The 57,006-nt window shown below is 70.8% G+C and carries 50 protein-coding genes, 1 pseudogene and 1 riboswitch (1 of these 52 cut by a window edge); of the genes and pseudogenes, 37 read left to right on the top strand and 14 right to left on the bottom strand.

Annotated elements, in window-relative coordinates; translation table 11 throughout:
* From ACF1FZ_RS22610 to ACF1FZ_RS22600, 3 genes are all read right to left on the bottom strand, one after another.
* Positions 1–1,952 carry the 5' portion of a M4 family metallopeptidase gene (locus ACF1FZ_RS22610; RefSeq protein ID WP_391775200.1) on the bottom strand. The gene continues 94 nt to the left of window position 1, outside the view, so 1,952 of the gene's 2,046 nt are visible here — the first part of the coding sequence; it begins with the start codon at positions 1,950–1,952; its stop codon lies beyond the left edge, outside the window.
* 420 nt (positions 1,953–2,372) lie between these two features.
* Positions 2,373–4,244 carry an ABC transporter ATP-binding protein gene (locus tag ACF1FZ_RS22605; protein WP_391775199.1) on the bottom strand — a complete coding sequence of 624 codons (1,872 nt, stop codon included), beginning with the start codon at positions 4,242–4,244 and terminating at the stop codon, positions 2,373–2,375.
* Positions 4,241–6,043: an ABC transporter ATP-binding protein gene (locus tag ACF1FZ_RS22600; protein ID WP_391775198.1), complete on the bottom strand. Its 1,803-nt coding sequence runs from the start codon at positions 6,041–6,043 to the stop codon at positions 4,241–4,243. Before ACF1FZ_RS22600 ends, ACF1FZ_RS22605 begins: the two co-directional genes overlap by 4 nt.
* A gap of 153 nt (positions 6,044–6,196) precedes the next feature.
* On the opposite strand from ACF1FZ_RS22600, the gene ACF1FZ_RS22595 reads away from it, so the two are divergent.
* Genes ACF1FZ_RS22595 through ACF1FZ_RS22580 form a run of 4 tightly spaced genes read left to right on the top strand, consistent with a single transcriptional unit; the run spans position 6,197 to position 9,845 of the window.
* Positions 6,197–7,105, top strand: coding sequence for an ABC transporter ATP-binding protein (locus tag ACF1FZ_RS22595; RefSeq protein WP_391775197.1), 909 nt, complete (start codon positions 6,197–6,199; stop codon positions 7,103–7,105).
* Between the two features lie 2 nt (positions 7,106–7,107).
* Positions 7,108–7,872, top strand: a complete 765-nt coding sequence (locus ACF1FZ_RS22590) for an ABC transporter permease (protein ID WP_391775288.1) — start codon at positions 7,108–7,110, stop codon at positions 7,870–7,872.
* A gap of 53 nt (positions 7,873–7,925) precedes the next feature.
* Positions 7,926–9,176, top strand: a complete 1,251-nt coding sequence (locus tag ACF1FZ_RS22585) for a sensor histidine kinase (protein WP_391775287.1) — start codon at positions 7,926–7,928, stop codon at positions 9,174–9,176.
* A gap of 12 nt (positions 9,177–9,188) precedes the next feature.
* On the top strand, positions 9,189–9,845 hold the full coding sequence (locus tag ACF1FZ_RS22580; protein ID WP_391775196.1) for a response regulator: 657 nt from the start codon (positions 9,189–9,191) through the stop codon (positions 9,843–9,845).
* A 39-nt stretch (positions 9,846–9,884) separates the two neighbouring features.
* Here the strand turns inward: ACF1FZ_RS22580 and glgX are convergent, their stop codons facing one another.
* Positions 9,885–12,119 carry a glycogen debranching protein GlgX gene (gene glgX, locus ACF1FZ_RS22575; protein ID WP_391775195.1) on the bottom strand — a complete coding sequence of 745 codons (2,235 nt, stop codon included), beginning with the start codon at positions 12,117–12,119 and terminating at the stop codon, positions 9,885–9,887.
* Between the two features lie 155 nt (positions 12,120–12,274).
* Between glgX and ACF1FZ_RS22570 the strand changes: the two genes are divergently transcribed.
* From ACF1FZ_RS22570 to ACF1FZ_RS22550, 5 genes are all read left to right on the top strand, one after another.
* Positions 12,275–13,492, top strand: coding sequence for an Ig-like domain-containing protein (locus ACF1FZ_RS22570; protein ID WP_391775194.1), 1,218 nt, complete (start codon positions 12,275–12,277; stop codon positions 13,490–13,492).
* 204 nt (positions 13,493–13,696) lie between these two features.
* Positions 13,697–14,947: an Ig-like domain-containing protein gene (locus ACF1FZ_RS22565; protein WP_391775193.1), complete on the top strand. Its 1,251-nt coding sequence runs from the start codon at positions 13,697–13,699 to the stop codon at positions 14,945–14,947.
* Between the two features lie 87 nt (positions 14,948–15,034).
* Positions 15,035–15,802 (top strand): enoyl-CoA hydratase/isomerase family protein, encoded by a 768-nt coding sequence (locus tag ACF1FZ_RS22560; protein WP_391775192.1) that lies wholly within the window; start codon positions 15,035–15,037, stop codon positions 15,800–15,802.
* 250 nt (positions 15,803–16,052) lie between these two features.
* The gene (locus tag ACF1FZ_RS22555; RefSeq protein ID WP_391775191.1) at positions 16,053–16,568 is read left to right on the top strand and encodes an ATP-binding protein; all 516 of its coding nucleotides are present in this window, start codon (positions 16,053–16,055) and stop codon (positions 16,566–16,568) included.
* A 433-nt stretch (positions 16,569–17,001) separates the two neighbouring features.
* Positions 17,002–17,217: an EF-hand domain-containing protein gene (locus ACF1FZ_RS22550; RefSeq protein WP_033298481.1), complete on the top strand. Its 216-nt coding sequence runs from the start codon at positions 17,002–17,004 to the stop codon at positions 17,215–17,217.
* A 704-nt stretch (positions 17,218–17,921) separates the two neighbouring features.
* Here the strand turns inward: ACF1FZ_RS22550 and ACF1FZ_RS22545 are convergent.
* From ACF1FZ_RS22545 to gcvT, 4 genes are all read right to left on the bottom strand, one after another.
* Positions 17,922–19,307, bottom strand: coding sequence for an L-serine ammonia-lyase (locus ACF1FZ_RS22545; protein WP_391775190.1), 1,386 nt, complete (start codon positions 19,305–19,307; stop codon positions 17,922–17,924).
* A gap of 154 nt (positions 19,308–19,461) precedes the next feature.
* The gene (glyA, locus tag ACF1FZ_RS22540) at positions 19,462–20,721 is read right to left on the bottom strand and encodes a serine hydroxymethyltransferase (protein ID WP_391775189.1); all 1,260 of its coding nucleotides are present in this window, start codon (positions 20,719–20,721) and stop codon (positions 19,462–19,464) included.
* 18 nt (positions 20,722–20,739) lie between these two features.
* Positions 20,740–21,117: a glycine cleavage system protein GcvH gene (gene gcvH, locus ACF1FZ_RS22535; protein WP_099174367.1), complete on the bottom strand. Its 378-nt coding sequence runs from the start codon at positions 21,115–21,117 to the stop codon at positions 20,740–20,742.
* Positions 21,118–21,207: 90 nt separating this feature from the next.
* On the bottom strand, positions 21,208–22,344 hold the full coding sequence (gcvT, locus tag ACF1FZ_RS22530; RefSeq protein ID WP_391775188.1) for a glycine cleavage system aminomethyltransferase GcvT: 1,137 nt from the start codon (positions 22,342–22,344) through the stop codon (positions 21,208–21,210).
* 167 nt (positions 22,345–22,511) lie between these two features.
* Positions 22,512–22,609: riboswitch (glycine riboswitch) on the bottom strand.
* A gap of 172 nt (positions 22,610–22,781) precedes the next feature.
* On the opposite strand from gcvT, the gene ACF1FZ_RS22525 reads away from it, so the two are divergent.
* The 10 genes from ACF1FZ_RS22525 (at position 22,782) to ACF1FZ_RS22480 (ending at position 33,676) form a co-directional block, all read left to right on the top strand.
* Positions 22,782–23,471 (top strand): AAA family ATPase, encoded by a 690-nt coding sequence (locus ACF1FZ_RS22525; RefSeq protein WP_391775187.1) that lies wholly within the window; start codon positions 22,782–22,784, stop codon positions 23,469–23,471.
* Positions 23,472–23,702: 231 nt separating this feature from the next.
* A complete protein-coding gene (locus ACF1FZ_RS22520; protein ID WP_391775186.1) occupies positions 23,703–24,479 on the top strand; it encodes an enhanced serine sensitivity protein SseB in 777 nt (258 codons plus the stop codon).
* Between the two features lie 154 nt (positions 24,480–24,633).
* The gene (locus ACF1FZ_RS22515; protein ID WP_391775185.1) at positions 24,634–25,428 is read left to right on the top strand and encodes an enhanced serine sensitivity protein SseB C-terminal domain-containing protein; all 795 of its coding nucleotides are present in this window, start codon (positions 24,634–24,636) and stop codon (positions 25,426–25,428) included.
* A 355-nt stretch (positions 25,429–25,783) separates the two neighbouring features.
* Positions 25,784–26,776, top strand: a complete 993-nt coding sequence (locus ACF1FZ_RS22510) for an ABC transporter permease (protein ID WP_391775184.1) — start codon at positions 25,784–25,786, stop codon at positions 26,774–26,776.
* A gap of 44 nt (positions 26,777–26,820) precedes the next feature.
* Complete coding sequence (locus ACF1FZ_RS22505) at positions 26,821–28,581, top strand: ABC transporter substrate-binding protein (RefSeq protein ID WP_391775183.1); 1,761 nt, start codon at positions 26,821–26,823, stop codon at positions 28,579–28,581.
* Positions 28,582–28,671: 90 nt separating this feature from the next.
* Positions 28,672–29,661 (top strand): ABC transporter permease, encoded by a 990-nt coding sequence (locus tag ACF1FZ_RS22500; RefSeq protein WP_391775182.1) that lies wholly within the window; start codon positions 28,672–28,674, stop codon positions 29,659–29,661.
* Positions 29,658–30,746: an ABC transporter ATP-binding protein gene (locus ACF1FZ_RS22495; RefSeq protein WP_391775181.1), complete on the top strand. Its 1,089-nt coding sequence runs from the start codon at positions 29,658–29,660 to the stop codon at positions 30,744–30,746. The genes ACF1FZ_RS22500 and ACF1FZ_RS22495 overlap by 4 nt, the downstream gene beginning before the upstream one ends.
* Positions 30,743–32,053, top strand: coding sequence for a dipeptide ABC transporter ATP-binding protein (locus ACF1FZ_RS22490; RefSeq protein ID WP_391775180.1), 1,311 nt, complete (start codon positions 30,743–30,745; stop codon positions 32,051–32,053). The genes ACF1FZ_RS22495 and ACF1FZ_RS22490 overlap by 4 nt, the downstream gene beginning before the upstream one ends.
* Before the next feature lie 18 nt (positions 32,054–32,071).
* Positions 32,072–32,743 (top strand): trimeric intracellular cation channel family protein, encoded by a 672-nt coding sequence (locus ACF1FZ_RS22485; RefSeq protein ID WP_391775179.1) that lies wholly within the window; start codon positions 32,072–32,074, stop codon positions 32,741–32,743.
* Between the two features lie 66 nt (positions 32,744–32,809).
* Positions 32,810–33,676: a thioesterase family protein gene (locus ACF1FZ_RS22480; RefSeq protein ID WP_391775178.1), complete on the top strand. Its 867-nt coding sequence runs from the start codon at positions 32,810–32,812 to the stop codon at positions 33,674–33,676.
* Between the two features lie 82 nt (positions 33,677–33,758).
* Here ACF1FZ_RS22480 and ACF1FZ_RS22475 read toward each other — a convergent pair.
* Positions 33,759–34,579 (bottom strand): annotated as a pseudogene (locus ACF1FZ_RS22475) (alpha/beta fold hydrolase); the annotation flags it as partial.
* Between the two features lie 10 nt (positions 34,580–34,589).
* Positions 34,590–35,213 (bottom strand): TetR family transcriptional regulator, encoded by a 624-nt coding sequence (locus ACF1FZ_RS22470; protein WP_391775177.1) that lies wholly within the window; start codon positions 35,211–35,213, stop codon positions 34,590–34,592.
* Positions 35,214–35,297: 84 nt separating this feature from the next.
* On the opposite strand from ACF1FZ_RS22470, the gene ACF1FZ_RS22465 reads away from it, so the two are divergent.
* From ACF1FZ_RS22465 to ACF1FZ_RS22455, 3 genes are all read left to right on the top strand, one after another.
* Positions 35,298–35,474, top strand: coding sequence for a hypothetical protein (locus tag ACF1FZ_RS22465; RefSeq protein WP_391775295.1), 177 nt, complete (start codon positions 35,298–35,300; stop codon positions 35,472–35,474).
* A gap of 15 nt (positions 35,475–35,489) precedes the next feature.
* Positions 35,490–35,804 (top strand): DUF4190 domain-containing protein, encoded by a 315-nt coding sequence (locus tag ACF1FZ_RS22460; protein ID WP_391775176.1) that lies wholly within the window; start codon positions 35,490–35,492, stop codon positions 35,802–35,804.
* Positions 35,805–35,926: 122 nt separating this feature from the next.
* Positions 35,927–37,096: a cysteine desulfurase family protein gene (locus ACF1FZ_RS22455; protein WP_391775175.1), complete on the top strand. Its 1,170-nt coding sequence runs from the start codon at positions 35,927–35,929 to the stop codon at positions 37,094–37,096.
* Here ACF1FZ_RS22455 and ACF1FZ_RS22450 read toward each other — a convergent pair.
* Positions 37,089–37,784: an N-acetylmuramoyl-L-alanine amidase gene (locus ACF1FZ_RS22450; RefSeq protein ID WP_391775174.1), complete on the bottom strand. Its 696-nt coding sequence runs from the start codon at positions 37,782–37,784 to the stop codon at positions 37,089–37,091. The genes ACF1FZ_RS22455 and ACF1FZ_RS22450 overlap by 8 nt on opposite strands.
* A 61-nt stretch (positions 37,785–37,845) precedes the next feature.
* Here ACF1FZ_RS22450 and mnmA point away from each other — a divergent pair, with 61 nt between their 5' ends.
* From mnmA to ACF1FZ_RS22430, 4 genes are all read left to right on the top strand, one after another.
* Complete coding sequence (gene mnmA / locus ACF1FZ_RS22445) at positions 37,846–38,979, top strand: tRNA 2-thiouridine(34) synthase MnmA (RefSeq protein ID WP_391775173.1); 1,134 nt, start codon at positions 37,846–37,848, stop codon at positions 38,977–38,979.
* 129 nt (positions 38,980–39,108) lie between these two features.
* Positions 39,109–39,717 carry an ATP/GTP-binding protein gene (locus ACF1FZ_RS22440; RefSeq protein WP_391775172.1) on the top strand — a complete coding sequence of 203 codons (609 nt, stop codon included), beginning with the start codon at positions 39,109–39,111 and terminating at the stop codon, positions 39,715–39,717.
* Positions 39,714–40,358 (top strand): ATP/GTP-binding protein, encoded by a 645-nt coding sequence (locus ACF1FZ_RS22435; protein WP_391775171.1) that lies wholly within the window; start codon positions 39,714–39,716, stop codon positions 40,356–40,358. Before ACF1FZ_RS22440 ends, ACF1FZ_RS22435 begins: the two co-directional genes overlap by 4 nt.
* A gap of 4 nt (positions 40,359–40,362) precedes the next feature.
* Positions 40,363–41,001, top strand: a complete 639-nt coding sequence (locus tag ACF1FZ_RS22430) for a YgjP-like metallopeptidase domain-containing protein (protein WP_391775170.1) — start codon at positions 40,363–40,365, stop codon at positions 40,999–41,001.
* A 180-nt stretch (positions 41,002–41,181) separates the two neighbouring features.
* Here ACF1FZ_RS22430 and ACF1FZ_RS22425 read toward each other — a convergent pair whose 3' ends face one another.
* Positions 41,182–42,000 carry an MBL fold metallo-hydrolase gene (locus ACF1FZ_RS22425; RefSeq protein ID WP_391775169.1) on the bottom strand — a complete coding sequence of 273 codons (819 nt, stop codon included), beginning with the start codon at positions 41,998–42,000 and terminating at the stop codon, positions 41,182–41,184.
* A gap of 200 nt (positions 42,001–42,200) precedes the next feature.
* On the opposite strand from ACF1FZ_RS22425, the gene ACF1FZ_RS22420 reads away from it, so the two are divergent.
* Positions 42,201–42,497, top strand: a complete 297-nt coding sequence (locus ACF1FZ_RS22420) for a hypothetical protein (protein ID WP_391775168.1) — start codon at positions 42,201–42,203, stop codon at positions 42,495–42,497.
* Positions 42,498–42,556: 59 nt separating this feature from the next.
* On the opposite strand, the gene ACF1FZ_RS22415 is transcribed toward ACF1FZ_RS22420, so the two are convergent.
* On the bottom strand, positions 42,557–43,357 hold the full coding sequence (locus ACF1FZ_RS22415) for an alpha/beta fold hydrolase (protein WP_391775167.1): 801 nt from the start codon (positions 43,355–43,357) through the stop codon (positions 42,557–42,559).
* A 62-nt stretch (positions 43,358–43,419) separates the two neighbouring features.
* Positions 43,420–43,755 (bottom strand): DUF427 domain-containing protein, encoded by a 336-nt coding sequence (locus ACF1FZ_RS22410; protein ID WP_391775166.1) that lies wholly within the window; start codon positions 43,753–43,755, stop codon positions 43,420–43,422.
* Between the two features lie 65 nt (positions 43,756–43,820).
* Here ACF1FZ_RS22410 and ACF1FZ_RS22405 point away from each other — a divergent pair, with 65 nt between their 5' ends.
* The 10 genes from ACF1FZ_RS22405 (at position 43,821) to ACF1FZ_RS22360 (ending at position 56,874) form a co-directional block, all read left to right on the top strand.
* Positions 43,821–44,360, top strand: a complete 540-nt coding sequence (locus ACF1FZ_RS22405; RefSeq protein WP_391775165.1) for a TIGR00730 family Rossman fold protein — start codon at positions 43,821–43,823, stop codon at positions 44,358–44,360.
* Positions 44,361–44,375: 15 nt separating this feature from the next.
* A complete protein-coding gene (locus ACF1FZ_RS22400) occupies positions 44,376–45,065 on the top strand; it encodes an SDR family oxidoreductase (RefSeq protein WP_391775164.1) in 690 nt (229 codons plus the stop codon).
* 33 nt (positions 45,066–45,098) lie between these two features.
* The gene (locus ACF1FZ_RS22395; RefSeq protein ID WP_391775163.1) at positions 45,099–46,124 is read left to right on the top strand and encodes a methionine synthase; all 1,026 of its coding nucleotides are present in this window, start codon (positions 45,099–45,101) and stop codon (positions 46,122–46,124) included.
* A gap of 47 nt (positions 46,125–46,171) precedes the next feature.
* Entirely contained in the window at positions 46,172–48,370 is a 2,199-nt protein-coding gene (ligA, locus tag ACF1FZ_RS22390; protein WP_391775162.1) for an NAD-dependent DNA ligase LigA, read from the top strand.
* A gap of 305 nt (positions 48,371–48,675) precedes the next feature.
* The gene (locus tag ACF1FZ_RS22385; RefSeq protein ID WP_391775161.1) at positions 48,676–50,859 is read left to right on the top strand and encodes a putative bifunctional diguanylate cyclase/phosphodiesterase; all 2,184 of its coding nucleotides are present in this window, start codon (positions 48,676–48,678) and stop codon (positions 50,857–50,859) included.
* A 153-nt stretch (positions 50,860–51,012) separates the two neighbouring features.
* A complete protein-coding gene (gatC, locus tag ACF1FZ_RS22380) occupies positions 51,013–51,309 on the top strand; it encodes an Asp-tRNA(Asn)/Glu-tRNA(Gln) amidotransferase subunit GatC (RefSeq protein WP_014153935.1) in 297 nt (98 codons plus the stop codon).
* Positions 51,310–51,314: 5 nt separating this feature from the next.
* Positions 51,315–52,817, top strand: a complete 1,503-nt coding sequence (gene gatA, locus ACF1FZ_RS22375) for an Asp-tRNA(Asn)/Glu-tRNA(Gln) amidotransferase subunit GatA (RefSeq protein WP_391775160.1) — start codon at positions 51,315–51,317, stop codon at positions 52,815–52,817.
* Positions 52,814–53,056, top strand: a complete 243-nt coding sequence (locus ACF1FZ_RS22370) for a hypothetical protein (protein ID WP_391775159.1) — start codon at positions 52,814–52,816, stop codon at positions 53,054–53,056. Before gatA ends, ACF1FZ_RS22370 begins: the two co-directional genes overlap by 4 nt.
* Before the next feature lie 16 nt (positions 53,057–53,072).
* Positions 53,073–54,581 carry an Asp-tRNA(Asn)/Glu-tRNA(Gln) amidotransferase subunit GatB gene (gene gatB / locus ACF1FZ_RS22365; RefSeq protein ID WP_391775158.1) on the top strand — a complete coding sequence of 503 codons (1,509 nt, stop codon included), beginning with the start codon at positions 53,073–53,075 and terminating at the stop codon, positions 54,579–54,581.
* Between the two features lie 181 nt (positions 54,582–54,762).
* Positions 54,763–56,874, top strand: coding sequence for a phosphocholine-specific phospholipase C (locus ACF1FZ_RS22360; protein ID WP_391775157.1), 2,112 nt, complete (start codon positions 54,763–54,765; stop codon positions 56,872–56,874).
* The last annotated feature ends 132 nt before the right edge of the window (positions 56,875–57,006 follow it).

Here is a 57,006-nt window from a genome sequence, read left to right as displayed (position 1 = left end):
GAGGCGTTGACCGTGTAGGTCGCCACCACGTTGTCCGCGGAGTCGCTCGACGAGGAGTTCTTCAGGCGGTATGCCGTCCCGTCCGGAGCGACCAGGTCGAGGACGAGGTCACCGCGGTAGGTGTGGCTGATGTTGACAGCCGCCGACAGGTTGTTGGGCGCGTTGCCGGTGACGCCGCTGACGACGACCGGGATGTTGGTGGTGCTGCGGTCGGCGAGAGCCTTCACGGTCGTGTTCTGGAAGACCTTGCCGCCCGGGTCGGGGTCGGTGCCGCCGGGGCGCGAGCCCACGGCGATACCCGCCCAGGCATGGGCCACCGCGGCGTACTCGGTGCTCGTCGTGCCGTACAGCTCACCGGCGACGGCGAGGGTGCCGGTGCGGGCCGCGGCGTAGTTCGTGGTGGAGGTGAACTTCGTGGTGAGCGCCTTGAACCAGATCTGCAGCGCCTTGTCCCGGCCGATTCCGGTCACGGGAAGGCCGTCGGACGTCGGGGAGTTGTAGGACACCCCGTTGACGGTCTTGGCCCCGCTGCCCTCGGAGAGCAGGTAGAACCAGTGGTTCGCCGGCCCCGAGGAGTAGTGGACGTCGACCGAGCCGAGACCCGAGTACCAGTAGTCCTTGGACGCCCCGTCCTTGCTCGGCTTGTCCATGTAGCGCAGCGGGGTGCCGTCGCCGTTGATGTCGATCTTCTCGCCGACGAGGTAGTCACCCGGGTCCGTCGAGGTGTTGGAGTAGAACTCCACGCCCGCCGCGAAGATGTCCGAGGTCGCCTCGTTGAGGCCGCCGGACTCGCCGCTGTAGTTGAGGCCGGCGGTGTTGGAGGTGACGCCGTGCGTCATCTCGTGAGCCGCCACGTCCAGGGAGGTCAGCGGTTTGGCGTTGCCGCTGCCGTCGCCGTAGGTCATGCAGAAGCAGCTGTCCGACCAGAAGGCGTTGACGTAGTTGTTGCCGTAGTGGACGCGGGAGTACGCGCCGACGCCGTCACCCCTGATGCCGCTGCGGCCCATGACGTTCTTGTAGAAGTCCCAGGTCTCCGCGGCCCCGTAGTGCGCGTCGGCGGCGGCGGTCTCGGTGTTCGACGCGCTGCCGTTGCCCCAGACGTCGTCCGGGCCGGAGAACAGGGTCCCGGTGCCGGACGTACCGCGGTTCAGGTTGTACGTCCTGTGGTTGCCCCGCGCGCTGTCCGTCAGGTTGTACGAGCCCGAGGAACCGGAGGTGCCCAGCGTCACCTGGCCGCTGTACTGCGTGTTGCCGGTGCCGTTCTCGACGGCCTGCCACTCGTAGAGCTTGGCGCCGGAGGAGGCGTCCGTGACGACGTGCAGCTCGTTCGGGGTGCCGTCGTGCTGGAGGCCGCCGACCACGGTCTCGTACGCGAGCTGCGGGGTCCCGCTCGCCGCCCAGACGACCTTGCGCGGGGCGCTGCTCGCCTCGGTGCTCTTCGAGCCGTCGGCCCGGGCCGCGGTGAGGGCCTGCTTCTCGGCCGCGGCCGGCGTGACGTCCGCGGTGGTGCCGACCGCCTTCAGCTGCGCCCCGGTCGCCCTGGACGCCTTGGTGACGCTCTCGGTGGCCCCGGCCTCCGACTCGGCCACGACCAGGTCGCCGCCGAGCACGGGAAGACCACCGAGGGTGCGCTCGTAGCGGGTGTGGGTGGTGCCGTCGACGTCCTTGACGACATCACGGACCACGAGCTTCTCCGTGGCGCCGAGCCCGAGTTCCCGGGCGGTGGCCGCCTTGGTGGAGTTGGCCTCCCGGAGCAGCTCGGCACGCTGGGCGGGGGAGAGCTTCGCGGGGAGCGCGCCGGGGTCGGCGCCCTTCACCGCTGCGGCCGGGGCCGCGGTGGCGCTTTCGGGGGCGGCCGTTGCGGCACCGCCCTGCATTCCGACGGCGAGAAGAGCGGCTGCGGCTATCAGAGCGCCGGTCGCGGTGGTACGACGGCTGGGCGTGGGTCTCACGCGGACTCCTTCTGCAAGGGGGGCGACGGCCGACTGGGTGAGCGACCGGGCAGAGCAGGCGGTGCGCGGAACGGGGGAAGAGTGCCAGCCGGAACATGTGCGTGTCAGGACCGCGTCATTACATTGGCCGGAAGTCGTCCGTTGCCGGAATTACCGTGTTCGTTAACCGGACGTTTCCCCGTGTGTCATTCGTGTGGCGCAGGGCACCGCCGAACTCACCTTCGGCCGTACGGTGCAGGGCAGAGAGGGGTTTCCACCGGTATTCCAGGCATCCGGACCCGCGCGGGTAAGCGGACGGGGACCACGTGCTGAGACGGCGCACAGGTATGGCCGGTTCCGGCAGCCGGACGGTGAGGAGCGCCGTCCGCCTGCCGGAACCCGCCGCCGGAGGGCGGCGAGCGGCCCCGCCGCCGGGCGCCGTCAGGCCAGGCTCTCCCGCCATGCGCGGTGCAGGCCTGCGAACCGCCCCGTGCCGCCGATGAGTTCGGCCGGGGTGCCGTCCTCCACGATCCGGCCGTGCTCCATCACCAGGACACGGTCCGCGATCTCCACCGTCGACAGACGGTGCGCGATCACGACCGCGGTACGCCCGTGCAGCACGGTGTCCATCGCCCGCTGCACCGCCCGCTCGCCGGGGACGTCCAGCGAGCTCGTGGCCTCGTCGAGGATCAGCACGGCGGGGTCCGCGAGCAGGGCGCGGGCGAACGCCACGAGCTGTCGCTGGCCCGCCGAGATCCGCCCGCCCCGCTTGCGGACATCGGTGTCGTACCCGTCGGGCAGGGCGCTGATGAAATCGTGCGCCCCGATGGCCTTGGCCGCCTGCTCGATCTCCTCGGGCGTCGCCTCCGGACGGCCGATCGCGATGTTCTCGGCGATCGTGCCGGAGAACAGGAACGCCTCCTGGGTCACCATCACCACCCCCTTGCGCAGCTCGGGTGTCGCCAGGTCACGCAGATCGGTGCCGTCCAGCAGGACCCGGCCCTCCGTGGGGTCGTAGAAGCGTGCCAGCAGCTTCGCCAGCGTCGACTTTCCCGCACCCGTCGACCCGACCACGGCCACGGTCCGGCCCGCCGGGATCGTCAGGCAGAAGCGTGGCAGGACCTCACCGCCCGTGCGGTACGCGAACCTGACTCCGTCGAACGCCACCTCGCGCCCCGGGTGTTCACCGGCGAGCGGGGGCAGTGCCTTCGGTGCCACGGGCTCGGGCACTGTGGGTGTCTGCGCCAGCAGGCCCGCGATCTTCTCCAGCGAAGCGGCGGCCGACTGGTAGGAGTTGAGGAACATCGCGAGCCGGTCGATCGGGTCGTACAGCCGTCGCAGGTACAGCACCGCCGCGGCCAGCACGCCGAGCGCCAGCGTGCCCGACGCCACCCGGTGGGCACCCCACAGGACCATCGCGGCGACCGCCGTGTTGGCGACGAGCCGGGAACCGACGACGTAACGGGCCATCTCCAGCAGCGCGTCGCCGTTCCTCCGCTCGTGCCGGTGGTTGAACACCGCGAACGCCTCGTCATTGGCCCGCTCCCTGCGGAACGCCTGCACGGGACGGATGCCGTTCATCGTCTCGGCGAACTTCACGATGACCGCGGCGATCGCCGAGGAGCGTGCCGAGTAGGCCTTGGACGCCCGCCGCCGGTAGGACCGCACCAGCACGTAGAGGGGAGCGAAGGAGGCGACAGCGATGACACCGATGCCGGGGTCGAGCCAGAGCAGCATCAGGGAGATCGAGACGAACGACAGCACCACACCGATGAGTTCCTGCAGACCCTCGCTCAGCAGCTCGCGCAGGGACTCCACGTCCGTGGTCGAGCGGGAGATCAGCCGGCCCGAGGTGTAGCGCTCGTGGAAGTCCACGCTCAGCGCCTGCGAGTGACGGAAGATCCGGCCACGCAGGTCGAGCAGCACGTCCTGGTTGATCCGCGCGGCCGCCCGGACGAAGGCGTACTGGAGCAGCGCCGCACCGACCGAGCACACCGCGTAGCCGATGCCCACGGCGGCCAGAGGGCCGTAGTCGTGGTCCCGGAAGGCGGGGACACCGCTGTCGATGGCGTACGCGACCAGCAGCGGCCCCGCCTGCACGGCGGCCTGCTGGACGACCAGCAGGAGACAGACCACGGTCAGCCGGGACCGCATCGGTGCGAGCAGGGAGGCCAGCAGCGCCCGGGTGGCACCCCGGGACGTGGGCAGGGCGTCCGCGTCGAACGGGTCCCCGCCCCCCTGCGCCGGACCGGTCTTCCCCCCGGGCAGGTCCTCGTCCGCGCGTGCGGACCCGTCGGCAGTCGTACTGGTCATCGGGTGCTGCCCTCCTCGGGGACGGGAACACCGGCGTCCTGGGCACCGGACATCAGCCAGGCGTACTCGGTGTTGCTGCGCAGGAGCTCCTGATGGGTCCCCACGGCGCTGATCCGGCCCCCGGACAGCAGGGCCACCCGGTCCGCCAGCATCACCGTGGACGGCCGGTGGGCGACGACCAGGGCCGTCGTCCCCTCCAGCACGCGCCGCAGCGCGGCCTCCACCAGCGCCTCCGTATGCACGTCCAGGGCGGAGAGCGGGTCGTCGAGCACCAGGAAGCGCGGCCCGCCCACGACGGCCCGGGCCAGCGCGAGCCGCTGCCGCTGGCCGCCGGAGAGGCTCAGCCCCTGCTCGCCGACCTGTGTGCCGACGCCCTGCGGAAGCTCGTACACGAAGTCGGCCTGCGCGACCGACAGCGCCCGGCGGAGCTCCTCCTCGCTCGCTCCCTCCGCGCCCATGAGCACGTTCTCCCCGACGGTCGCCGAGAAGAGGGTGGGTTCCTCGAAGGCCACGGACACCAGTTCGCGCAGCCTGGGCCGTCCCATGGCGGCGATGTCCTCGCCGTCGAGCAGGATCCGGCCGCCGGTGGCCTCGTGCAGCCGGGGGACGAGAGCGGTCAGTGTCGTCTTCCCGGAACCCGTGGCGCCCACCAGGGCCATCGTCTCGCCGGGCCGGATCCGCAGATCGATCCGGGACAGGACGGGCGGTGAACCGGGGTCGGCGTCGGGGTAGCGGAACTCCACCCCTTCGAAGACGATGCCCCGGGCCCCCGTCCCGGCCGCCCGCCCCCGCGCCCCGGGCTCCGGCTCCTCCGTGACGTCCATGACCTCGAAGAAACGGTCGGCGGCCGTCGCCGACTCCTGGCTCATCGCCAGCAGGAAGCCGATCGACTCCACCGGCCAGCGCAGTGCCAGGGCCGTCGAGAGGAACGCCACGAGCGTGCCCGCCGACAGACCGCCGTCCGCGACCTGGACCGTGCCGAGCACCAGCGCGGCACCGATCGCCAGCTCCGGGACGACGGTGATGACCGCCCAGATCCCCGCCAGCAGCCGGGCCTTGCCCAGCTCCGTGGTGCGCAGCCGCTGGGCGAGCGCCCGGAAGGCCAGCGCCTGGCTGCGGTTGCGGCCGAAGCCCTTGACGATACGGATGCCCAGCACGCTCTCCTCGACGACCGTCGTCAGATCACCGACCTGGTCCTGGGCCCTGCGCGCCACCAGCGAGTACTTCGTCTCGAAGAGCGAGCACAGGATCATCAGGGGCACGGCGGGTGCGAGCAGCACCAGCCCCAGCGACCACTCCTGGATGAACAGAATGACGAAACCGACCAGGATCGTCGTGCCGTTGACCAGCAGGAACGTCAGCGGGAAGGCCAGGAACATCCGCAGCAGCATCAGGTCGGTGGTCCCGCGCGAGAGCAGCTGGCCCGAGGGCCAGCGGTCGTGGAACGACACCGGGAGCCGCTGCAGATGGCGGTAGAGGTCGGCGCGCATCGCCGCCTCCACGCCGGCCAGCGGCCGGGCCACGAGCCACCGCCGGAGCCCGAACAGCCCTGCCTCGGCGATACCCAGCAGCAGCAGCCAGAGCGCGCCCAGCCACACCCCGCCCGGATCGCGGTCCGCGACGGGGCCGTCCACCATCCACTTGAGGACCAGCGGGATCACCAGGGCGAGACAGGACGCGAGGACCGCCACGAGGGCGGCGCCGATCCAGCGCGCGCGCACCGGTCTGACGTAGGGCCACAGTCGCAGGAGGGAGCGCACGGCGGACCGGTCCGTGGGCTCTGCAGGTTTTTCGGGCATCAGGAGTGAGCCTATGGTTCACCACTGACGTCGATCACGTGGTTTTCCGGTCACGGGCCGCGGGTCGGAGCACCCTGTCAACCGATCGGCTGATGCCGGTCCGAGCGGGACGGCGGATACCGGCGCCGCCCGCCCGCCGGAATCGTTACGGGCATGGCGATCATCGAAGTGAACGGGGTCCACAAGGCCTACGGCGGCCGCCCCGCGGTCGACGGGGTGAGCTTCACCGTCGAGGAGGGGGAGATCTTCGGGATCCTCGGCCCCAACGGGGCCGGCAAGACCACCACCGTCGAATGCGTCGAAGGACTGCGGGTCCCCGACACGGGCACGGTCCGGGTCGCCGGTCTCGACCCGGCCACGGACCGCCACGCGGTCACCCGGCTGCTGGGCGCCCAGCTCCAGGAGAGCGAACTCCAGCCCAAGCTGACCGTGGGCGAGGCGCTGGAGCTCCACAGCGCCTTCTACCCCCGCCCCGCCGACCGGAGGGCACTCGCCGAACGGCTCGGTCTCGACGGCCACCTCGACCGCCGCTTCGCCAAGCTGTCCGGTGGCCAGAAGCAGCGTCTGTTCATCGCGCTCGCCCTCGTCGGCAACCCGCGTGTGGTCGTGCTGGACGAACTGACCACCGGACTCGACCCCCGGGCCCGCCGGGACACCTGGCGGCTCATCGAGGAGATCAGGGACAGCGGGGTGACCGTCCTGCTGGTCACCCACTTCATGGAGGAGGCCCAGCGGCTCTGCGACCGGGTCGCGGTGATCGACAAGGGCCGCGTCGTCGCCCTCGGCACTCCCGGCGGGCTGGCCGGCGGGGCGGCGGGACCGACCGCCATCTCCTTCACCCCGTCGGAACCGATCGCGTACGCCGACCTCAGGGCGCTGCCCGGCGCAGTCTCCGTCGACGTGACCGAACCGGGCGGCCGGGTGGTCATCCAGGGCACGGACGACACCGCCAACGCCGTGATCAGGCTCCTGGCCCGTCGCACCGTCACCGCCCGTCAGCTGCGCGTCGCCGAGGCCGGCCTGGACGACGTCTTCCTCGACCTCACGGAACAGGCCTCATGACCATGACCACGATCGCAGCGACCCGCCCGGCCCCGCTCGCCGCCGTCCTCAGGACGGAGACCCGGCTCTTCCTGCGTGAGCCCGGCAGCCTGTTCTGGATCCTCGTCTTCCCGGCCGCCCTGATGACGATCCTGGGCCTGGTCCCGTCCTTCCGGAAGGCCGAGGAGGCACTCGGCGGCCGCAGCGTCATCGACCTGTACGTACCGGTGGCCGTCCTGCTGGCCATGATCATGGCCGGTCTCCAAGCCATGCCGCCGGTCCTCACCGGCTACCGCGAACGAGGCATCCTGCGGCGCATGTCGGCCACACCGGTGCGCCCCTCGGCCCTGCTCACCGCACAGATCGTGCTGCACGGTGCGGCCTCGCTCGGCTCCGCGGCGCTCGTCATCGCCGTGGGGAGGGCCGCCTTCGGCGTGCGGCTGCCGGAACAGCCGGCCGGCTACCTGCTGGCGCTCCTCCTCGCCGTCGCCTGCGTCCTCGCCCTCGGTGCGACCATCTGCGCCCTGTCCCGGACGTCCAAGACCGCGACCGCCGCCGGTTCGGTGGCCTACCTCCTGATGATGTTCACCGCCGGGGTCTGGGTGCCCGTCCAGACCATGCCGGACCTGCTGCGTACGATCGTCGAGTTCACCCCGCTCGGTGCCGCCTCCCAGGCCCTGGACCAGGCCGCCTCGGGGAACTGGCCGGGCTGGACGCACCTGCTGGTCATGGCCGTGTGGACCGCCGGGCTGGGCAAGGCGGCGACCCGTCTGTTCCGATGGGAGTGACCAGGGGCGAGGCGCAGGGGGACCGGGCTCCGGACGAGGCGGCGGGGGCATCGATGAACATCGACGGCACGACGGCCGAACGGCTCCACCGGTACGGCCCGTACACCCTCCTCGGTATCGCCGTCCTGATGGCCGCCCTGTCCTCAGGGGTCGTCGGAATGACCGCGACGGACCGGTACGCGGCGGCGGCCCTGGCCGCCGCGGCGGTCGTCCTCCAGACGTGGTGGGACCGGACCCGGCAGCGGCCCTCGCCCGGCCGGGCCGCCCGGCTCTACTACGTGCTGCGGACCGTGCTGGGCTTCGCGCTCTGCTGGTGCAACCCCTTCTTCTCCGTCTACGCCGTCGTCGGATACTTCGACGCGGGCACCCTGCTGCCACGGCGCTTCGTACGCGCCGGCCTGATGTGCACCGCCGTCACGATGGCCGGAGCGCAGTCCGGCAGCGGACTGCCGCCGGCCTCCCTCACCGGCTGGGCGGCCTTCGGCGCACTCTTCGTGCTGCACTCCGGCCTCGCCATCTTCTTCGGCAACGCCGGCGCCCGCGAAGAGGAGAAGGCCCGGCGCCAGAAGGAGACCATCTCCGAGCTGGAACTCGCCAACGCCCGGCTGGAACAGGCCCTCGCCGAGAACGCCACCCTGCACGCCCAGCTCCTGCTCCAGGCACGGGAGGCCGGGGTCGCCGACGAACGGAGACGGCTCGCCGCAGAGATCCACGACACCCTCGCACAGGGCCTGGCGGGGATCATCGCCCAGCTCCAGGCCGGCACCTCCACCGCCGACCCCGCCCTGGCCCGGGAACACCTGGACCGCGCGGCGGGGCTCGCCCGGCACAGCCTCGGCGAGGCACGCCGCTCCGTGCACAACCTGGTGCCCGCCGCGCTGGAGGACGACGACCTGCCCGGCGCGCTGAAGAAGACGGTCGCCGGCTGGACGGAACGCACCGGCGTGCGCGCACAGTTCACCGTCACCGGCACCGTCGAGCCGCTCCACGACGAGGTCGGTGCCACACTGCTCCGCATCGCCGAGGAGGCCCTCACCAACGCCGCCCGGCACGCCGGGGCGACCCGGGCCGGCGTCACCCTCTCCTACATGGGCGACGAGATCACCCTGGACGTACGCGACGACGGCTGCGGCTTCGACCCGGCAGCGCCGACCCCGCACAGCGGTACGGGCGGCTTCGGCCTCGGCGGGATGCGGGCCCGTGCCGAACGGATCGCGGGCACGGTGGAGATCGAGACGGAGCCCGGACGGGGTACGGCCGTCTCCGCCCGGGTGCCGTTGGTCCGCCCGCCTGACGGGACGTAGCCTGGGGCCGATATGACTGGAGCCCCGGGAACCGCGCGCGTCATCACACTTCTCGTCGTCGACGACCACCCCGTCGTACGGGACGGTCTGCGCGGCATGTTCGCCTCGGCCCCCGGCTTCGAGGTGCTCGGCGAGGCCGCCGACGGAGTGGCCGCCGTGGAGCTCACCACCCGCCTGGACCCCGACGTCGTGCTGATGGACCTGCGGATGCCGGGCGGCGGGGGAGTCGCGGCCATCACCGAGCTGACCCGGCTCGGTGTACGCTCCCGGGTCCTCGTCCTCACCACGTACGACACCGACTCGGACACCCTGCCCGCGATCGAGGCGGGGGCGACCGGTTACCTGCTCAAGGACGCGCCCCGGGACGAGCTGTTCACCGCCGTACGCGCCGCCGCCGACGGCCGCACGGTCCTGTCACCGGCCGTCGTCTCACGGCTCGTCACCCGGGTGCGCACCCCGGCCGCGCCCGCTGCCGAGTCGCTCTCCGCCCGCGAGTGCGAGGTGCTCCGGCTCGTGGCCAGGGGCACCTCGAACCGGGAGATCGCCGCCGAGCTGTTCATCAGCGAGGCGACCGTCAAGACCCACCTCACCCACGTGTTCGCCAAGCTGGGCGCCAAGGACCGTGCGGCGGCCGTCGCCCTCGCCTACGAGCGCGGCATCCTCGGCTGAGCCCGCCCGTCGGACCGGCCGGCACACGGGGCGGTGGTCTCACTCCGCCACCCGCAGCAGCATCACCGACCTGCCCGGCACCGTGAGCGCCGTACCGCCCCGGTGGAGGGTGCCGGGGGCCGTGGACTGCTCCTCGCGTGAGGTGTCCAGCACCAGCTCGTAGGCCTGCGCCCAGGGAGGGCCGGGGAGCAGGAAGCCGCAGGGCCGGTGGTCCGCGTGCAGGACCGCCAGGAAGCTGTCGTCGGTGGTCTGCCCGCCCCGGGCGTCCCGGCCCGGGATGTCACGTCCGGACAGGTAGAGGCCGAGCGTCGCGGCCGGTGCGTACCAGTCGCCCTCCCTCATCTCCGTGCCGTGCGCGGTGAACCAGGCGAGGTCCCGCAGGCCGTCCGGGGCCTGCGGCGTCCCCGCGAAGAAGGCGCGGCGGCGCAGCACCGGGTGGCGGTGGCGCAGGCGCAGCACCCGGGCGGTCAGCTCGGTCAGCTCCCGCCACCGGGGCTCCTCCAGGAGCGACCAGTCCAGCCAGCTGACCTCGTTGTCCTGGCAGTAGGCGTTGTTGTTGCCGCCCTGCGTACGGCCCATCTCGTCACCCGCCACCAGCATCGGCACCCCGGTCGACAGCAGCAGCGTGGTCAGGAGGTTGCGCGACTGCCGGCGGCGCAGTGCGTTGATTCCGGGGTCGTCGGTCTCGCCCTCGGCGCCGCCGTTCCAGGCACGGTTGTCGTTCGTGCCGTCCCGGTTGCCCTCGCCGTTGGCCTCGTTGTGCTTGTGCTCGTAGCTGACCAGGTCCCGCAGGGTGAAACCGTCGTGCGCGGTGACGAAGTTGACCGAGGCGTACGGCCGCCTGCCGCCCCAGGCGTACAGGTCGCTCGATCCGGTGAGCCGGTAGCCGATGTCGCGCACATCGGGCAGCGCACCACGCCAGAAGTCGCGTACGGCGTCGCGGTAGCGGTCGTTCCACTCGGTCCACAGCGGCGGGAAGGCGCCCACCTGGTAGCCGCCGTCACCGACGTCCCACGGCTCGGCGATCAGCTTGACCCGGCGCAGCACGGGGTCCTGGGCGATGACCGCGAGGAAGGGGGAGAGCATGTCCACGTCGTGCATCGAGCGGGCGAGGGCCGCGGCCAGGTCGAAGCGGAAGCCGTCGACGCCCATCTCCGTCACCCAGTAGCGGAGCGAGTCCGTGATCAGCCGGAGGACCTGCGGCTGGACCACGTGCAGGGTGTTGCCACAGCCGGTGTAGTCCGCGTAACGGCGGGCGTCGGGCTGGAGGCGGTAGTAGCCGCGGTTGTCGATGCCGCGCAGCGAGAGCGTCGGGCCGAGTTCGCCGGCCTCCGCCGTGTGGTTGTAGACCACGTCGAGGATCACCTCGATCCCGGCGCCGTGCAGGGCGCGCACCATCTGCTTGAACTCGCCGACCTGCTGGCCGGTGGTGCCGCTCGCCGCGTAGCCCGCGTGCGGGGCGAAGTAGCCGATCGAGTTGTAGCCCCAGTAGTTGTGCAGTCCGCGCCGCAGCAGGTGGTCCTCGTGCGCGAACTGATGGACGGGGAGCAGTTCCACCGCGGTCACACCGAGACGGCGTAGGTGGCCGACGGCGGCGGGATGGGCGAGTCCGGCGTAGGTGCCGCGCAGTCCGGGCGGGATGTCCGGGTGGAGCTTGGTGAAGCCGCGTACGTGCAGCTCGTAGATGACCGAGTCCGCCCACGGGGTCTTCGGCCTGCGGTCCTCCGCCCAGTCGTCGTCGTCATGCACGACGACGGCCTTGGGGACGTACGGCGCCGAGTCCCGGTCGTCCCGCACGGTGTCGGCGACGTGCTGCTCGGGCCAGTCCCTCACATGGCCGTACACCTCGGCCGGCAGGGTGAACGAGCCGTCCACCGCGCGGGCGTACGGGTCGAGGAGCAGCTTCGCCGCGTTCCAGCGGGCCCCCGTCCAGGGGTCCCAGCGGCCGTGCACCCGGTAGCCGTACCGCTGTCCCGCGTGTACGCCGGGGACGAAGCCGTGCCAGATCTCATGGGTCAGCTCCGTCAGCGGGAGCCGGGTCTCGGCGCCCCGCTCGTCGAAGAGACAGAGCTCGACGGCCTCGGCCCCGCCCGCCCAGAGGGCGAAGTTGGTGCCCGCGACCCCGTCGGGACCGATCCGGAAACGGGCTCCCAACGGCATCGGGGCCCCCGGCCATACGGGTGGTCCGCCCGCTGCGTCCACCGGGGTCCCTCCGGCCGCCACCACCCTCCCCGTCGTACGCGGTGTTTCCTCCTGCTCGGCTGTGCTCGACACCTCTCAGCCTCCTGCGGCTCGTAGGAGCGGCCACCCGCAGAAGGAGCACGCGGCGTCCCGGCCGCTGCCGTCCTGGCGGTGTCCTCCCCTCTGTTCTGCCCACCGGGGGGCCCGCACTCACGTTTCCCCGGGGCGGCCACGTCGTTGGGGGGTGCGTGAACCACGTAGCGAAGAGAGCACGGGCGCGTTCGGCCGCCGTGCTGACATGGGCAGGGCTGTTCACCGTGCTGGCCGTACTGACGGGCTGCACCGGGGCGACGCCGTTCTTCGACAACCGCTCACCCGGGGACGCCATCCGGATCGTTCCCGAGGACGGTGCCGAGAACGTCGGTGCGGACGGCCGGCTCGAGGTGACCGTCCCCGAAGGACGGCTCGAACGGGTGAAGGTGACCAGGACGGAGGACGCGGAACACCAGGAGGTGCCGGGACGCATCGCGAAGGACGGCCGTTCATGGGCCCCCCGGGACGGTGGACACCGCCTCGGGCTGGCCGGGAAGTACAGCGTGGAGGCCGTCGCGGTCGACGGTGACGGCCACCGCTCGGCCCGCAGCACGACGTTCACCACCCTGGTTCCCGAGGACCGCTTCATCGGCTACTTCAAGCCGGAGAACCGGTCCACGGTCGGCACCGGGATGATCGTGTCCTTCGACTTCAACCGGCCCGTCACCCGCCGTGCCGCGGTGGAGAAGGCCATCAGGATCACCACGGAACCCGAGGTCGAGGTGGTCGGCCACTGGTTCGGCAGGAACCGGCTCGACTTCCGGCCCGCCACCTACTGGAAGCCGGGCACCGAGGTCACCGTCGATGTGGGGCTGCGCGACGTGGAGGGCGCCCCGGGGGTCTACGGCAGCCAGCGGAAGAAGGTGAGCTTCCGGGTGGGCCGCTCCCAGACGTCCGTGGTGGACGCCCGCGCGCACACCATGGAGGTACGCCGCGACGGTGAGGTCGTCAGTACGGTGCCGATCACCGCGGGCGCCGCGAGGACGACCACGTACAACGGGAAGATGGTGGTGACCGAGCTGCACGACGTGACCCGAATGGACGGCAGCACCGTCGGCTTCGGCGGCGAGTACGACATCAAGGACGTGCCCCACGCGATCCGGCTGACGAAGTCGGGCACCTTCCTGCACGGCAACTACTGGGAGTCCCCGGACATCTTCGGCTCCGAGAACACCAGTCACGGCTGCATCGGGCTGCGCGACGTGAAGGGCGGCAGTTCGGACACCCCGGCCGGCTGGTTCTTCGAGCGGACACTCGTGGGCGACGTGGTCGAGGTGGTCAACTCCACCGACCGGACCGTCGCTCCGGACAACGGCCTCGGCGGCTGGAACCTCGGCTGGCCGCAATGGAAGGCGGGCTCCGCCCTGCGCTGACCCCGTCCGGTCCGGTCAGGCCCCGGAGGCGCATCCTCCGGGGCCTGACCGGCGGCGGCTCGGAACGACTTGGAACGGAACGGTGACATTCCGGGGAAGTTCTCCCCACGTGCGGTGTGATTGTCTTGCGCCGGGCGTGCATGTACAGCGCGCGGGGGTGCGGGCCATGGCGGGGGCCAGGCCGTGCGAGGGGAGAAGACCACATTGAACGGGCAGCCGATATCGGGGGCGTGGGCCGGCGCGGACGGGGAACGGCGAGGGCGCGGAGCCCACGGCCTCCTCGCGTTGGTACTGGGTGCGCTGCTGTTGCTGGTGACCGCGTGCGGTGGCAGCGGGAGCGCCGCGGAGAGGGACGGCAGGGGGGCGGGCGCGAAGGTCGCCGACACCAGCGCCTCGCAGGCGGTGGTGACCATCGCGCCCAAGGACGGCGCCGACGACGTGGCGACCAGCGGGGCGCTGAAGGTCTCGGCGGCCGAGGGCAGGCTGAGCACGGTGAAGGTCGCCGACCCGAAGGGGAACGAGGTCGCGGGCAAGATAGCCGCGGACGGCCTGAGCTGGGTGCCTGACCGCCACCTGGCCGCCGCGACCAAGTACACGGTGCACGCGGTCGCGAAGGACGGCAAGGGCCGCGAGTCGGCGAAGGACACCAGCTTCACGACGCTGGTCCCGAAGAACACCTTCATCGGTCAGTACACGCCGGAGGACGGCTCGACCGTCGGCGTGGGCATGCCGGTGTCGATCCACTTCACCCGGGGCATCACCGACCCGGAGGCCGTGGAGAAGGCCATCAGCGTGACGGCGGAGCCCGCCGTGCAGATCGAGCCCCACTGGTTCGGCAACGACCGCCTCGACTTCCGCCCCGAGAACTACTGGGCGGCGGGCACGAAGGTGACCCTGCGCCTCGACCTCGACGGTGTCGAGGGGCGGCCGGGGGTCTACGGCAAGCAGGCCAAGACCGTGAAGTTCACCATCGGCCGCAGCCAGGTCTCGACGGTCGACGCGAGCTCCCACCGGATGAAGGTGGTCCGCGACGGCAAGCAGATCAAGGACATCCCGATCTCCGCGGGCGCCCCGGCCACGACCACGTACAACGGTCAGATGGTCATCAGCGAGAAGCTCGAGGTGACCCGGATGAACGGTGACACCGTCGGGTTCGGCGGCGAGTACGACATCAAGGACGTGCCGCACGCGATGCGCCTGTCGACCTCGGGCACCTTCATCCACGGCAACTACTGGGGCGCGTCGAGTATCTTCGGCTCGACCAACACCAGCCACGGCTGCGTCGGCCTGCGGGACGTGCGCGGCGGCTGGGACGGCAAGACGCCCGCGGCCTGGTTCTTCGACAACTCCCTGATCGGCGACGTCGTCGTCGTCAAGAACTCGAAGGACAAGGTGATCCAGCCGGACAACGGCCTCAACGGCTGGAACATGGACTGGGCGGAGTGGACCAAGTAGCTCCCCACCGCTGACACGGGAGCGGGCCCGGCGCTGTGACCAACAGCACCGGGCCCGCTGTGGTTAGCCACGGTTAACCTGCTGCCCATGACCGTAACCCTCGAAGTGAGTGACAACGTCGGCACGATCCGTCTGGACCGCCCGCCGATGAACGCCCTGGACGTCGCCGTCCAGGACCGGCTGCGGGAACTCGCCGAGGAGGCGGGCCGGCGCGACGACGTGCGGGCGGTGATCCTCTACGGCGGCGAGAAGGTGTTCGCGGCGGGCGCGGACATCAAGGAGATGCAGGCGATGGACCATACGGCGATGGTCGTCCGCTCCCGGGCCCTGCAGGAGTCCTTCACCGCGGTGGCCCGCATCCCCAAGCCCGTGGTCGCGGCCGTCACCGGCTACGCCCTGGGCGGCGGCTGTGAGCTGGCGCTCTGTGCCGACTTCAGGATCGCCGCGGACAACGCGAAGCTCGGCCAGCCGGAGATCCTGCTGGGGCTGATCCCCGGCGCCGGCGGCACCCAGCGACTGGCCCGGCTGGTGGGCCCCTCCAGGGCCAAGGACCTGATCTTCACGGGCCGTCAGGTCAAGGCCGAGGAAGCCCTGGCGATCGGCCTGGTGGACCGTGTGGTGCCCGCCGCCGAAGTGTACGAACAGGCGCACGCCTGGGCCGCCCGGCTGGCCAAGGGGCCCGCGCTGGCACTGCGGGCCGCCAAGGAGGCCGTGGACGCGGGACTGGAGACGGACATCGACACCGGGCTCACGATCGAACGGAACTGGTTCGCAGGTCTGTTCGCCACGGAGGACCGGGAGCGCGGCATGCGCAGCTTCGTGGAGGAGGGCCCGGGCAAGGCCGAGTTCATCTGACCGAGCGTGAGGTCCGTACACAGACGCGCATGTTCATCCGTGCGGGCGGTTTAGCCGGACCTTGAGGGAGACTCGAGGTCCGGTTCCCGCCCGGCTCGTGCAATTACCCGTGCCCCCAGCGTAGTCGCAGGTGGACGTAGGTGAACAGGTGTCCATCCTGCCTCTGGCACATGCCAGGGAACCATCCCGGAATGACTGGTTCCGGGAAAGGGATTCGCCGGAACGGTCACGGAGCGCGTTCCGTGCGGCCATGATGGTGAGCATGGCGGGCCTGGAGGGTGTGGAACAGCCGCGACCGCGCAGCGGTGCGGCAGCGGCGCGCTGGACGACTACCGACGAAGACGAACAGGCGTTCAAGGCGCTGGAGTTGTTCGGAAATCCGACGGAGGGGGAAGTCCGGCTGCCCTCCCGTGCGGAGTCCGCGGCCACCGCCCGCCGGATCACCTCGTGCGTGATGCTGCGCCAGTGGCAGCTTCCCCCGCAGACCGCCGAGTACGGTGTGCTGCTGGTCTCCGAGCTCGTGGGCAATGCGGTGCGGCACACCGGTGCGCGGGTCTTCGGGCTGCGGATGCTGCGCCGCCGGGGCTGGGTGCGGATCGAGGTGCGTGACCCCTCGCGCGGATTGCCGTGCCTGATGCCCGTCGGCGAGATGGACGTCAGCGGGCGGGGCCTCTTCCTGGTCGACAAGCTCTCCGACCGGTGGGGGGTGGATCTCTTACCGCGCGGGAAGACCACCTGGTTCGAGATGCGCACCACCGACCGCTGATGCACAGAAGCCCCCGGTCGGCCTGGGTGTGGCGCGTCGGGGGCTTCTGCGGGGGCCGTGGAATGGGGGGTGTGTCCACGGCCGCACAGGGGACCTGGCTCGGGTCGGAGGAGGTCGTGCCTCCAACTATGACAGACAGGCGACCCCGGATCCAAAACCTTGAAACGGGCGATGTACCCCAAAGCAGTACATTAGGTTTATGAATCACAGGTGTGGTGAGTCACGTGCCTGGCATTCAGTGCGCGTTCATCGATTTCTCTCAGTGATTCATCGACCACTTCCCGGGAGGGGGCATCCGTGAGGCCGGCCCCTCGTGTCCTGCCGCGTCCCGGGGCTCCCTCGCCACCGCGTCCGCCCTCGCCCGCCGGAACCGGTGCCCGGGGCGCCGGATAATCTGACCTCCGTCAACGACGTTTAACGAAGGGGCGGAACAGTGGCGGACATCGAGTCGGCACGCAAGGCATTCGAGCGCTTCGACCAGAACAGCGACGGCAGCATAACGGCCGCCGAGTACAAGAGCGCGATGGCGCAGCTCGGTGACCCCTATGTCACCGAGACGGTCGCCCAGGCCGTCATCAACGCCCACGACGGCAACGGTGACGGTGAGCTCACGTTCGACGAGTTCTGGGCCTCGCAGAACAAGGCCTGACCGGGGTGGGGCCGGCATCGGGTGCCGGCCACCGCGATCCTGGGTGTTCAGCTCTCCGGGCCGCAGGGGTGGACGGCCTCGAAGGAGGCCCGGAAGAGGGCCTGGACCTCCTCGCCGCCCAGGCCCCCGTCGCGTGCCTGGTGCAGCCATTCGTCCAGTACGGCGCGCAGCGGCCGATCGGGGCCGGGGCCCGGCCCGGCGAGGATACGGGTGATGACGGCCCCCGCCCCGTGCCGCGCTTCGCCCGATCCGCACCCCCGCGGGCGACGTCGGCACCTACGAGGGCCCGGCCGGTGTCACCGGCTGCACGTGGAACGAGGTCGCCAAGCCCGGAGAGCTGAAGGGCCCCACCGGCAAGGGCGCGGAGTACGAGTACGACGCCGACGGCGCCCGCACGAAGACGGCCCACCCGGGCGGGACCGTGCGGAAGACCGGCCTCGACAGGTCGAGCCGCCCGGAAGGACCACGGCCACCTCCGGGGACGGGCCCTGCCGGCGATCATTGCCCGCCCCTGTCTCGTCGGTTACTTCTTCGTCCGAAGAGGCAGGGGCGGGCATCCCCGGCCGCGGCCCCTCATGGTGGCGAGGACCATGACCGGGCAGGTGGGATCCGGGCCCACGGCGAGGCTCCGGTGTCCGCGCCCGCCGGCGCCGGCGGTGGTCCAGCGGGAGGCGGAACGAACGCGCCGGTCATGGCCTGCGTGCTCAGCACTCGATGATGTTCACCGCGAGCCCGCCCCGCGCGGTCTCCTTGTACTTGACGCTCATGTCCGCCCCGGTGTCCTTCATGGTCTTGATGACCTTGTCCAGGGAGACCTTGTGGCTGCCGTCGCCGCGCAGCGCCATCCTGGCCGCCGTCACGGCCTTGACCGCCGCCATGCCGTTGCGCTCGATGCACGGGATCTGGACCAGACCGCCGACCGGGTCACAGGTCAGGCCCAGGTTGTGCTCCATACCGATCTCGGCGGCGTTCTCCACCTGCTCGGGAGAGCCGCCCAGGACCTCGGCGAGGGCACCGGCGGCCATCGAGCAGGCGGAGCCGACCTCGCCCTGGCAGCCGACCTCCGCGCCGGAGATCGAGGCGTTCTCCTTGAAGAGCATGCCGATGGCGCCGGCGGCCAGCAGGAAGCGGACGACGTCGTCGTCCTTCTCCGCCCCGGTGCAGCCACCCGCCGCGAAGTTCATGTAGTAGTGCAGGACGGCGGGGATGATGCCGGCCGCGCCGTTGGTCGGGGCGGTGACGACGCGGCCGCCTGCGGCGTTCTCCTCGTTGACGGCCATCGCGTAGAGGGTGATCCACTCCATCGCGAGTGTCTGGGGGGCGCCCTCGGCACGCAACTGCCTCGCCGAGTTCGCGGCGCGACGGCGCACCTTCAGACCGCCGGGCAGGATGCCCTCGCGGGACATGCCGCGCGCGACGCAGGCCTGCATGACGCGCCAGATCTCCAGCAGGCCGGCCCGGATCTCGCCCTCGGTCCGCCAGGCCTTCTCGTTCTCCAGCATCAGGGAGGAGATGGACAGGCCGGTCTCCCGGGTGAGCCTCAGCAGCTCGTCGCCGGTGCGGAAGGGGTGCTTCAGGACGGTGTCGTCCGGGACGATGGGGCTCTCACCGTCCACGGCGTCCTCATCGACGACGAAACCGCCGCCCACCGAGTAGTACGTCTTCTCCAGGAGCGGGGCGCCCTCCCGGTCGTAGGCGATGACCGTCATCCCGTTGGCGTGGTACGGCAGGGCCTTGCGCCGGTGCAGGACCAGCTGCTCGTCGGCGTCGAAGGGGATCTCGTGCATGCCGAGGAGACTGATGCGGCCCGAGGCGCGGATCTCCTCGACGCGGGCGTCGGCGCCCTCGACGTCCACCGTGCGGGGCGACTCGCCCTCCAGGCCCAGCAGGACGGCCTTGGGCGTGCCGTGCCCGTGGCCGGTGGCGCCGAGCGAACCGTAGAGCTCGGCGCGTATCGACGCGGTGTGGGCCAGCAGGCCCTCGTTCTTGAGCCGGCGGGCGAACATGCGGGCCGCGCGCATCGGGCCGACCGTGTGGGAGCTGGACGGGCCGATACCGACGGAGAAGAGGTCGAAGACCGAGAGGGCCACGGGGGTACTCCTAAGGCGTTGGTGGACGACGTTGTCCGCCGGTGGTGCGGGACGGGCCGGTGGGCCCGGGAGCGCGGGGCAAAGGGGTGGGGGCACCGGGCTCACTGGGTTCAGTGTGCGCGGTGCCCCCACCCTGTGTGCAAATTGCGGGTGACTACTTGACGCCGGGGTACAGCGGGAACTTCTCGGCCAGCGCGATCACGCGGGCCTTGAGGGCGTCGGTGTCGTACGCCGGCTTCAGCGCGGCCGCGATGATCTCGGCGACCTCGGTGAAGTCCTCGGCCTGGAAGCCACGGGTGGCCAGGGCCGGCGTACCGATGCGCAGACCCGAGGTGACCATCGGGGGCCGCGGATCGTTCGGGACGGCGTTCCGGTTGACCGTGATGCCCAGCTCGTGCAGCCGGTCCTCGGCCTGCTGACCGTCCAGCTCGGAGTCGCGCAGGTCGACCAGGACCAGGTGGACGTCCGTGCCGCCGGAGAGGACGGACACGCCCACCTCGGTGACGTCCGGCTGCACCAGGCGTTCGGCGAGGATGCGGGCGCCGTCCAGGGTGCGCTGCTGGCGCTCCTTGAACTCGTCGGTCGCGGCGACCTTGAACGAGACGGCCTTGGCCGCGATCACGTGCTCCAGCGGGCCGCCCTGCTGACCGGGGAAGACCGCCGAGTTGATCTTCTTGGCGAGCTCCTGCGTCGAGAGGATCACGCCACCGCGCGGACCGCCGAGGGTCTTGTGCGTGGTGGTCGTCACGACGTGGGCGTGGGGCACCGGGTTGGGGTGCAGACCGGCGGCGACCAGGCCCGCGAAGTGCGCCATGTCGACCATCAGGTACGCGCCGACCTCGTCCGCGATGCGGCGGAAGGCGGCGAAGTCCAGCTGGCGCGGGTAGGCGGACCAGCCGGCCACGATGAGCTTCGGCTTCGACTCCTTGGCGAGGCGCTCGACCTCGGCCATGTCCACGACGCCGGTGTCGTCGACGTGGTACGGGACCACGTTGTAGAGCTTGCCGGAGAAGTTGATCTTCATGCCGTGGGTCAGGTGACCGCCGTGGGCCAGGTTGAGGCCCATGATCGTGTCGCCCGGCTTCAGCAGGGCGAACATCGCGGCGGCGTTGGCCTGGGCACCCGAGTGCGGCTGGACGTTCGCGGCCTCGGCGCCGAAGAGCGCCTTGATGCGGTCGATCGCGATCTGCTCGACCACGTCGACGTGCTCGCAGCCACCGTAGTAGCGGCGGCCGGGGTAGCCCTCGGCGTACTTGTTGGTGAGGACGGAGCCCTGCGCCTCCATGACCGCGACCGGAGCGAAGTTCTCCGAGGCGATCATCTCGAGGGTGGACTGCTGACGGTGGAGCTCGGCGTCGACGGCGGCGGCGACGTCCGGGTCCAGCTCGTGGAGGGAGGAGTTGAGAAGCGACATCAGTGGGTCCCTAAGGTCTCAGTTGCCGGAGAACGCGGTGTACTCGTCGGCGGAGAGAAGGTCCTTCGGCTCCTCCGCGACGCGCACCTTGAACAGCCAGCCGCCCTCGAAGGGGGCGGAGTTCACCAGCGACGGGTCGTCCACGACGTCCTGGTTGGCCGCGGTCACCTCGCCGGTCACCGGCGAGTACAGGTCGCTGACCGACTTGGTCGACTCCAGCTCACCGCAGGTCTCACCCGCGGTCACCGTGTCGCCGACCTCCGGGAGCTGGGCGTAGACGACGTCACCGAGCGCGTTGGCCGCGAACTCGGTGATGCCGACCGTGGCCACGCCGTCCTCGAGGGCCGACAGCCACTCGTGCTCCTTGCTGTACCGCAGCTGCTGGGGGTTGCTCATGACCTGAATTCTCCTGTACGCGGGGGAGTGCTGATGAACGGTGGTCTTACGGTGTGAGACACGACTGCGTCACGTGCGCGCCGCGCGATGTCACTTACGGCGCTTGTAGAACGGCAGTGCCACGACCTCGTACGGCTCGTGCTTGCCGCGGATGTCGACCCCGACACCCTCGGTGCCGGGGGCGGCGTGCGCCGCGTCCACGTAGGCCATGGCGATCGGCTTGCCCAGCGTGGGCGACGGCGCACCGGAGGTGACCTCGCCCACGACCTTCCCGCCGACGACGACGGGGTAACCGGCGCGCGGCACCCGGCGGCCTTCGGCGACCAGACCGACGAGCTTGCGGGGCGGGGCGGTCTCCGCGCGCCCGGCCGCGGCGAGAAGCGCCTCGCGGCCGACGAAGTCACCCTCCTTCTCGAACTTGACGACCCGGCCCAGGCCCGCGTCGAAGGGCGTCAGCGCGGTGGTCAGCTCGTGCCCGTACAGCGGCATGCCCGCCTCCAGCCGGAGCGTGTCGCGGCAGGAGAGCCCGCAGGGGATCAGACCGTACGGCGCGCCGGCCTCGGTCAGGGCCTTCCACAGCTGCTCGGCGTGGTCCGGCGCGACGAAGAGTTCGAAGCCGTCCTCACCGGTGTAGCCCGTACGGGCGATGAGCGCGGGGACACCGGCGACCGTCCCGGGGAGCCCGGCGTAGTACTTCAGCCCGTCCAGATCGGCGTCCGTGACCGACTTCAGTACGGCGGGGGAGTCCGGGCCCTGGACGGCGAGCAGCGCGTACGCGTCGCGGTCGTCCCGCACCTCGGCGTCGAAGCCGCCGAGGCGCCCGGCGAGGGTGTCCAGGACGAGCTGGGCGTTGCCCGCGTTGGCGACGACCAGGTACTCGGGCGCCTCGGTCTCGCCCAGGCGATAGACGATCAGGTCGTCCAGGATCCCGCCGTCCTCCGTGACGATCATCGTGTAGCGGGCCCGGCCCACGCCCACGGTGGCGATGTCGCCGACCAGCGCGTGGCTCAGGAAGGCCGCCGCCTGCGGACCGGTGACGGTGATCTCGCCCATGTGCGACAGGTCGAACAGGCCGGCCCGCTCGCGTACGGCGTTGTGCTCGTCGCGCTCGCTGGCGTACCGCAGGGGCATGTCCCAGCCGGCGAAATCGGTCATGGTCGCACCCAGCGAACGGTGCAGGGCGTCGAGGGCGGTGCGACGGGGGGCGGCGCTCGGGGCAGTGCTCATGGACATGGCTCCAGGGCATGACGACAGGGGACGGTTCCCTCCCCATCTGTCATCGGAACCTGAGAGGTTCGCCGAGAGCCCCTGAAAGGGTCCTGACGGGTTCGGTCCTGTCAGGGTCGGCTTGCACCTTGGGTGGAGCCGCACGGCGGCCCGCTTTTCAGATCTGCCTCATCCACGCGGTACGGGGCCTGAGAGATTCAAGGGAGGAACTTGCTCCTTCGGCGCCCGGCGCACACGGCGACCGGAACTCTCCCGCGCGGATTCAAACGGCCGGTATGCAGTTGGCGGGGTCATCATCGCACGCATTGGGGGAGAGTGGGGATCCAGGTCCGGACCGGCACCGGTTCCGACACGTAGGGGTGGAAACAGTTGTGCCGCATTACCTTTTCTTTACACTTCTCGAGCAGGTCGGTGGGTGACTCGGCAGGGGGAAGGCGATGACGTTGCAGCGCTACGCGACTACCGCAGGGGCGGTGAGCGGTGCGATGCCCCAGCAGCCGGGCGTGCCCGCCCGGGAACCGACGGGCGGACACGCTCCGGTGGTGCGTGATCTGCGGGGGAGGGGCGCGGAGGGGCCGAGCGGCCTGGACTTCGCGGCGGGCGATGTGGTGGTGGTCTCGGGGCTGCCGGGCAGCGGGAAGTCGACGCTGATCCGGCGGGCGGTCCAGGAGCACGCGATCGACTCCCAGGACACCAGGGACCGCTGGACGGCCGCCCTGCCCGGATTACTCCCGTACGCCCTCTACCGCCCGCTGGTGCGCGCGGCGCATTACGCCGGGCTGTGGAGGGCGCTGCGCTCGGGTGCGTCCGTGGTCGTCCACGACTGCGGTACGCAGGCCTGGGTGCGGCGCTGGCTGGCGCGTGAGGCCCGGCGCCGGGGCAGCGCCCTGCACCTCGTCCTGCTCGACGTCACCCCCCAGGTGGCCAGGCAGGGGCAGCGGGAGCGGGGGCGCGGGGTGTCCGGATACGCGTTCGCCCGGCACCGGCGTGCGGTCGGACGGCTGCTGCGCGACACCGGGAGCGGTCTGCTGCCGCCGGGGTGCGCCTCGGCGGTGCTGCTCGACCGGGAGACGGCGTCGGCGATCGGCCGGATCTCGTTCTCCGAGGCGCGGCTGCCGCAGGAGTAGGCCCGTCGGGGCCCTCCCCGGCAGGAGGCGTCCCACCGCGCTCCGGGGGGCGGCAGGGCCGTCCGGGCTGTCACTGTTCGCATACGCACAGTTCGCGGGCCTCTTGGGCCTGTCCGGGATGCGGACGGTGCGGTGGCCCGGACGCCGCTTCCGTCTGCGGCACTGCCTTCCCGGCGTGAGCCGGTCTAAGGTTTCAGCCGCACAGCATGGCGAGAGAGGGACAGAGACACCGTGGACATTCCGGCCCAGGCCCAGGCCCCGTCGTATCCGTCGCAGGGATGGCCGGCCAACGAGCTCGAAGAAGTGCTCAGCGCCTCGCTCGGCGTGCCCGGAGCGGGCGGACGGCTGGTCGAGGTGCTCGGCCGCAGCCAGGTCTGGGTGCCCCTGCCGAACGGCGGCGGGCCCGACAGCGCCGACCTCGACCTGCCGACGGTCGAGCTCGACGGCGGCGCGTACGTTCCCGTGTTCAGCTCCGAGGCGCAATTCCTCCAGTGCGTGGGCTCCCGTCTCTCCTTCGCCGTCGCGCCCGCACGCGAGTTCGCCCGGGGGCTGCCCCCGCAGCTCGGTATCGCGGTCAACCCGGGCGGCGCGGTCGGGGTCCCCCTGCCGCCGCCCGCCGTCGCCGAGCTCTGCCGGGCCGGCCGCACCCCGCTGGACGGCCCCGCGAGCGGCGGCCGGGTGCGGCTGTACGAGCCGGACTGGAAGGAGGATCCCGTGGACTTCCTCTCCGCGGTGTCCGCGGAATTCCAGGAGACCGGCGTGGTGAGCACCGCGCGCCGGACGCTGGCCAGCATCGAGGGTGACAGCCCCGCCCTCTTCGTCGGCGTCGAGTTCGCCGTACGGGGCGCCGCGGAGCAGAGCGTGCCGCTGGACGCCCTGGGCCGTGCGCTGGGCCGGGTCCAGGTCCCCTGGCCGGTCAATCTCGTCCTGCTCGACGTGGCGCAGGACCCGGTCGGCGACTGGATGCTGGAGAAGGTGCGCCCGTTCTACCGGCGCGACGGTCTCTGAGGAGTGCGGGCCCCTGCCGCCACGTGGCGTCGAGCCGGTGTCAGGGGCGGCGCATAAGCTGGTTGGATGACGAAGCCGCCCCGTGTGCCCGGGGGCGGCACCACAGTCCCGCGAAGCATGCGGGAAGAGCGGATCGAAGAGGGGCGGGACCCAGGTGAGTGCGTCAGGCACCGCGGCGGCCGGGCAGGTCGAGCACATGCTTCGCCAGATGGCCCCCGGGCGCCTCGACACCTATGAGGCGCTGCTGCGTTCCCTGGCGGACGGCCCGGTCTGGATGCTGCTCTGGCACGGCACGGCGGGCTCCCCCGACGCCCAGTACGGCAACATGGAGGTGGACGGCCTGGGTTACGCCCCGTGCGTGACCTCCGCCCAGGAGCTCTCGGCGAGCGGCTGGAACAGGTCCCACGAGGTGACCACCGGCCGCGAGATCGCCCGCGCCCTCTTCCCCGACCGGTGGGGGATCTGGCTCAACCCGCACGCCCCCGGTGGCGGCGTCGGCATCCCCTGGCTGGACCTGCGCCGCATCGCCACCGGCCTCGACCGGATGCCCGCGGGGCCCCTGAAGCTCTCCGAACCCGCAGTCCAGATCCCGCAGTTCTACGCCCTGCTGTCACAGAACGCCCACCGCACCCCCGCGGTCCGGGCGCTGCGCCGCGCCTGGGTACAGCCCGCGCTCGGCGTTCCGTACCTCGCGATCGGGCTCGACCTCTACGACACCGGCCGCCCCTCCGTCGACGCGGTCCGCGCGATGATGCAGCAGTCGATCGGTGCGGTCCCCGACGGGTTGCCCGTCTCCACGGTCTCACTGTCCGACGAGTACGACCCGGTGGCGATGTGGCTGAACGCCAACGCCCGGCCCTTCTACGACCGCGAGGCCCACGGCCCCGCGCCGGCCGCGCCCGGTTACGGCTACCCGCCGGTGACCGGACAGGCTCCGCACGCCTACTGAGGAGGCGTCAGCCGCCACCCGTGACGGTGGTCGATTGATCACCTGATGGGCGCTGCCGGGCACGATGTCCGCTATCGCGGATTAGTGACCGAGAGGTCCGCTCAACAAGCATGGCTGTCCGGATAACGGAAGCCCCTTGGCAGCATCACGTTTATGCAAACATTCCCCGTCAGGTCTGGCGGGTGATCGCAAAGTGGTTGAAGACTCCACACAGCAGATCCTCCATGCCCGCCGAACCCCTCTTTCAAACAAGGTAAGTTCGATAGGGCATGATCACTTCTGTCATGTTTTGTTAGAGCCGCTACAGCGGCGGTCACAGGCCGGCCACCGTCGGCCGAGAGGGGTCTCCAGCGCAATGACGGCACCGATCGAGACCACCGGGGCGGACGTGCGGCCCGAAACGGTGCTGGAAGGCGCCGGGCGCAAGGAGATCGAGGGCCGTTCGCTCGGCCGCATCGCCTGGACGCGCTTCAAGCGGGACAAGGCCGCGATGGCCGGTGGCATCGTTGTCGTGCTGCTCGTCCTCACCGCCGTACTGTCCAAGCCGCTGCAGTCACTGCTCGGCCTGGACCCCAACGCGTTCAACCAGAACCTGGTCGACCCGGTCATGCTGGCGCCCAAGGGCGCATTCGGCGGGATCAGCTGGGACCACCCCCTCGGAGTCGAACCGCAGACCGGGCGCGACATCCTGGCGCGCATCCTCGAAGGCTCCTGGGTCTCCCTCGTGGTCGCCGTCGGCTCCACGCTGCTCTCCGTCGTCATCGGCGTCGTCATGGGCGTCGTGGCCGGTTTCTACGGCGGCTGGGTGGACAGCTTCATCAGCCGGCTGATGGACACCTTCCTGGCGTTCCCGCTGCTGCTCTTCGCGATCTCCATCTCCGCCTCCCTGCAGGGTGAGGCGTTCGGCATGGAGGGGCTGACCCTCCGGATCGCGGTCCTGATCTTCGTGATCGGCTTCTTCAGCTGGCCCTACATCGGCCGCATCGTCCGTGCCCAGACCCTGTCGCTGCGTGAACGCGAGTTCGTCGAGGCCGCCAGGTCGCTCGGTGCCCGGGGCCCGTTCATCCTGTTCCGCGAACTGCTGCCGAACCTGATCGCGCCGATCCTCGTGTACGCGACGCTGCTGATCCCCACGAACATCCTCTTCGAGGCCTCCCTGTCGTTCCTCGGCGTCGGTATCGCACCGCCGCAGGCGTCCTGGGGCGGCATGCTCACGCAGGCGGTCGACCTCTACGAGGTGGACCCGATGTTCATGGTCATCCCCGGCATGGCGATCTTCATCACCGTGCTGGCCTTCAATCTGCTGGGGGACGGGCTGCGCGACGCACTCGACCCTCGTGGCAAGTAATCGCGGCAGCGCCGCACCGGACTAGCGAGGGGGCTTTCCTCAGCATGCAGAACAGAAAGACAGCAGCGGCCATAGCCGTGGCCGTAGCGGTGTCGCTCGGCGCATCGGCGTGCAGCGGCAGTGACTCGGGAGGTGGCAGCAACGGCGGTGGGGGCAACGTCAAGGCTGACGCCGCTCTGACCGGGATCGTCAACGCGACCGACAAGAAGGGGGGGACGGTCACGTACGAGCACGCCAGTGGTCCCGACTCCCTGGACCCGGGCAACACGTACTACGGCTGGGTGCAGAACTTCTCCCGCCTGTACGCCCGTTCCCTGGTGACCTTCAAGCCGGCCGCCGGCAAGGAGAGCCTGCAGGTCGTTCCGGACCTCGCCACCAGCCTCGGCAAGGCCAGCGCGGACGCCAAGACCTGGACGTACACGCTCCGCAAGGGCGTGAAGTTCGAGGACGGCACCGAGATCACCTCGAAGGACGTCAAGTACGCCGTCGAGCGCTCCAACTTCGCGCCGGAGGCCCTGTCCAACGGCCCCACGTACTTCAAGTCGTACCTCGAGGGCGGCGACAAGTACAAGGGTCCGTACAAGGACAAGTCGGCCGGTGGCCTCAAGTCCATCGAGACCCCGGACGACTACACGATCGTCTTCAAGCTGAACAAGCCGTTCGCGGACATGGACTACCTCGCCGCCTTCTCGCAGACCGCTCCGGTCCCGCAGAAGGCCGACACGGGGGCCAGCTACGTCCAGAAGATGGTCTCGTCCGGCCCGTACAAGTTCTCGGCGTACGACGAGAGCAAGGGCGCGACGCTCGTCCGGAACCCGGAGTGGGACCCGAAGACGGACCCGATCCGCAAGGCACTGCCGGACAAGGTCGAGCTGAAGTTCAACGTCAACGCCACCACCATCGATGACCACCTGCTGAGTGACACGATCAGCGCCGGCATCGAGGGGACGGGCCTGCAGTCCAAGACGCAGCCCAAGGTCCTGGCCAAGGCCGCCGAGAAGGCGAAGACGGACAACCCGTACGCCGGCGCCCTGCAGTACATGGCGCTGAACGTCAACGTGAAGCCGTTCGACAACGTCGAGTGCCGCAAGGCCGTGCAGTACGCCGTCGACAAGCAGAGCCTGATCGACTCCATCGGTGGCTCGGTCAAGGGCGACCCGGCCACCACGGTCATCCCGCCCACCGTCGCCGGGTACAAGAAGTTCGACCTGTACCCGTCCGAGGGCCACAAGGGCGACATCGCCAAGGCGAAGGAGCACCTGACCAAGTGCGGTCAGCCGAAGGGCTTCAAGACCACGCTGACGGCCCGCTCCGACCGTCCTGACGAGATCACCGCGGCCACGCAGCTGCAGAACAGCCTGAAGGCGATCGGCATCACGGCCGAGATCAAGCAGTTCCCGGCCAACAAGTACTTCACCGACTTCGCGGGCGTTCCTGAGTGGGTCCACAAGAACAACGCGGGCATGATGATGATGCAGTGGGGCGCTGACTGGCCCACCGGCTTCGGCTTCCTGGACCAGATCGTGAACGGTTCGGCCATCAAGCCCTCGGGCGGCACGAACCTGATGGAGCTCAACGACAAGGTGATCAACGACCTCCTCGTCAAGGGCATCGGCACCGTCGACACCACGGCTCGCAACGCGACGTGGGGCGAGGTCGACCAGAAGGTCATGGAGAACGCCTCGGTCGTTCCCCTCGTCTACCGCAAGAACCTGCTCTACCGCCCGGACTCCGCGGCGAACGTCGCGGTCACCGACGCATACCTCGGCATGTACGACTACGTGCTGATGACCTCGACCAAGTAACACCTGTTCATCAACAGCATCCCTTGAAAGGCAGGTGAAGGCGCCGGGCCGGCGGGCGTACCCCGTCCGCCCGCCCGGCGCCGCACGGCTGTGGCTGCGTACATCATCCGACGCGTATTCGCCGCGGTGTTGCTGCTGCTGGTGGTCAGCGCAGTCACGTTCGCGATCTTCTTCCTGGTGCCCCGCCTCGGCGGGCAGACCACCGACTCGATGGCCGCCCAGTACGTCGGGAAGAGCCCCGACCCCGAGGTCATCGCGGCGGTCAAGCGGAACCTGGGGCTCGATCAGCCCCTCTACCTTCAGTACTGGGACTTCGTCAAGGGCATCGTCGTCGGCGCCGACTACACGTTCGGCCCCGACCCCGTCACTTGCAACGCCCCCTGTTTCGGCTACTCCTTCAAGACCCACACCGAGATCTGGCCCCAGATCGTCGACCGCATTCCGGTCACCCTGTCGCTCGCCGTCGGTGCCGCCGTCCTGTGGGTCGTCTCCGGTGTCGCGATCGGCGTCGTCTCCGCACTGAAGCGGGGATCGCTCTTCGACCGGCTCTCCATGGGCGTCGCCCTCGCCGGCGTCTCCCTGCCGATGTTCTTCACCGGCCTCGTGGTGCTCGCGCTGTTCGGCAACGGGGAGTACGTACCCTTCGCCGACGACCCGATCGCGTGGGCCGGCAGCCTGGTCCTGCCCTGGTGCACCCTCGCCCTGCTCTACTCCGCCCTCTACGCGCGGCTCACCCGTGCCGGGATGCTGGAGACGATGGGCGAGGACTACATCAGAACCGCACGGGCCAAGGGCCTGAAGGAACGCAAGGTCGTCGTCAAGCACGGGCTGCGCTCGGCGCTCACCCCGCTCATCACCATCTTCGGCATGGACTTCGCGCTGCTGCTCGGCGGCGCGGTCATCACCGAGAGGGTCTTCTCCTTCCAGGGCATGGGGGCCTTCGCCATCCAGGGCGTGACCACCGCGGACCTGCCCAAGGTGATGGGCGTGACCCTGGTCGCCGCCTTCTTCATCGTCATCTGCAACCTGCTGGTGGACCTCGTGTACGCCGCGATCGACCCCCGGGTGAGGCTCTCATGAGCGACGCAATCAAGAAGGACTCCCCGGCGGCGGGTGCCGTTCCGGCACCGCGGTCCGGTGACGACAAGGCATTCCTGTCCGTCCGCAACCTCAGCGTCCACTTCGACACCGACGACGGTCTGGTCAAGTCCGTCGACGGCGTCAGCTTCGACCTGGAGGCGGGCCAGACCCTCGGCATCGTCGGCGAGTCCGGCTCCGGCAAGTCCGTGACCTCCCTCGGGGTCATGGGCCTGCACACCTCCGAGCGCGCCCGGATCGGCGGCGAGATCTGGCTCGACGGCGAGGAGCTCATCGGCGCCGGCCCCGAGCGCGTGCGCGCGCTGCGCGGCCAGAAGATGGCCATGATCTTCCAGGACCCGCTGTCCGCCCTGCACCCGTACTACAGCATCGGCGCGCAGATCGTGGAGGCCCACCGGGTCCACAACAAGGTCGACAAGAAGGCCGCGAAGAAGCGCGCGATCGAGATGCTCGACCGCGTCGGCATCCCCGAGCCGCACCGCCGGTACGAGGACTATCCGCACCAGTTCTCCGGCGGCATGCGCCAGCGCGCGATGATCGCGATGGCCCTGGTCAACAACCCGCAGCTGCTCATCGCGGACGAGCCGACGACCGCCCTCGACGTCACCGTCCAGGCGCAGATCCTCGACCTGATCCGCGACCTGCAGAAGGAGTTCGGCTCCGCGGTCGTCATGATCACCCACGACCTCGGTGTCGTCGCCGAGATCGCGGACAACCTGCTCGTGATGTACGCGGGACGCTGCATCGAGCGCGGCAGCGCCGAAAAGGTGTTCTACGAGCCCCAGCACCCCTACACCTGGGGTCTGCTCGGCTCGATGCCGCGTATCGACCGGGAGCAGACCGAGCGGCTCATCCCCGTCAAGGGTTCGCCGCCCAGTCTCATCAACGTCCCGTCGGGCTGCGCCTTCCACCCGCGCTGCCCGTACGCCGACGTCCCCCCGGACAACATCACCCGCACCGAGCGCCCCGAGCTGCAGCAGGTCAGCGACGGGCACTACTCCGCGTGCCACATGTCGCGTGAGCAGCGCGACCGGATCTGGACCGAAGAGATTGCGCCGAAGCTGTGACTGATTCGAACAAGAAGACTCCCGCGCCCGCCGCGGCCGGGTCGGACGGGTCCGGTTCCGAGCCGCTCCTCAAGGTCGACGGCCTGGTCAAGCACTTCCCGATCACCAAGGGCGTGCTCAAGCGCAAGGTCGGCGCGGTCCAGGCCGTGGACGGGCTCACCTTCGACGTGCGTCCCGGGGAGACCCTGGGCGTCGTCGGCGAGTCGGGCTGCGGCAAGTCGACCATGGGCCGGCTGGTGACCAGGCTGCTGGAGCCGACCGGCGGAAAAATCGAGTTCCAGGGCCGCGACATCACGCACATGTCCGCGGGGCGGCTGCGGCCGATGCGCCGTGACATCCAGATGATCTTCCAGGACCCGTACGGTTCTCTGAACCCGCGTCACACCGTCGGCGGGATCGTCGGGACCCCCTTCCGGCTCCAGGGCGTCAAGCCCGAGGACGGTGTGAAGGCGGAGGTCCAGCGGCTGCTGGAGCTGGTGGGGCTCAACCCCGAGCACTACAACCGCTATCCGCACGAGTTCTCCGGCGGCCAGCGCCAGCGCATCGGCATCGCCAGGGCGCTCGCGCTGAAGCCGAAGCTGGTCGTCGCGGACGAGCCCGTCTCGGCGCTGGACGTGTCGATCCAGGCGCAGGTGGTGAACCTGCTGGACGACCTCCAGGACGAGCTCGGGCTCACGTACATGATCATCGCGCACGACCTCTCGGTCATCCGCCACGTCTCGGACCGGATCGCGGTCATGTACCTCGGCAAGATCGTCGAGCTCGCGGACCGTACGTCGCTGTACGAGGCGCCCATGCACCCGTACACGAACGCGCTGATGTCCGCGGTGCCGGTGCCGGACCCGCGCCGGCGAGGTGCCAAGAGCGAGCGCATCCTGCTCAAGGGTGACGTGCCGTCGCCGATCTCGCCGCCGACCGGCTGCCGGTTCCACACCCGGTGCTGGAAGGCGACGCAGGTCTGCAGGACGACCGAGCCGCCGCTGCTCCAGCTGAAGACCGGGCACCAGGTGGCGTGCCACCACCCGGAGAACGGCGAGGACCAGGCGCCGGGGGACGCACCGCTCGTCGCGGACGTCATCACGGTGAAGTCGGCGGGCACCGCCGAGCCGGCCACGGCGGAGGACGCCCCGGAGCCTGCGGCGCCGAAGGCGGGGAAGGCCCCTGAGCCGGCCGCGCCGGTCACAACGGAGGAGAGCTCCGGGTCCGCGGCGTCGAAGGAGCCGGAGAAGTCCGCCGGGCCCGCCGACGAGGGCGGCAAGGGTTCAGCCGGACCGTCCACGGGTGCGGAGGACAAGCCGAAGGAGTAGTACCGGCACAATTGCCCGGTGCTCAACGAACTCTTCACCCCCTCCGTCCAGCATGCGCTCGACATCGTCGGAATCTTCGTCTTCGCGATCTCGGGCGCCCTGCTCGCCGTACGCAAGAACTTCGATGTCTTCGGCATCGCGGTCCTCGCCGAGGTGACAGCGCTGGGCGGAGGGATCTTCCGTGACGTGATGATCGGCGCGCTCCCTCCGGCGGCCTTCACGGATCTCGGCTACTTCGTGACGCCGCTGCTCGCCGCCGTCCTCGTCTTCTTCCTGCACCCGCACGTCGAACGGATCCAGGTCGGCGTCAACGTCTTCGACGCGGCGGGCCTGGGACTCTTCTGCGTATCCGGCACGATCAAGGCGTACGAACACGGCCTCGGCCTCACCGCGTCCGCCGCGCTCGGACTGGCCACCGCGGTCGGCGGCGGTGTGCTGCGCGACGTCCTGGCCAACGAGGTGCCCTCACTGCTGCGCTGGGACCGCGACCTCTACGCCGTGCCCGCGATCGTCGGCGCGGTCATGGTCGCCCTGTGCATCCGGTTCGAGGCCCTCAGCGCCTATACCAGTGGCTCCGCCGCGATCACGGCGTTCGTCCTGCGACTGTTCGCCATGCGCTTCCACTGGCGGGCCCCGCGCGCCTACAACCGGCGCTCGGCCACGGCGGAGGAGACCCCGACCGCCGTCTGATGCCGGAACCATCCGGCGGCAACAAAAGCTACCGCTCAGTAATGCGATCGGTGTACTGTGCATGCCATGGCACAGGCAGCAGCACAGGAGTCGCGCGCAGTACGGGCGACCATCGGTGACAGCGAGTTCGACCGCGACACCGCCGTCACGCTCAGGGAAGAAGGCGTCTACGACGCGGAGCTCTCCGCGGGCTGGACGATCATCCACGCGGTCAACGGTGGCTACCTGCTCGCCATGCTCGGCCGCGCGCTCGGTGAGGCGCTCCCGCACTCCGACCCCTTCTCGGTCTCCGCGCACTACCTCACGGCCTCCGTCCCCGGACCGGCCGTGATCCGCACCCAGGTCGTCCGTACCGGCCGCACGCTCTCCACCGGTGAGGCATCGCTCTTCCAGTTCGCGGAGGACGGCACGGAGATCGAACGCATCCGGGTGCTGGCCACCTACGGCGAACTGGACGGGCTGACCGGCGACATCCGTACGTCGGCAGAACCCCCGGCCATCCCGCCCCTGGAGCACTGCCTCGGAGCGAGCGACGGGACGGCGCCGATCCCCGGCAGCTCCGCCATCACCGAACGGCTCGACATCAAGCTGGACCCGGCGACGGTCGGCTGGGCCGTCGGCGCACCGTCCGGCAAGGGGGAGATGAGGGGCTGGTTCGGCCTCGCGGACGGCCGCGACGCCGACCCCCTCTCGCTGCTGCTCACCGTGGACGCGCTCCCCCCGACCTCCTTCGAGCTGGGGCTGAAGGGCTGGACGCCCACCATCGAGCTCACCACCCACATCCGCTGCCGCCCCGCCCCCGGTCCGCTGCGTGTCTCCATCACCACCCGCAACCTCGCGGGCGGCTTCCTGGAGGAGGACGCCGAGGTCTGGGACAGCGCCGACCGCCTCGTCGCGCAGTCCCGCCAGCTGGCCCGGGCGCCCCGCGGCTGAGTCCGCCGCCATGGCGGTGCGGTGAGGTCCGGCCGGCCTCCGGGCGCGCGCCGCGGCCTTGCCGAGGCCACGGATCCGTACGCAGGAAACGGGTGAGGGCCGCGGTGAGCTCGGCGGGTGCGTCCCCCTGGACGAGATGCCCGGCCCCCTCGATCAGTCGCAGCCCGGCGCCCGGGATCAGCCGGGCGAGTTCATGGCCGCGGGCGGCGGGGATCCAGGTGTCCTCCGTGCCCCAGCAGATCGGCACGGGAAGTTCCAGTTCCCCGTAGCGGTGCTGGACCTCGTCGGTGAACCGCTGGCCGTTCCGGGCGATCTGCCGGTAGAAGGCGGACCGCCCGGCCTCCGTGCACCAGGGGCCGACGAGCCTGTCCAGCACCGCCGGGTGCAGTCCCCGGCGGTGCTGGCCGAGCCGGCGTACCCGGTCACCACGGCCCGGTGCGGGTCCGGCGGCGGCTCGCCGCACACCTCGGCCCGGCCGCCGGGCAGTCGGTAGGCGGGTGAGCCCCAGGGAGCCGGTGCCGCCGGATCGACCAGGGCCGGACGCCGGTAGCGGGCGCCGTGCAGGAGGTGGGCGCGCAGGGCCGCGCGGCCTCCGAAGTCATGTGCCACCACCGCCGGTTCGGCCGGTCCTCAGTGGTCGATGAGTTCGCCGAACACCTCTGCCCGGGCGCGCAGCGACACGTCCTGGCCCGCGTGCTGCGCGGAGGCGCTGTAGCCGGGGAGGTCCCACGCGTACACGCGGTGGCCCTGTGCCAGGCCCCGGGTGATGCCGCGCCAGGCGTACGAGGAGAAGGGCGTGCCGTGCACCAGGACGGCGGGCGGGGCCTGCTCGGGGCCGGGCGCGGCCCGGCGCACCTCGCCCGAGGAACTGTCGAAGGCCCGGTCGAGTGCCCGGTCGTTCATGGCGCCGACCCTACGGTCCGTCCAGCCAGTGGGTCCGGCCCAGCGTGACCAGCCGCAGCCGGCGCCGCGCCACCCGGACGACCTCTTCCTCGCCCTCCGGGCCGGCGTCCAGCAGCGCCGAGGCGGTGAGCACCATGTGGTCGACGTACAGCCCTCCCAGCATCAGGAGGTCCTCCCGGTCCCAGCCCGCAGACTCGGGCTCCGCACCGAGGATCTGGGCCACCTCTTCGGTGAAACCGCGCAACTGGGCCGCGATGGCCGCGCGGACCTGCCCGACACCGCCGTGCTGCTCGCGGGCGATGAAGCGGAAATGGGCGGGCTGCGCCGTGACGTGGCGGGCTATCAGGCCGACGCTGCGGTCGAGCCGTTCCCCGCTGTCCCCCGTGTCGGCGAGGATCGCGCCGATCATGCCGTGCAGGCTCCCCAGGGTCTCCTCGACGAGGGCGACGCCCAGGGCGGCCGTGCCGTCGAAGTGGCGGTAGAAGGCGGTCGGGGTCATGCCCACGGCCCGCGTCACCTCACGCAGTCCCAGGCTGCTCAGGCTCTGGTGCTCCAGCAGTTCCAGTGCCGCGTCGAGCAGTGCCTGGCGGGTCTTCAGCTTCTGGGCCTGGCGGACTCCGATGGTGTGACTCATGCCATTCAGTAAACAACCGTTCGCCGAGTCCAGGAAGGGGTAAGAGGAACTAGACTCAAAAGTCAGTGAACAGTTGTACTCTCAATGCTCGCAGAAAGGCCGGACATGTTCGTGCTCGTCGCCGCCCTGCTCCTGCTGGGGGTCGTCCTCGGAGCGGTCGCACACCTTCCGCTCCCTGTGGCCCTGACCGCCGCGGCCGTGATCGGCCTCTGGCTGGCGGTCTTCGGCGTCCGTGAACGCCTCGCCCGCCGCACCCGCTGACGAAGGAGCCGCACCATGTCACTCCTCACCACACGCACCGCTGCACACGGCGCCCGCTCCGCCGGCGCGCCCTCCGGCGGAGCCCGCCCTGCTGTCCGGGAGGCCGACGGGCTCGCCGTCGCCTCGTTCGTGCTCGGGCTGCTCGGCCTCCTGGTCATGAACATCCTGCTCGGGCCGGCCGCGATCGTCATGGCGCTCGTCGCCCTCGCCCGCTCCACCGCCCGCCGGGCCCGCGCTCTGCTCGGGCTGGCCCTCGGCATCGCCGACCTGGTCGTTCTCGCGGTCCTGGTCACGAGCAACGGCACCGTCTCCTGGAACCTCACCGGCTGACTTCGCCCACGGGCCGCACCGGGGCCAGGCGGGCGGGACGCCGGCCCGGACGCGCCCTCACGGCCCGTGGCGCGACGCGCCCGGTACGCGCCGCGCCGCGAGCTCGTAGAATCGTCACCACCATGGCTTACCTCGACCACGCCGCGACCACGCCGATGCTTCCGGAGGCGATCGCGGCGATGACCGCGCAGCTCGCCGTCACCGGCAACGCGTCCTCCCTGCACGCTGCCGGGCGCCGGGCCCGCCGTACCGTCGAGGAGTCGAGAGAAACCCTCGCCGACGCCCTGGGCGCACGCCCCAGCGAGGTGGTCCTGACCTCCGGTGGCACCGAGGCCGACAACCTCGCCGTGAAGGGCCTCTACTGGGCCCGCCGCGACGCCGACCCCCGGCGTACCCGCATCCTCGCCAGTCCCGTGGAGCACCACGCGGTCCTCGACGCCGTGGACTGGCTCGCCGAGCACGAGGGCGCCACCGTCGAGTACCTCCCGGTCGACGCGTACGGACGTGTGCACCCGGACGCTCTGCGTGAGGCCCTCGCCCGCAACCCCGACGAGATCGCCCTGGTCACCGTGATGTGGGCCAACAACGAGATCGGCACCGTCATGCCGATACGTGAACTGGCCGAGGTGGCGCGCGAGTTCGATGCCCCCATGCACGCCGACGCGGTGCAGGCGTTCGGGCAGCTGGAGGTCGACTTCGCCCGCTCCGGACTGGCCGCGATGACGGTCAGCGCGCACAAGATCGGCGGCCCGTTCGGCGTCGGCGCGCTGCTGCTCGGCCGCGACCGGACCCCCGTACCCGTCCTGCACGGCGGAGGCCAGGAACGGCATGTGCGCTCCGGCACACTCGACGTGCCCGCCGTGGCCGCGTTCGCCGTGGCCGGACGGCACGCCGCCGACGGGCGCGAGGACTTCGCACGGGAGATCGGCGCACTCCGCGACGAGCTGGCCGCCGCCGTGACCGAGGCCGTTCCCGACGCGATCCTCGGCGGTGACCCGGCACCCGGCGGACGGCTGCCGGCCAACGCCCACTTCACCTTCCCCGGCTGTGAAGGCGACTCCCTCCTGCTGCTGCTCGACGCCCAGGGCATCGAATGCTCCACCGGGTCGGCGTGCACGGCCGGCATCGCCCAGCCCAGTCATGTGCTGCTGGCCACCGGCACCGACCCCGAGCTGGCGCGTGGCACGCTGCGCTTCTCGCTGGGCCACACCTCGACCGGCCAGGACGTGGAGCGGCTCGCGAGAGCGATCGGCCCCGCTGTCGAGCGGGCCAGGGCGGCAGGGCTCAGCTAGCCCGCGCTCCCTCGGCCCCCGCCGTGGACGCGGCGCGCACCAGCTTCATGTAGCGGGGCCAGTCCCAGTGCGGTCCGGGATCGGTGTGGTCCGTGCCCGGCACCTCGACGTGGCCGATGATGTGCTCGCGGTCGACCGGGATCCCGTGCCGCTTGCATATCGCGGCCGTCAGCTGCGCGGAGGATTCGTACATCTCCGCGGTGAAGTCCTGCGGTCGGTCGACGAAGCCCTCGTGCTCGATACCGATGCTGCGTTCGTTGAACGAGCGGTTCCCCGCGTGGTAGGCCACGTCGAGCTCCCGGATCATCTGGGTCACACGGCCGTCCTGGCCGACGATGTAGTGCGTCGCCGCCTGGTGGGCCGGGTCCTGGAACACACGGACCGCGCTGGCGAAGCTGCCCTGGGTGACGTGGACGATCACCCGGTCGACGCCGTAGTCGTCGGGACGGTCGGCCCGCCGCCAGTTCGCCTCGGAGGCCGCGACCCAGCTCGCCGGGGCGTAGTCCAGCTCACCGGCCTTGCGGGGCTTCTCCACGCCCGGCACCCGCCACCAGACACGCCGGATCTCTTCCGCGGCCAAGACGGCCGTACCCGCCGCCGCGACCCCGCCGCCGATCAGCAGCGTGCGCCGGCTGATGCCGCGACCAGGGCCCTTGCCCGGCGGTCCGGCACTTGAGTTGTTCCCCATGTGCTGCTCAACGCTTATCCGCGAGCATTCGGTTCCCGGAGCCCCGTACCCTGGTGAGGCTATGACTCAGACCCCCCAGCGCCCCCTCCGTGTGCTCGCCGCCATGTCGGGCGGAGTCGACTCCGCCGTCGCGGCGGCGCGAGCCGCCGAGGCAGGCCACGACGTGACCGGTGTGCACCTCGCCCTCTCCGCGAATCCGCAGTCCTTCCGTACCGGTGCGCGCGGTTGCTGCACCATCGAGGACTCCCGGGACGCCCGCCGCGCGGCGGACGTCATCGGCATCCCGTTCTACGTCTGGGACCTGGCGGAACGCTTCCGTGAGGACGTCGTGGACGACTTCGTCGCGGAGTACGAGGCCGGGCGCACGCCCAACCCCTGCCTGCGCTGCAACGAGAAGATCAAGTTCGCCGCACTGCTCGACAAGGCGCTGGCCCTCGGCTTCGACGCCGTGTGCACCGGCCACTACGCCACCGTCGTGCTGAAGGACGACGGCACCCGGGAGATGCACCGCGCCTCGGACATGGCCAAGGACCAGAGCTACGTCCTCGGCGTCCTGGACGAGAAGCAGCTCGCCCACGCGATGTTCCCGCTCGGTGACACCCTCACCACCAAGGAAGAGATCCGGGCCGAGGCCGAACGCCGGGGCCTCGCCGTCGCCAAGAAGCCGGACAGCCACGACATCTGCTTCATCGCCGACGGCGACACCCAGGGCTTCCTCGCCGGCCGCCTCGGCGGCCCGGCGGAGGGTGACATCCTCGACGAGTCGGGCGCGAAGGTCGGCACCCACGAGGGCGCCTTCGGCTTCACCATCGGCCAGCGCAAGGGCCTGCGCATCGGTCACCCCGCCCCGGACGGCAAGCCCCGCTACGTCCTGGACATCTCCCCGGTGAACAACACGGTGACCGTCGGCCCGGTGGAAGCCCTCGACGTCACGGCGCTGACCGCGATCAGGCCCCGCTGGTGCGGCGCCGCCCCGTCGGGACCGGGCACGTACACCGCCCAGCTCCGTGCCCACGGCGGGGAGACCGAGGTGACGGCGGAGCTGGTGGACGGCACCCTGTCCGTCACCTTCACGGAGCCGGTGCGGGGGGTGGCGCCCGGCCAGGCGGTCGTGCTGTACGACGGCACCCGGGTCGTCGGATCGGCGACCATCGCGACGACGGTCCGCAGGGAGAAGGCCTCGGCGGCGGGCTGAGGGGCCGGGGCCGGCACGGCCGGTGCCGGCTCATGGGCTGCGCATGCGGATCGTCCGCATGCGGTGTACGTAGGACGGGGCCGGCCTCCCCGTCCTGTCGGGAGGCCGAGGGCGCTACTGCGTTTCCGGGTGGCCGATCACCGCTCGATCCGCGATGAGTGCGAGCTGTCGCTGATCGGCTCGGAACCCGGTGTGAGCGGTGGCCGTCCGACCGGGCTTCGCCACGCGGAGCAAGAGGTCTCGGCGCTGCCGGTGCTGGGCGTCTTCGGCGCCGATGCTGCGGGCAAGAGCAACATGCTCAGCGCTCTGCGGGACATGCGCGCCGCCGTCCGTACCTCGTTCGCCGACTGGGCGAAGACGCCGGGCGTGCCGCGCAGGCCGTTCAAGCTCGACCCGGCCTTCGCGGAAGAGACCAGCCTCTATGAGGTGGACCTCACCCCGGGGCGCAGCCGGACCCGCTACACGTACGGTTTCGAGCTCTCGGGCGAGCGCGTCGAGGCGGAATGGCTGCACGCATACCCACAGGGCAAGCGGGAGATCTGGTTCGACCGGGAAGCCGGCCGCCCCGGGGCGGAAGGCGGGGAGTTCGTCTTCGAGGGCGAGGGCTTCGGGGGCCGTCGCGAGGACCTGGTGGCGCTCACCGGGCGAACGCCCTGTTCCTGTCCACCGGAGCGACGCCGAACGACCCGCAGCTCTCCGCACTGCACCGGTGGTGCCTGGACAACCTGTGGCTGGTGACACCCGGCGCGGACGTCGAGCACCGCACCAGGTGGACGCAGGAGCGCGTCGAGCGGAGCACGGACGAGGGGTTTCGCGAGCGCGTCATGCACCTGCTGGCCGCTGCCGCCCTCGGCGTCACCGGTATGGACATCGCCCCGGAGACCGGTGCGGTCAGGCTGAGGCACCGCACAGCGGACGGAACCGGGACCCCACTGGACTTCCTCACCGGGGAGTCCTTGGGAACGCACGCCTGGTCCGCCTTCCTCGGGCCGATGCTCACGGTGCTCGGCAAGGGGGCCGTCCTGCTCGTGGACGGGCTGGACTCCAGCCTGCACCCGACACTCGCGGCAGAGGTCGTACGGATCCTCCAGGACCCGAAGGCCAACCCGCGTAACGCGCAGCTGATCTTCACGACGCACGACGCCACCCTGCTGGGCAGTGAGGTACTGGACCGGCCGCTCGCCCGCGACCAGGTGTGGATCGCGGCCAAGGACCGGTCGGGCGCGACGAAGCTGTATCCGCTGACCGCCGCCCGCCCGAAGGACGGCGAGAACCTGGAGCGCGGCTATCTGCGCGGCCGTTACGGCGGAGTGCCCCGAGTCGGCGCGGGGGAGATCGCCCGCGAACTGTCCTGGCAGGAGGAGAAGGCAACAGCGTGAATACGTGGGGTGGGCAGCAGGGACAGCACGGCGCCCGGGGGCAGACGGACGAGCCGCCCCGGCGGCGGTCGCGCGGGCCGTACGGACGAGACTGCCGCGCCTGGTGCGTGAGCTTCGGCGCAGGCGGGCCAGGCCGGATGAACCGGCTAAGGAACTTGTGGGAGGCACTGGCTTCGCCTACCTGGGGCGACGCCACCGGCTGAAGCCCCTGCCCCCGGCAGGAGGCCGTCGGGTGCGGCTGCACCGAGGGTGGCTGGAGCTGCCACGGCCGCACACGACCGGAGAAGGCGCACGCCGGATCGCCCAGTGGCACGCGGTGTGCGGCACTCGGCGGCTCGCCGCGTGGCTGCCCTCCCACGCGTCACGCGTTGGGCTGCCCGTACCCTCGGTCGAGGCCTGTGACCTCGGACCGCGAGGGGGAGCCCTGGGGCAGGACGGCGGCACCATGGTGCACCGGGCGGTACCGCGGCTTCCGCCGCCGTTGGTGGACCTCGTCCTGGTCCACGAACTCTGTCATCTGCGTGCCGCCGGTCATGGCGCCGCCTTTCGGCGGCAGGTACGGCTGGTGCTGCCGGACGCCGATGCGCGCGAGGAACTGTTCGCGGAGGCGGAGCCGGAACTGTGGCGTGGAGCGGTGCGGTGACGTACGCCCCCCCGGAAGGGGGCGCTTGCGCGTTTGGCGCGGGGAGGCGAACGGACCGGACCGTCGTCCGTAGGGGTGCGAGCGCAGTGCGATCACCGCCTCGGTCCCGGGTGCGGGACCGGGTGAGGATCCCGGACCGGTCACCGATGCCGGCCCCGGGTCCCCGTCGTGGGCCGACGTCTACGTCGCGGTCGGTGCGGCCGTGGGCTCGAAACCGGCCAGCATCCGCTCCAGGCCTCGCTGGTCCGGGCCGATGAACGGGTCGGCCCCCGGTGCGGCGGCGAGCATGTCGAGGAACTCCGGCCCGCGCCCCGTGGAGGGCGGCAGGTGCGTGCTGAGGATGCGTCCGGGGTCCATCGCGCGCAGCGGTCCGGCCGAGCCCAGGAGCACCGCGGGGTCGATCATGTGCACCCAGGGACTGTCGACCGTCGCCCACAGGAGCTGACCGGTCCGGAGGTCGTCCGCCGGTACGGCCGCCACGTCGTCGCAGGTGGCGAGGTCGGCACTGGGCATGGGAGCCCCGAAGCAGTCGGAGCTGAAGCAGGTGTGCGTGGCCGTGTCGAAGAACCCCACGGTCGCCGGGTTGTCGAACAGCGGCGGCCGGAAACCGACCAGTGTCCGGTCGCCCACGTCGAGGCTCTGCCCGGGATTGAGCAGGTGGACCCGGTCCGTCGGCAGCGGGCGCTCTGTCGACATGATCCCCGCCCCGAGGAAGGTGGTCACCACCCGCGCCTCGGGGGCGGCGACGAGAAGCTCGAACAGCGCCCCGGTGTGGTCGCGGTCCGGATGGGTCAGCCAGATCCAGCGCACGTCGGCGACATCGACGACGGAACCGAGCGCGTCCACGAAGCCCCGGTCGGGAAGGCTGAGCCCCGTGTCCACGACGACGGGCTCGGCGGCGTGCAGCACGAAGGCGTTCACCGTCAGGAAGCCGATTCCGGGTATGGGCAGACAGTCGTTGAGGACGGTGACGTCCCGTCCCAGCCGGTGGGTCAACATCTGAGGCCTCCTCGCCCCCATGGCACCAACGGTCCGGTGTCCGCTCCGCGCTTCACCCCCTCATCCGAGTCTTCTCCCGGCCGGTGCGCAGATCAAGCCCTGACGGAAGTCCCGTGTCCCCCGAATGGCGTGGCCTGGGTGCGGCCCGGTCACACCGCTCCAACACTGGAGCGGCTTGCCGTCGAGAGGAAGAGGCGCCCATGAGAACGATGCTGGTGATCCACATGGACACACAGAAGTCCAGCCAGATGATCGAGAACAACGAGATGGCGCAGTTCATGCGGTCCACGCTGGAGCGGCTGCGGCCGGAAGCCGCCTACTTCGGGCCGCACAGTGGAGTGCGTACCGCTTTCGTCGTCATCGACCTGGAGGACCCTTCTCAGCTCCCGAGCATCTCCGAGCCGTTCTTCGCGCGGCTCGGTGCCAGGGTCGAGATGTTCCCGGTGATGACCGCCGAGGACGTACGGACGGGTCTGGAGCGATACGCGTCATCCTGAACGTGACCCCGCGCAGTTCACGTCCGACCCCTGTACGGGCGTGGCTGCGCGGGGCGGTCTCAGGAAACCTGGCGCGTGAACACGTCCCTGGCGAAGAACTCCGCCAGCACCGGCGCGATCACATGCGGTGCCAGATCACGGGTCTGACCTGTCAGGGTGCGGTGCCTGGCCCGGGGGACCGCGGCCGCGAGGGCCAGGGTCGCCGCACGCGCCTGCGCGGTGCTGAAACCCCCGGTCACCACCAGGGTGCGTGCGGTGACGGACGCGAATCTCGCGACCGGTACCGAGCCGTCGCCCAGCAGGGCGTCGTCGTACGCGAGGGTGTGGGCCACCGCTTCCAGGCCGGACCACAGCGGGGCCCGGCGCATGCGGGCGATCGTCTCCTCGGGGACTCCGGTCCGGGACAGGTAGAGCTCGACGGCACCGCCCCGGTCACCCTCCGCCAGCAGCCGGTGCAGCAGCGCTGTACACCGGGACTTGTACAGGAGGCCGGCGGCGCCGGGGGTGTACGGCGGATCGTAGACCGCGAGCAGCTCCACGGGCAGCCCCGCGGCCTGCGCCTCCAGGGCCAGCGCGCCGCCCGACAGCATGCCGAACAGCGAGACGCGCCCGCCCACAGCGGCCGCGACCGCCGCCAGGTCCTCGATCTCACGGCGGACGCCGTACGGCCCGCCGTCGCCGCTCGCCCCGCGGCCCCGGCGGTCGTACGTGACGACCGTGAACCGCGGGGCCAGCAGGGCGGCCAGCGGCGCCTCGTCGGCCGCGGTGCTCAGGGCCCCGCCGACCAGGACCACCGGCGGTCCTTCGCCGCGGCGGCGGTACGCGATCGACGTGCCGTCACGGGAGAGAGTCTTGTCCATGTGAGGGTGGACTGCCGCACCCCGCGGAACTCATCGCCCCGGCGGAGAAATGTTTTCGACCGTCAGCCGGGGACGACCTCCGTCGCGTAGAAGCAGAAGTGGTCCTTGATCGCGGCGACTTGGTCCCTGGGTTCCGGATAGGCCCAGACGAGGTCCGCCGCGCCGGGCAGCGACCAGTACGACGCGTCCCCCTTGAAGGGGCAGTGCGTACGGGTGTCCGAGGGCGTCAGCAGGTCGGCACGGACATCCTCGGGCGGCAGGTAGTAGCGGTCGGGGCAACCCGTCTCGCGCAGCACCAGCGGGCTGCGGCTCTCGGCGAGCACCTGCCCGTCGTGCACCGCGCGCACGTGGACGGCCGCGGGTCCGACGGTGATCGTGTGTCCTGTGAGGGAGGTCATACCTGGTTCAGCCGCGGAACAGACCGGTTTCTTCCCGCGCCCGGGGCCCGCCGTACGGTGTCCGCATGAACATCTGCGTCTTCCTCTCCGCCGCCGACCTCGACGACCGCTACACGGTGCCCGCCCGCGAGTTCGCCGAGCTCCTGGGCAGGGGCGGACACACCCTCGTCTGGGGCGGGTCGGAGAGCGGGCTGATGAAGGTCGTCGCCGACGGTGCCCAGGAGGCGGGCGGGCGGCTCGTCGGCGTCTCGGTGGAGTTCATGGCCACGCTGGCCAGGGCGGACGCCGACGAGATGTTCGTCGCCAAGGACCTGGCCGAGCGCAAGGCGCTGCTCCTGGAGAAGGCCGACGCGATCGTCATCATGGTCGGAGGCCTGGGGACGCTCGACGAAGCCACGGAGATCCTGGAGCTCAAGAAGCACGGCAAGCACACCAAGCCCGTGGTCCTGCTGAACACCGCAGGCTTCTACGACGGTCTGCGCCAGCAGTTCCAGCGCATGGACGAGGAGGGCTTCCTGCCCCTGCCCCTCACCGACCTCGTCTTCTTCGCCGAGGACGCGGTCGGCGCGCTCGCCTACCTGGAGGAGTCGGCCGGCCTGCAGTGATGCGAGCATGAGGGCATGCCTACTCACCTCATCACCGGCGCCGGCTCCGGCATCGGCGCGGCCGTCGCCCGCCGGCTCCTGGAACGCGGCGACGAGCTCGTGCTGCTGGCCCGGGACGCGGGACGCGCCAAGGAACTGGCCGCGCTCCACCCCGGGGCGCGCACACTCGTCGGCGACCTCGCCAACCCCGACCGGCTCTCCTGGGCGTTCGGGCAGCAGCCGATGCCCGAACGCCTCGACTCGCTGCTGCACATCGCGGGCGTCGTCGAACTCGGCACCGTCGGCGAGCTCACCCCCAAGGCCTGGCACTTCCAGCTCAACGCCAACCTGGTCTCCCCGGCCGAGCTGACACGTCTGCTGCTGCCGCAGCTTCGTGTCGCCCAGGGACACGTCGTGTTCGTGAACTCCGGTGCCGGACTCGCGGCACACGCCGAATGGGCCGCGTACGCCGCGAGCAAGCACGGACTCAAGGCGCTCGCCGACTCGCTGCGCCACGAGGAACACGGAAACGGCGTCAGGGTCACCTCCGTCTATCCGGGCCGCACCGCCAGCCCGATGCAGGCCAAGGTCCATCAGCAGGAGGGCAAGGAGTACGACGCCTCGCGCTGGATCGACCCCGATTCGGTGGCCTCCACGGTCCTGCTGGCGCTCGACCTGCCGCGCGACGCCGAGATCAACGACCTGACGGTCCGCCCCGGCCGTTGAAGCCCCGCCCCCGGCGGCCCGTAGGCTTTCCGCGTGAGCGAGAAGAGCAGGTTCAGCGCGAGTGCAGCCACCGGGATCGGGTCCATGCCGGGGGGAGACGCCCGGGAGGCGGCCAAGACCGTCACCGGGTCCTTCGCCGACGGGCAGGGCATCCCGTATCTGCCGGAGCTGCCCGCGCGTGGCCCCGGCGCGGACATGACCGGACGGACCATCGGCCTGCTCGTCGAGATGTACGGCCACGTGGAGCCCAGCGGCTGGCGCATCAGTGACCGGCCCGGCCGCGACACCCGCCGGGCCCGCTCCTGGCTCGGCGAGGACCTCGACGCCCTGGAGGAGTTCACCCAGGGCTACGAGGGACTGCTCAAGGTCCAGGCCGTCGGGCCGTGGACCCTCGCCGCCGGGCTGGAACTACGGGGGGGCGAGGCCATGCTCGGTGACCCGGGGGCCTGCCGCGACCTGGCGGGCTCACTGGCCGAAGGGCTGCGCTCCCACCTCGCGGAGGTGCGGCGCAGGGTCCCCGGCGCCGGGATCGTGCTCCAGCTCGACGAACCCTCCCTGACCGCCGTGCTGCTGGGGCGGGTCAGGTCGGCGAGCGGCTACCGCACCTACCGCGCCGTGGACCGCCAGGTGGTCGAGGGAACGCTGCGCGAGGTGCTCGCGGCCAACGCCGAAGGGCTCACGGCCGTGCACTCGTGCGCACCCGAGGTGCCGTTCGCGCTGCTGCGCCGTGCCGGGGCGGACGCGGTCTCCTTCGACTTCTCCCTGCTCACCGGGCGCGAGGAGGAGGCGGTCGGGGAAGCCGTCGAAGGCGGCACCCAGCTCTTCCTCGGCGTGGTTCCCGGCCTCGAAGCCGCCTCGACCCCATTGTCGGACCCGGGCGGTAGCGTCAAGGAGGTCAGGACGTTGTGGAGCAGGCTGGGACTGAATCCGGGGACTCTCAGCGAGTCCGTCGTGATCACTCCGTCCTGCGGGCTGGCGGGCGCGTCGCCCGCGTACGCGCGCGCCGCGCTCGCCCACTGCGCCCGGGCCGCGAGGTCGCTCGCGGACAACCCTGAGTAACGGGTCGAAGAGGCCGGAAGGCCGACGGGGCAACGGAGGAACAGGCGATGGCCGGTGAACAGCAGGCGCAGCAGCTCACGAGTGTGCCGGCGGAGGTGCAGGAGCAGCACGCGCTCCTCGCCGAGCAGATCGAGGAGCACCGCTTCCGGTATTACGTGAAGGACCAGCCGGTCGTCGACGACGCCGAGTTCGACCGGCTGATGCGCGCGCTGGAAGCCGTCGAGGACGAGTACCCCGAGCTGCGCACACCGGACTCGCCGACCCAGAAGGTGGCAGGTCCCTACACCACGGAATTCACCTCGGTCGAGCACCGCGAGCGCCTGCTCTCGCTGGACAACGCCTTCGACGACGCGGAGCTCGCGGCCTGGGCCGAGCGGGTGGAGAAGGACGTGGGCAGGGGCGGTTACCACTTCCTGTGCGAGCTCAAGGTGGACGGTCTCGCCGTCAACCTCACCTACGAGCACGGCAGGCTCACCCGCGCGGCGACCCGCGGCGACGGCCGCACGGGGGAGGACATCACCCCCAACGTCCGTACGATCGCGGACATCCCGCTCCGCCTCAAGGGCGACCGTGTCCCCGCGCTCGTCGAGATCCGCGGCGAGGTCTTCTTCCCCATGGAGGCCTTCGAAGGGCTCAACGCCCGGCTGGTCGAAGCCGGTGACAAGCCCTTCGCCAACCCGCGCAACGCGGCGGCGGGATCGCTGCGGCAGAAGGACCCGAAGGTCACCGCCACCCGCCCGCTGCACATGGTCGTGCACGGTATCGGCGCACGCGAGGGCTTCGACATCGACCGGCTCTCCCAGGCCTACGACCTGCTGAGGGAATGGGGACTGCCGACCGCCGAACACAACAAGGTGGTCCGGTCCCTGGACGAGGCACGGGAGTTCATCGCCCACTTCGGCGAGAACCGGCAGTCGGTCGAGCACGAGATCGACGGCGTCGTCATCAAGCTCGACGAGATCCCGCTCCAGGGAAGACTGGGCTCCACCTCGCGCGCGCCCCGCTGGGCGATCGCCTGGAAATACGCGCCCCAGGAAGTCAACACCAAGCTGGTCAACATCCGGGTCGGCGTCGGACGCACCGGCCGGGTCACGCCGTACGCCCAGGTCGAGCCGGTCGAGGTGGCGGGTTCCGAGGTCGAATTCGCCACCCTGCACAACCAGAACGTGGTGAAGGCCAAGGGCGTCCTCATCGGCGACACGGTGGTGCTCCGCAAGGCGGGCGACGTCATCCCGGAGATCCTCGGACCCGTCGTCGATCTGCGCGACGGCAGCGAGCGGGAGTTCGTCATGCCGTCCGAGTGCCCCGAGTGCGGGACGGCACTGCGCCCCATGAAGGAGGCCGACATCGACCTCCGCTGCCCCAACGCCCGCTCCTGCCCCGCCCAGCTGCGGGAGCGCCTGGCCTATCTCGCCGGCCGTAAGTGCCTGGACATCGACCACTTCGGCTATGTGGCCGCCGCCGCCCTGACCAAGCCGTTGGAGCCCGCCGAGCCGCCCCTGCTGGACGAGGGGGACCTCTTCGGCCTGACGGTGGAACAGCTGCTGCCGATCCGGGCGTACGTCCTCGACGCGGACAGCGGACTGCCCAAGCGCGACCCGAAGACGGGTGAGGAGAAGATCGCCACGGTCTTCGCCAACCAGCAGGGTGAACCGAAGAAGAACGCCCTCGGCATGCTGGAGGGCATCGCGGCGGCCAGGCAGGCCCCGCTCGCCCGTATCCTCACCGGGCTCTCGATCCGGCACGTCGGGCCGGTGGCCGCCGTCGAACTGGCCAGGCAGTTCCGGTCCGTCGACCGGATCGACGAGGCCTCCGAGGAGGAGCTCGCCGCGGCGGACGGGGTGGGCCCGATCATCGCCGCCTCGGTCAAACAGTGGTTCGCCGAGGACTGGCACCGGGAGATCCTGCGCAAATGGCGGGAGGCCGGCGTCCGGATGGAGGACGAGGGTGCGGGCGAGGACGAAGGGCCACGGCCGCTGGAAGGGCTCACCGTCGTGGTCACCGGCACCCTGGCCGCGCACACCAGGGACGGAGCCAAGGACGCGCTCCAGAGCCTCGGGGCGAAGGTCACCGGTTCCGTCTCGAAGAAGACCTCCTTCGTGGTGGTGGGTGACAGCCCGGGGTCGAAGTACGACAAGGCGATGCAGCTGAAGGTGCCCGTCCTCGACGAGGACGGCTTCGCCGTGCTCCTCGAACAGGGGCCGGACGCCGCCCGGGAGGCCGCGGTACCCGCCGAGCGGGCCTGATCGAGGCGCGATCGATATGTGGACGACGCGTGGTCATGAACGACGGGGGAAGTAAGCGGACGAGGCGGTCAGGAGGGAGCCGGAAAACCCGGTCCGCATCACCCGTTCGGCGTATGTCGGACAGTCAGGGGGGCCGGGACCGCATTCAGGCAGGAGCTGCAGAGCGCTGCCCGTGTGGACCCTCGTCGGCCTACTGTTGAACGAGCACCTGCCGTGCCCGGCCGCGTGGTGGGGTTCGGGTCGTGGTGGCATGGGAGCGGGGGCCACCGTGGGACGTCGGCACCGCAGGCTGTGAGAGGGACGGAATGGAACCGACCGAGAGCGCCGCACCGGTGTCGCGGCTGCGAGGTTTCGCGGGCCTCACCTCCAGGGTGGGCGCCGTCGTCGTGGCGGTCGCCGTCGTGCAGCTCGCGACCGGGTTCTACCGGACGGTGCACGAGGGCCACGCGCTGTTCCCCGCCGGCACCGCGGGCTGGTCGCTCGCCCTGCTCACCGGAATCATCGTGGGCCATCTGGTCGCCCTGGGCCGCGACCGCTGGTGGGGCGGCACCGGTTCCGGCGCCGCCCTCACCCTTGCCGTCCTGCTCCTCTACGGCTGGGTCGCCGCCGGACTGGTGAGCCTCGTCGTCGTGGTGCTCGTCGGTTCGGCCAGGCGCCACCGGTGGTCGCAGGGGCTGCTCCACGGGGCCGTGGACATACTCGGCATCGGTGCCGCGGCGCTCGTCCTGTCCGCCTTCGGTGACGTGCCGAGTGTCGAGACGCCCTGGCGGCCTCTCCACTGGGGCATCGGCGCCGTACCGGAAGTGCTGCTCGCCGCCGCCGCGTATCTCCTCGTCACCCGCCTCCTGCTGTGGTACGCCAGGGCGCCCCAGGGCGGCGGGCTCCCGACGATCGCCCGCACCGCGCTGTTACGCCAGGGCCTCGTGGCGGTCGCCCTGCTCGGCATCGCTCCGTTGATCTGTGTGGTGGCTTCGGCCAAGCCCGTGCTGCTGCCGCTCTTCGCCGTCCCGTTGATCGCCCTGGACTCCACGCTCTGGATCGCCCGCGCACGGGCCGAGGAACAGTTGAGGGACCCGCTCACCGGCCTGCCCAACCGTCAGTGGCTCCTGGAGCGCACGTGGACGGCGCTGGAGGAAGCCGACGGCACCGGCACCAGGTCCGCACTCGTCCTCATCGACCTCGACCGTTTCCGGGCCGTCAACGACACCCTCGGCCATCTCGCCGGGGACCGCCTCCTGCTCCAGATCGCGGAACGGCTGCGGATCGCCCTGCCACGTGGCGCGGAGGCCGCGAGGCTCGGCGGCGACGAATTCGCCGTACTGCTGCCGACGGCGGACTCGATCACCAGCGCCCAGCGCGTCGCCCGCAACCTCGTCACCGAACTCTCCTCGCCGCTGGACCTGGACGGGCTGACGCTCGTGCTGGAGGCGAGCGCGGGTGTCGCCGTCCACCCCGACCACGCGCTGGACGCCGAAGGGCTGCTGCGGCGCGCGGACGTGGCCATGTACCAGGCCAAGCGGGACCGTACGGGCGTGGAGGTCTACGAGTCCAAGCGCGACAGCAACACCCCGGACCGGCTCGGCCTGCTGGGTGATCTGCGCCGGGCCCTGGACGCCCGTGAGGTGGAACTCCACTACCAGCCCAAGGTCCGCTTCGACGGCCAGGTGGCCGGCCTCGAAGCGCTCGTACGCTGGGTGCACCCGGAACGCGGACGGGTGCCCCCGGACGAGTTCATCGCGATCGCGGAGTCCTCCGGGCTGATGCCCCACCTCACCGAATACGTGCTGGAGACCGCACTGGCCCAGGTGGCCCGGTGGCGGGCGCAGGGGCTGTTCGTCCCCGTCGCCGTCAACGTCTCGCCGCGCGACGTCCACACCCCCGGCTTCGCGGGCAGCGTCGCCGCACGGCTCGCCCGGCACGGTGTCCCGGCCGGTGCGCTGCAACTGGAGATAACCGAGCACGTCCTGCTGGAGGACCCCCAGCGGGCCGCCGACACCCTGGCGGGGCTGACCGGGCACGGGGTGAAGATGTCCCTCGACGACTTCGGCACCGGCTACTCCTCCCTCGTCCATCTGCGAAAACTGCCGGTCAGCGAGCTCAAGATCGACCGGTCGTTCGTGGCGCGGCTGGCGGTGGACCACGAGGACGCAGAGATCGTCCGCTGCACCATCGACCTGGCCCACTCGCTCGGGCTGATCGTCGTCGCCGAGGGGGTGGAGGACGACGAGACCTGGGAGCGGCTGCGTGACCTGCGCTGCGACGCGGTGCAGGGGTGGCTGGTCGCCGCCGCGATGCCACCGCAGGAGACGACGGCCTGGCTCCGGGCGCGGGGCGAGCACGGATGGCGGCGGCCGGCGGAGCGGGAGGCCGCGGCGGCACCGGTGGTGGCGCCCGAGCCGGCGCCCAGGCCCGCGGGGCACGCGCTGAACCCGGGTCCGGCGCCCAGGCCCGCGGGGCACGCGCTGAACCCGGGTCCGGCGACGGCCTGAGGCGCCGGGCGCCCCAGGGGCGCGCCGGGCGAGAGACCGCGGTGGCCGTTTTGTCGCCAATCGCCGGCCGGGCTCGGTCCGCGCGCCGCAGAGGTGTCCGGCGACCCCATAGGATTGGGCCAAAACCACACACCAACCCCTGAGGATCGCTGCATGCCTGGCATCACGCGCGAGGAGGTCGCCCACCTCGCCCGGCTGGCGCGTCTGGAGCTGAAGGGCGAAGAGCTCGAGCACTTCGCCGGTCAGCTCGACGACATCATCGGCGCGGTCGCCCGCGTCTCCGAGGTCGCCGACCAAGACGTACCGCCGACCTCCCACCCGCTGCCGCTGACCAACGTCATGCGGGCGGACGAGGTCCGTCCGTCGCTCACCCCCGAGCAGGCGCTCTCCGGCGCCCCGGCCCAGGAGCAGCAGCGTTTCAAGGTGCCGCAGATCCTGGGGGAGGACTAACAGCCATGACGGACATCAGCACCATCATCAAGCTCACCGCGGCCCGGATCGCCGAGAAGATCGCCTCCGGCGAGCTGACGGCCGTCGAGGTCACCGAGGCCCACCTGGCCCGGATCGACGCCGTCGACGAGAAGGTCCACGCCTTCCTGCACATCGACCGCGAGGGTGCGCTCGCGCAGGCCCGCGCCGTCGACGCCAAGCGTGAGGCCGGCGAGAAGCTCGGCCCGCTGGCCGGCGTCCCGCTGGCGCTCAAGGACATCTTCACCACTCAGGACATGCCGACCACCGTCGGTTCGAAGATCCTCGAGGGCTGGGTCCCGCCGTACGACGCGACCCTCACGAAGAAGCTGAAGGCGGCCGACGTCGTCATCCTCGGCAAGACCAACATGGACGAGTTCGCCATGGGGTCCTCCACCGAGAACAGCGCCTACGGCCCGACCGGCAACCCCTGGGACCTCACCCGCATCCCGGGCGGTTCCGGTGGCGGTTCCTCCGCCGCGCTCGCCTCCTTCGAGGCCCCGCTCGCCATCGGCACGGACACCGGCGGCTCCATCCGCCAGCCCGCCGCCGTCACCGGCACCGTCGGCGTCAAGCCCACCTACGGCGGCGTCTCCCGTTACGGCATGGTCGCCTTCTCGTCCTCCCTCGACCAGGGCGGCCCCTGTGCCCGTACGGTCCTGGACGCGGCGCTGCTGCACGAGGTCATCGGCGGACACGACCCGCTGGACTCGACGTCCATCGACTCACCCGTCCCGCCGGTCGTCGAGGCCGCGCGCAACGGTTCCGTACAGGGCATGCGCGTCGGTGTGGTCAAGCAGTTCGCGGGCGAGGGTTACCAGGCAGGGGTCGTCCAGCGGTTCGACGAGTCCGTCGAACTGCTGAAGTCCCTCGGCGCCACGATCGTCGAGCTGGACTGCCCGTCCTTCGATCTCGCGCTCTCGGCGTACTACCTGATCGCGCCGTCCGAGTGCTCCTCGAACCTGGCGCGCTTCGACGCCATGCGCTACGGCCTGCGGGTCGGCGACGACGGCACGCGCTCCGCCGAGGACGTCACCGCCCTCACCCGCGAGGCCGGCTTCGGCGACGAGGTCAAGCGCCGCATCATCCTCGGTACGTACGCGCTCAGCTCCGGCTACTACGACGCGTACTACGGCTCGGCGCAGAAGGTCCGCACCCTCATCACCCAGGACTTCGAGAAGGCGTTCGAGCAGGTGGACGTGATCGTCTCGCCGACGACACCCACCACCGCCTTCCCGATCGGCGAGCGTGCCGACGACCCGATGGCGATGTACCTCGCGGACCTGTGCACCATTCCGGCCAACCTCGCAGGCAACTCCGCCATGTCGCTGCCCTGCGGCCTGGCCCCGGAGGACGGCCTGCCGGTCGGACTGCAGATCATCGCCCCCGCCATGAAGGACGACCGGCTGTACAAGGTCGGAGCAGCCGTCGAGGCCGCTTTCGTGGAAAAGTGGGGGCACCCGCTGCTTGAGGAGGCTCCGTCACTATGAGCGCAATGGCTAAGAAGGCCAAGAACTTCAAGTCGTCCAAGTCCGGCGTGTACGTGTCCCTGGGCACCACCGCTTTCGGCGCGCTCAGCGTCGTCAAGCAGGCGCGGATGGCCCGCCAGGACAACGACACGTTGCGGCTGATCGACGCCGCCGTATCCGCCGCCGCGATCGTGACCGGACTCGCGATCCTCTACCGCGAGCTCAAGCGTCTCGGCGACGACGACGTCCTGCTGGGCTGAGAGGGAAAGTTTCATCGTGACTGTCATCGACCTGGAGTCGTACGAGGATGCCCTCGCGACGTACGACCCCGTCATGGGCCTCGAGGTCCATGTGGAGCTCGGCACCAGGACCAAGATGTTCTGCGGATGCTCCACCGAGCTCAAGCAGGACGCGAACTCGCAGACCTGCCCGGTCTGCCTCGGACTGCCGGGCGCGCTGCCGGTCGTCAACGAGATCGGCGTCGAGTCCGCCGTCAAGATCGGCCTCGCGCTGAACTGCGAGATCGCCGAGTGGTGCCGCTTCGCCCGGAAGAACTACTTCTATCCGGACATGCCGAAGAACTTCCAGACCTCCCAGTACGACGAGCCGATCGCCTACAACGGCTATCTGGACGTCCAGCTGGAGGACGGGGAGATCTTCCGCGTGGAGATCGAGCGCGCGCACATGGAGGAGGACACCGGCAAGTCGACGCACGTCGGCGGTGCCACCGGCCGTATCCACGGCGCCTCGCACTCGCTGCTCGACTACAACCGTGCGGGTATCCCGCTCATCGAGATCGTCACCAAGCCGATCGAGGGTGCCGGTGCACGTGCCCCCGAGGTCGCCAAGGCGTACGTCGCCGAGCTCCGCGAGCTCATCAAGGCGCTCGGTGTCTCGGAGGCCCGGATGGAGATGGGCCAGATGCGCTGCGACGTCAACCTGTCGCTGCGCCCCCACGGCACCGAGAAGTTCGGCACGCGTTCCGAGACGAAGAACGTCAACTCGCTGCGCTCCGTCGAGCGTGCCGCCCGCTTCGAGATCCAGCGCCACGCCGCGGTCCTGAACTCCGGCGGGACGATCGTGCAGGAGACCCGGCACTTCCACGAGGAGGACGGCTCCACCACGGCCGGCCGCATCAAGGACAACGCCGAGGACTACCGCTACTTCCCCGAGCCGGACCTGGTACCGGTCGCCCCTTCCCGCGACTGGGTCGAGGAACTCCGCAAGGGCCTTCCCGAGCTGCCCCGGCTGCGCCGCAAGCGGCTGAAGGAGGAGTGGGGTGTCAACGAGCACGACATGCAGTCCATCCTCAACGCGGGCGCGGTCGACCTGATCGTCGCCACGACGGACGCGGGCGCTCCCTCCGACCAGGCCCGCAAGTGGTGGATGGGCGAGCTCGCCCGCAACGCCAACGAGACCGGCCGCAGCCTGGACGAACTGCCGGTCACCCCGGCGCAGGTCGCCCGGGTGGCGGAGCTGGTGGCCGCGGGCGACCTCAACGACAAGCTGGCGCGCCAGGTCCTCGAGGGCGTCCTCGCGGGCGAGGGCGACCCGGACACCGTCGTCGAGAAGCGCGGCCTGAAGGTCGTCTCCGACGAGGGTGCGCTGGGCACCGCCGTGGACGAGGCCATCGCGGCGAACGCGGCGATCGCGGACAAGATCCGTGGCGGCAAGGTCGCCGCGGCCGGTGCACTGGTGGGCGCGGTCATGAAGGCCACCCGTGGCCAGGCGGACGCGGCGCGCGTGCGTGAGCTGATCCTGGAGAAGCTCGGCGTCGAGGGCTGACCCCGGCACGCCCTGGGGGCGGCGCACCCGTGAACCGGGTGCGCCGCCCCTTTGCGCTGCCCGGTCCCTGCCGCCGGTCCACCCGCCGGCCGGACGTTCACCGCCAGTCCGTACGGAGGCCTCTCCGTCGCCACCCGGCCTGATTAGCTTCCAGCCGTAGATACGGAATCGGGAGGCGCACTTGACCACGGACATGTCACGGCGGCGGCTTTTCGCGCTCGGGGGCGGCGCGCTCGGCGCCGCTGCGGCGGGATCGTTCCTGCCACCGTCGCTCCAGGCGGCGATCGCCGCACAGCCCGCGGCCGACCGGTCCGGTGGTGCGGGACCGGACGCCATCGAGCACGTGGTGATCCTGATGCAGGAGAACCGTTCCTTCGACCACTACTTCGGAATGCTGCGCGGAGTGCGCGGCTTCGGCGACCGCAACGCGATCGAACTCCCCTCCGGCAGGTCCGTCTTCGAACAGCCGGGGCCGCTGGGCACGACCGTGCTGCCGTTCCCCGTGCGTGAGGCCGCCGAGGCGCAGAAGAAGGACCTGCAGTACATCGGTGACCTCGACCACTCATGGAGCGGTGGCGCCAGGGCGTGGGCCGGTGGCTGGATGAACGGCTGGGTCACCGCGAAGACGTCCGCGACCATGGCGTACTACGACCGCGGTGACATCCCGCTGCACTACGAACTCGCCGACACCTTCACGGTCTGCGACGCCTACCACTCCTCGATCCACACCTCCACCAGTCCGAACCGTAACCACCTGTGGAGCGGGAGGACGGGCAGCGAACCGAACGGCAAGCGAGCCGTGGGCAACGACGCGTACAGCGAGGGCACCCACCCCGGATACGACTGGGGCACGTACGCCGAGCGGCTGGAGAAGGCCGGACGGAGCTGGAAGACGTACACCGAGTGGGAGAACTTCACCGACAACCAGATCGAGTTCTTCGCCACCTTCAAGGCCATCGCCCGCAAGGCCCTGGCGAAGACCGGCGGCCACACCTACATGGAGTCCTTCTACGCCACCGTGCGCGACGCGGACGGGGCCGCCGAGCGGGAACGGCTGCTGGGGCTGCTCGACGAGGGTGTCGCCGGCCTGACGGCGGCCGAACGCAGTCTGTTCGAGAGAGGGCTGCGCCGGGTCGAGACGGGCACGCTCGCCGACGAGTTCGCCAAGGACGTGGCGGCGGGGACCCTGCCCGAGGTCTCCTACCTGGTCCCGTCGGCGGCGGACTCCGAACATCCGAGCGTCTCCTCGCCGGTGCACAGCGCGACGATCGTCTACAAGATCCTGGACGCACTCGGCAAGCACCCCGACGTGTGGCGGCGCACGGCCGTTCTCATCAACTACGACGAGAACGACGGTTTCTTCGACCACGTGCCACCTCCGGTCGCCCCCGCCGAGGTGACCGAGGAGCAGTGGGAGGGCAAGCCCACCGGGCTCGGCGTGCGGGTCCCGCTGCTCGTCGTCTCCCCGTGGTCGGTCGGTGGATACGTCTGCTCCGAGGTCTTCGACCACACCTCCGTGATCCGCCTCCTGGAGCGCTGCACGGGCGTGAAGGAGCCCAACATCGGTGACTGGCGGCGCCAGGTCACCGGCGACCTCACCTCGGCCTTCGACTTCACCCGTGCGCGGCGGCAGCCCGGGACGGAGCGCCCCGCCGCGATCCCGCCGTTCGGCGGACGCTGGCGGCCGAAGCCACCGGCCCTCCAGCAGATGCCGGTTCCGGAAGCGGGCGTCCGCCCGGCCAGGCCCCTGCCCTACCAGCCCGACGCGCAGGCGAAGCAGGCGGACGGCGGGCTGCGTCTGGAACTCAGCAACACCGGCAGGTCTTCCGCGCACTTCACGCTCTACCCGTACGCGCAGGAGTTCGCCGCTCCGCAGCACCGGGACGTCCGGGGCACGGCACGATGGACGGTGCCGCTGACCGGCGTGGGGTACCGCTTCACGGTCACCGGCCCGAACGGCTTCAGGCGTGAGTTCGAAGGAGCCTCCGGCGGTGCCGCGGAAGTCTCCTCCCGCATCGACGCCCACGAGCGGGACGTACACCTCACGCTGCGCAACAACGGCAGGCGGACGCTGACCTACACCGTGCGGCCCCTCGGCTACGTCGACGAGGACGACCTGCGGGACTGGACGCGGACGGTCACGGTCAAGCCGGGGCGCAGCCGGACGGTCGTGCATTCGGCGGCCGACGCCCACGGCTGGTACGACCTGGTGGTGACGGCCGACGAGGCGGGATCCTTCCGGCGCCGGCTGATGGGCCACATCGAGAACGGCAGGGCGAGCGTCTCCGGCTGACGGGCGGGAGGCGGGGGCCAGGCGTGGGGCGTGCGGTGAAGTGCGGACCGTGCGGTGAGGACGGGCGTGCGGTGAGGGTGGAAATCAAGCCATGTGACCATGGCCACGAAAGCGGCACATGACCGCAAATCG

Source organism: Streptomyces sp. NPDC014623 (assembly GCF_043088245.1).
GTDB lineage: Bacteria > Actinomycetota > Actinomycetes > Streptomycetales > Streptomycetaceae > Streptomyces.
Note: the sequence above shows the minus strand (reverse complement) of the source record. Positions and strands in the feature narration are given on the sequence as shown.

Excerpts from the sequence above, each read along its gene's own strand:
- ACF1FZ_RS22605 (WP_391775199.1), bottom strand. The coding sequence starts at position 4,244 with ATGACCAGTACGACTGCCGACGGGTCCGCACGCGCGGACGAGGACCTG.
- ACF1FZ_RS22600 (WP_391775198.1), bottom strand. The coding sequence starts at position 6,043 with ATGCCCGAAAAACCTGCAGAGCCCACGGACCGGTCCGCCGTGCGCTCC.
- ACF1FZ_RS22595 (WP_391775197.1), top strand. The coding sequence starts at position 6,197 with ATGGCGATCATCGAAGTGAACGGGGTCCACAAGGCCTACGGCGGCCGC.
- ACF1FZ_RS22590 (WP_391775288.1), top strand. The coding sequence starts at position 7,108 with ATGACCACGATCGCAGCGACCCGCCCGGCCCCGCTCGCCGCCGTCCTC.
- ACF1FZ_RS22585 (WP_391775287.1), top strand. The coding sequence starts at position 7,926 with ATGAACATCGACGGCACGACGGCCGAACGGCTCCACCGGTACGGCCCG.
- ACF1FZ_RS22580 (WP_391775196.1), top strand. The coding sequence starts at position 9,189 with ATGACTGGAGCCCCGGGAACCGCGCGCGTCATCACACTTCTCGTCGTC.
- ACF1FZ_RS22560 (WP_391775192.1), top strand. The coding sequence starts at position 15,035 with ATGACCGTAACCCTCGAAGTGAGTGACAACGTCGGCACGATCCGTCTG.
- ACF1FZ_RS22555 (WP_391775191.1), top strand. The coding sequence starts at position 16,053 with ATGATGGTGAGCATGGCGGGCCTGGAGGGTGTGGAACAGCCGCGACCG.
- glyA (WP_391775189.1), bottom strand. The coding sequence starts at position 20,721 with ATGTCGCTTCTCAACTCCTCCCTCCACGAGCTGGACCCGGACGTCGCC.
- gcvH (WP_099174367.1), bottom strand. The coding sequence starts at position 21,117 with ATGAGCAACCCCCAGCAGCTGCGGTACAGCAAGGAGCACGAGTGGCTG.
- gcvT (WP_391775188.1), bottom strand. The coding sequence starts at position 22,344 with ATGAGCACTGCCCCGAGCGCCGCCCCCCGTCGCACCGCCCTCGACGCC.
- ACF1FZ_RS22525 (WP_391775187.1), top strand. The coding sequence starts at position 22,782 with ATGACGTTGCAGCGCTACGCGACTACCGCAGGGGCGGTGAGCGGTGCG.
- ACF1FZ_RS22510 (WP_391775184.1), top strand. The coding sequence starts at position 25,784 with ATGACGGCACCGATCGAGACCACCGGGGCGGACGTGCGGCCCGAAACG.
- ACF1FZ_RS22505 (WP_391775183.1), top strand. The coding sequence starts at position 26,821 with ATGCAGAACAGAAAGACAGCAGCGGCCATAGCCGTGGCCGTAGCGGTG.
- ACF1FZ_RS22495 (WP_391775181.1), top strand. The coding sequence starts at position 29,658 with ATGAGCGACGCAATCAAGAAGGACTCCCCGGCGGCGGGTGCCGTTCCG.
- ACF1FZ_RS22480 (WP_391775178.1), top strand. The coding sequence starts at position 32,810 with ATGGCACAGGCAGCAGCACAGGAGTCGCGCGCAGTACGGGCGACCATC.
- ACF1FZ_RS22470 (WP_391775177.1), bottom strand. The coding sequence starts at position 35,213 with ATGAGTCACACCATCGGAGTCCGCCAGGCCCAGAAGCTGAAGACCCGC.
- ACF1FZ_RS22465 (WP_391775295.1), top strand. The coding sequence starts at position 35,298 with ATGCTCGCAGAAAGGCCGGACATGTTCGTGCTCGTCGCCGCCCTGCTC.
- ACF1FZ_RS22460 (WP_391775176.1), top strand. The coding sequence starts at position 35,490 with ATGTCACTCCTCACCACACGCACCGCTGCACACGGCGCCCGCTCCGCC.
- ACF1FZ_RS22455 (WP_391775175.1), top strand. The coding sequence starts at position 35,927 with ATGGCTTACCTCGACCACGCCGCGACCACGCCGATGCTTCCGGAGGCG.
- ACF1FZ_RS22450 (WP_391775174.1), bottom strand. The coding sequence starts at position 37,784 with ATGGGGAACAACTCAAGTGCCGGACCGCCGGGCAAGGGCCCTGGTCGC.
- mnmA (WP_391775173.1), top strand. The coding sequence starts at position 37,846 with ATGACTCAGACCCCCCAGCGCCCCCTCCGTGTGCTCGCCGCCATGTCG.
- ACF1FZ_RS22425 (WP_391775169.1), bottom strand. The coding sequence starts at position 42,000 with ATGTTGACCCACCGGCTGGGACGGGACGTCACCGTCCTCAACGACTGT.
- ACF1FZ_RS22420 (WP_391775168.1), top strand. The coding sequence starts at position 42,201 with ATGAGAACGATGCTGGTGATCCACATGGACACACAGAAGTCCAGCCAG.
- ACF1FZ_RS22415 (WP_391775167.1), bottom strand. The coding sequence starts at position 43,357 with ATGGACAAGACTCTCTCCCGTGACGGCACGTCGATCGCGTACCGCCGC.
- ACF1FZ_RS22410 (WP_391775166.1), bottom strand. The coding sequence starts at position 43,755 with ATGACCTCCCTCACAGGACACACGATCACCGTCGGACCCGCGGCCGTC.
- ACF1FZ_RS22405 (WP_391775165.1), top strand. The coding sequence starts at position 43,821 with ATGAACATCTGCGTCTTCCTCTCCGCCGCCGACCTCGACGACCGCTAC.
- ACF1FZ_RS22400 (WP_391775164.1), top strand. The coding sequence starts at position 44,376 with ATGCCTACTCACCTCATCACCGGCGCCGGCTCCGGCATCGGCGCGGCC.
- ligA (WP_391775162.1), top strand. The coding sequence starts at position 46,172 with ATGGCCGGTGAACAGCAGGCGCAGCAGCTCACGAGTGTGCCGGCGGAG.
- ACF1FZ_RS22385 (WP_391775161.1), top strand. The coding sequence starts at position 48,676 with ATGGAACCGACCGAGAGCGCCGCACCGGTGTCGCGGCTGCGAGGTTTC.
- gatC (WP_014153935.1), top strand. The coding sequence starts at position 51,013 with ATGCCTGGCATCACGCGCGAGGAGGTCGCCCACCTCGCCCGGCTGGCG.
- gatA (WP_391775160.1), top strand. The coding sequence starts at position 51,315 with ATGACGGACATCAGCACCATCATCAAGCTCACCGCGGCCCGGATCGCC.
- ACF1FZ_RS22370 (WP_391775159.1), top strand. The coding sequence starts at position 52,814 with ATGAGCGCAATGGCTAAGAAGGCCAAGAACTTCAAGTCGTCCAAGTCC.